The 56106-nt window shown below is 73.9% G+C and carries 53 protein-coding genes and 5 pseudogenes (1 of these 58 only partly in view); 24 read left to right on the top strand and 34 right to left on the bottom strand.

The window, feature by feature from the left end; genetic code table 11:
- The 7 genes from BJF81_RS01360 to BJF81_RS01330 all read right to left on the bottom strand — a co-directional run.
- Positions 1–138: the 5' end (the start) of a DnaJ family domain-containing protein gene (locus tag BJF81_RS01360; RefSeq protein ID WP_083663904.1), read on the bottom strand. 504 nt of this gene lie to the left of the window's left edge; 138 of the gene's 642 nt are visible here — the first part of the coding sequence; the start codon lies at positions 136–138; the stop codon falls past the left edge of the window.
- Between the two features lie 4 nt (positions 139–142).
- Positions 143–313 carry a hypothetical protein gene (locus BJF81_RS17860; RefSeq protein WP_158068594.1) on the bottom strand — a complete coding sequence of 57 codons (171 nt, stop codon included), beginning with the start codon at positions 311–313 and terminating at the stop codon, positions 143–145.
- A complete protein-coding gene (locus tag BJF81_RS01350) occupies positions 310–597 on the bottom strand; it encodes a hypothetical protein (protein WP_075956845.1) in 288 nt (95 codons plus the stop codon). The genes BJF81_RS17860 and BJF81_RS01350 overlap by 4 nt, the downstream gene beginning before the upstream one ends.
- Before the next feature lie 100 nt (positions 598–697).
- Positions 698–1900 carry a glycosyltransferase gene (locus BJF81_RS01345; protein ID WP_075956844.1) on the bottom strand — a complete coding sequence of 401 codons (1203 nt, stop codon included), beginning with the start codon at positions 1898–1900 and terminating at the stop codon, positions 698–700.
- Entirely contained in the window at positions 1897–2904 is a 1008-nt protein-coding gene (locus tag BJF81_RS01340) for a Gfo/Idh/MocA family protein (protein ID WP_075956843.1), read from the bottom strand. Before BJF81_RS01340 ends, BJF81_RS01345 begins: the two co-directional genes overlap by 4 nt.
- Positions 2901–4019: a DegT/DnrJ/EryC1/StrS family aminotransferase gene (locus BJF81_RS01335; protein WP_075956842.1), complete on the bottom strand. Its 1119-nt coding sequence runs from the start codon at positions 4017–4019 to the stop codon at positions 2901–2903. Before BJF81_RS01335 ends, BJF81_RS01340 begins: the two co-directional genes overlap by 4 nt.
- The gene (locus BJF81_RS01330) at positions 4012–4647 is read right to left on the bottom strand and encodes an acyltransferase (protein WP_075956841.1); all 636 of its coding nucleotides are present in this window, start codon (positions 4645–4647) and stop codon (positions 4012–4014) included. The genes BJF81_RS01335 and BJF81_RS01330 overlap by 8 nt, the downstream gene beginning before the upstream one ends.
- Positions 4648–4710: 63 nt before the next feature.
- Here BJF81_RS01330 and BJF81_RS01325 point away from each other — a divergent pair, with 63 nt between their 5' ends.
- Positions 4711–5394, top strand: coding sequence for a glycosyltransferase family 2 protein (locus BJF81_RS01325; RefSeq protein WP_237769948.1), 684 nt, complete (start codon positions 4711–4713; stop codon positions 5392–5394).
- 9 nt (positions 5395–5403) lie between these two features.
- On the top strand, positions 5404–5895 hold the full coding sequence (locus BJF81_RS01320; RefSeq protein WP_202817394.1) for a DUF2304 domain-containing protein: 492 nt from the start codon (positions 5404–5406) through the stop codon (positions 5893–5895).
- On the opposite strand, the gene BJF81_RS01315 is transcribed toward BJF81_RS01320, so the two are convergent.
- Positions 5818–6591 (bottom strand): inositol monophosphatase family protein, encoded by a 774-nt coding sequence (locus BJF81_RS01315; RefSeq protein WP_075956873.1) that lies wholly within the window; start codon positions 6589–6591, stop codon positions 5818–5820. The genes BJF81_RS01320 and BJF81_RS01315 overlap by 78 nt on opposite strands.
- Before the next feature lie 134 nt (positions 6592–6725).
- On the opposite strand from BJF81_RS01315, the gene BJF81_RS01310 reads away from it, so the two are divergent.
- On the top strand, positions 6726–8336 hold the full coding sequence (locus BJF81_RS01310; protein WP_075956838.1) for a Na+/H+ antiporter NhaC family protein: 1611 nt from the start codon (positions 6726–6728) through the stop codon (positions 8334–8336).
- A 17-nt stretch (positions 8337–8353) separates the two neighbouring features.
- On the opposite strand, the gene BJF81_RS01305 is transcribed toward BJF81_RS01310, so the two are convergent.
- From BJF81_RS01305 to BJF81_RS01280, 6 genes and pseudogenes are all read right to left on the bottom strand, one after another.
- The gene (locus BJF81_RS01305) at positions 8354–8782 is read right to left on the bottom strand and encodes an OsmC family protein (protein WP_075956837.1); all 429 of its coding nucleotides are present in this window, start codon (positions 8780–8782) and stop codon (positions 8354–8356) included.
- Positions 8783–8875: 93 nt separating this feature from the next.
- Positions 8876–10048, bottom strand: a complete 1173-nt coding sequence (locus BJF81_RS01300; RefSeq protein WP_075956836.1) for a phosphatase domain-containing protein — start codon at positions 10046–10048, stop codon at positions 8876–8878.
- A gap of 41 nt (positions 10049–10089) precedes the next feature.
- Complete coding sequence (locus tag BJF81_RS17115) at positions 10090–11031, bottom strand: diacylglycerol/lipid kinase family protein (protein ID WP_075956835.1); 942 nt, start codon at positions 11029–11031, stop codon at positions 10090–10092.
- A 2-nt stretch (positions 11032–11033) separates the two neighbouring features.
- Positions 11034–12925, bottom strand: a pseudogene (gene dxs, locus BJF81_RS01290) (1-deoxy-D-xylulose-5-phosphate synthase).
- A gap of 89 nt (positions 12926–13014) precedes the next feature.
- Complete coding sequence (gene ppk2, locus BJF81_RS01285; protein ID WP_075956834.1) at positions 13015–13869, bottom strand: polyphosphate kinase 2; 855 nt, start codon at positions 13867–13869, stop codon at positions 13015–13017.
- A gap of 33 nt (positions 13870–13902) precedes the next feature.
- Entirely contained in the window at positions 13903–14262 is a 360-nt protein-coding gene (locus tag BJF81_RS01280) for a hypothetical protein (RefSeq protein WP_075956833.1), read from the bottom strand.
- 130 nt (positions 14263–14392) lie between these two features.
- Between BJF81_RS01280 and BJF81_RS01275 the strand changes: the two genes are divergently transcribed.
- From BJF81_RS01275 to BJF81_RS01255, 5 genes and pseudogenes are all read left to right on the top strand, one after another.
- Positions 14393–15412 (top strand): siderophore ABC transporter substrate-binding protein, encoded by a 1020-nt coding sequence (locus tag BJF81_RS01275; protein WP_075956832.1) that lies wholly within the window; start codon positions 14393–14395, stop codon positions 15410–15412.
- The gene (locus tag BJF81_RS01270) at positions 15306–16409 is read left to right on the top strand and encodes an ABC transporter permease (protein WP_237769947.1); all 1104 of its coding nucleotides are present in this window, start codon (positions 15306–15308) and stop codon (positions 16407–16409) included. Before BJF81_RS01275 ends, BJF81_RS01270 begins: the two co-directional genes overlap by 107 nt.
- A 46-nt stretch (positions 16410–16455) precedes the next feature.
- Positions 16456–17463: an iron chelate uptake ABC transporter family permease subunit gene (locus BJF81_RS01265; protein ID WP_202817393.1), complete on the top strand. Its 1008-nt coding sequence runs from the start codon at positions 16456–16458 to the stop codon at positions 17461–17463.
- Between the two features lie 13 nt (positions 17464–17476).
- A pseudogene (locus BJF81_RS20660) lies at positions 17477–17959 on the top strand (ATP-binding cassette domain-containing protein); the annotation flags it as partial.
- Between the two features lie 400 nt (positions 17960–18359).
- On the top strand, positions 18360–18659 hold the full coding sequence (locus tag BJF81_RS01255) for a DUF2218 domain-containing protein (protein ID WP_075956830.1): 300 nt from the start codon (positions 18360–18362) through the stop codon (positions 18657–18659).
- A gap of 10 nt (positions 18660–18669) precedes the next feature.
- Here BJF81_RS01255 and BJF81_RS01250 read toward each other — a convergent pair whose 3' ends face one another.
- The 11 genes and pseudogenes from BJF81_RS01250 to BJF81_RS01200 all read right to left on the bottom strand — a co-directional run bounded on the left by BJF81_RS01250 (position 18670) and on the right by BJF81_RS01200 (position 31332).
- Positions 18670–20259, bottom strand: a complete 1590-nt coding sequence (locus tag BJF81_RS01250; RefSeq protein ID WP_075956829.1) for an LLM class flavin-dependent oxidoreductase — start codon at positions 20257–20259, stop codon at positions 18670–18672.
- A 10-nt stretch (positions 20260–20269) separates the two neighbouring features.
- Positions 20270–21163, bottom strand: a complete 894-nt coding sequence (locus tag BJF81_RS01245; RefSeq protein WP_075956828.1) for a VOC family protein — start codon at positions 21161–21163, stop codon at positions 20270–20272.
- Positions 21164–21337: 174 nt separating this feature from the next.
- A complete protein-coding gene (locus BJF81_RS01240; protein WP_075956827.1) occupies positions 21338–24169 on the bottom strand; it encodes an aconitate hydratase in 2832 nt (943 codons plus the stop codon).
- A gap of 124 nt (positions 24170–24293) precedes the next feature.
- The gene (locus BJF81_RS01235; RefSeq protein ID WP_075956826.1) at positions 24294–25595 is read right to left on the bottom strand and encodes a class I SAM-dependent RNA methyltransferase; all 1302 of its coding nucleotides are present in this window, start codon (positions 25593–25595) and stop codon (positions 24294–24296) included.
- Positions 25592–26278 (bottom strand): DUF3159 domain-containing protein, encoded by a 687-nt coding sequence (locus BJF81_RS01230; RefSeq protein ID WP_075956825.1) that lies wholly within the window; start codon positions 26276–26278, stop codon positions 25592–25594. Before BJF81_RS01230 ends, BJF81_RS01235 begins: the two co-directional genes overlap by 4 nt.
- Before the next feature lie 301 nt (positions 26279–26579).
- Positions 26580–27149: pseudogene (locus BJF81_RS18835) on the bottom strand (DUF3710 domain-containing protein); the annotation flags it as partial.
- Positions 27150–27234: 85 nt separating this feature from the next.
- Positions 27235–27747, bottom strand: a complete 513-nt coding sequence (gene dut, locus BJF81_RS01220; protein ID WP_075956823.1) for a dUTP diphosphatase — start codon at positions 27745–27747, stop codon at positions 27235–27237.
- A 100-nt stretch (positions 27748–27847) separates the two neighbouring features.
- Entirely contained in the window at positions 27848–28147 is a 300-nt protein-coding gene (locus BJF81_RS01215; protein ID WP_075956822.1) for a DUF4193 domain-containing protein, read from the bottom strand.
- A 158-nt stretch (positions 28148–28305) separates the two neighbouring features.
- A complete protein-coding gene (locus BJF81_RS01210; RefSeq protein WP_075956821.1) occupies positions 28306–29211 on the bottom strand; it encodes an inositol monophosphatase family protein in 906 nt (301 codons plus the stop codon).
- 193 nt (positions 29212–29404) lie between these two features.
- A pseudogene (locus BJF81_RS01205) lies at positions 29405–30241 on the bottom strand (ferrochelatase); the annotation flags it as partial.
- A 251-nt stretch (positions 30242–30492) separates the two neighbouring features.
- Positions 30493–31332 (bottom strand): trimeric intracellular cation channel family protein, encoded by an 840-nt coding sequence (locus BJF81_RS01200; RefSeq protein WP_083663911.1) that lies wholly within the window; start codon positions 31330–31332, stop codon positions 30493–30495.
- A 94-nt stretch (positions 31333–31426) separates the two neighbouring features.
- Here BJF81_RS01200 and sepH point away from each other — a divergent pair, with 94 nt between their 5' ends.
- Positions 31427–32881, top strand: coding sequence for a septation protein SepH (gene sepH, locus BJF81_RS01195; RefSeq protein ID WP_075956820.1), 1455 nt, complete (start codon positions 31427–31429; stop codon positions 32879–32881).
- Positions 32882–32900: 19 nt separating this feature from the next.
- Here the strand turns inward: sepH and BJF81_RS01190 are convergent.
- From BJF81_RS01190 to BJF81_RS01170, 5 genes and pseudogenes are all read right to left on the bottom strand, one after another.
- Positions 32901–33622 (bottom strand): annotated as a pseudogene (locus BJF81_RS01190) (thymidine kinase).
- Positions 33623–33702: 80 nt separating this feature from the next.
- Entirely contained in the window at positions 33703–34704 is a 1002-nt protein-coding gene (locus BJF81_RS01185; protein WP_237769946.1) for an alkaline phosphatase family protein, read from the bottom strand.
- Positions 34705–34893: 189 nt separating this feature from the next.
- Positions 34894–35472: a DUF5998 family protein gene (locus BJF81_RS01180; RefSeq protein WP_075956819.1), complete on the bottom strand. Its 579-nt coding sequence runs from the start codon at positions 35470–35472 to the stop codon at positions 34894–34896.
- A 79-nt stretch (positions 35473–35551) separates the two neighbouring features.
- On the bottom strand, positions 35552–36268 hold the full coding sequence (locus tag BJF81_RS01175; RefSeq protein WP_075956818.1) for a spermidine synthase: 717 nt from the start codon (positions 36266–36268) through the stop codon (positions 35552–35554).
- Positions 36269–36311: 43 nt separating this feature from the next.
- Entirely contained in the window at positions 36312–38978 is a 2667-nt protein-coding gene (locus BJF81_RS01170) for a bifunctional acetate--CoA ligase family protein/GNAT family N-acetyltransferase (protein WP_075956817.1), read from the bottom strand.
- Between the two features lie 85 nt (positions 38979–39063).
- Between BJF81_RS01170 and BJF81_RS20655 the strand changes: the two genes are divergently transcribed.
- Positions 39064–39468, top strand: coding sequence for a nitroreductase family protein (locus tag BJF81_RS20655; RefSeq protein WP_342447039.1), 405 nt, complete (start codon positions 39064–39066; stop codon positions 39466–39468).
- On the top strand, positions 39444–39704 hold the full coding sequence (locus BJF81_RS20650) for a nitroreductase family protein (protein WP_342447038.1): 261 nt from the start codon (positions 39444–39446) through the stop codon (positions 39702–39704). The genes BJF81_RS20655 and BJF81_RS20650 overlap by 25 nt, the downstream gene beginning before the upstream one ends.
- Here the strand turns inward: BJF81_RS20650 and BJF81_RS01160 are convergent.
- The gene (locus tag BJF81_RS01160) at positions 39645–40649 is read right to left on the bottom strand and encodes a PfkB family carbohydrate kinase (protein WP_237769945.1); all 1005 of its coding nucleotides are present in this window, start codon (positions 40647–40649) and stop codon (positions 39645–39647) included. The genes BJF81_RS20650 and BJF81_RS01160 overlap by 60 nt on opposite strands.
- 60 nt (positions 40650–40709) lie before the next feature.
- Between BJF81_RS01160 and BJF81_RS01155 the strand changes: the two genes are divergently transcribed.
- Positions 40710–41993 (top strand): amidohydrolase, encoded by a 1284-nt coding sequence (locus tag BJF81_RS01155; RefSeq protein ID WP_075956815.1) that lies wholly within the window; start codon positions 40710–40712, stop codon positions 41991–41993.
- Positions 41994–42045: 52 nt separating this feature from the next.
- Here the strand turns inward: BJF81_RS01155 and BJF81_RS01150 are convergent, their stop codons facing one another.
- On the bottom strand, positions 42046–42783 hold the full coding sequence (locus BJF81_RS01150) for a 3-hydroxybutyrate dehydrogenase (protein ID WP_075956814.1): 738 nt from the start codon (positions 42781–42783) through the stop codon (positions 42046–42048).
- Positions 42784–42948: 165 nt separating this feature from the next.
- Here BJF81_RS01150 and hemG point away from each other — a divergent pair, with 165 nt between their 5' ends.
- The 7 genes from hemG (at position 42949) to BJF81_RS01125 (ending at position 48124) form a co-directional block, all read left to right on the top strand.
- Positions 42949–44445: a protoporphyrinogen oxidase gene (hemG, locus tag BJF81_RS01145; RefSeq protein ID WP_083663900.1), complete on the top strand. Its 1497-nt coding sequence runs from the start codon at positions 42949–42951 to the stop codon at positions 44443–44445.
- A 67-nt stretch (positions 44446–44512) separates the two neighbouring features.
- On the top strand, positions 44513–45262 hold the full coding sequence (locus tag BJF81_RS20645) for a radical SAM protein (RefSeq protein ID WP_342447037.1): 750 nt from the start codon (positions 44513–44515) through the stop codon (positions 45260–45262).
- A 50-nt stretch (positions 45263–45312) separates the two neighbouring features.
- The gene (locus tag BJF81_RS20640; RefSeq protein ID WP_342447036.1) at positions 45313–45675 is read left to right on the top strand and encodes a hypothetical protein; all 363 of its coding nucleotides are present in this window, start codon (positions 45313–45315) and stop codon (positions 45673–45675) included.
- A gap of 70 nt (positions 45676–45745) precedes the next feature.
- A complete protein-coding gene (locus tag BJF81_RS01135) occupies positions 45746–46723 on the top strand; it encodes an ATP-binding cassette domain-containing protein (protein ID WP_083663899.1) in 978 nt (325 codons plus the stop codon).
- Entirely contained in the window at positions 46720–47211 is a 492-nt protein-coding gene (locus BJF81_RS20635; RefSeq protein ID WP_342447035.1) for an ABC transporter permease, read from the top strand. Before BJF81_RS01135 ends, BJF81_RS20635 begins: the two co-directional genes overlap by 4 nt.
- Positions 47169–47537: an ABC transporter permease gene (locus tag BJF81_RS20630; RefSeq protein ID WP_342447041.1), complete on the top strand. Its 369-nt coding sequence runs from the start codon at positions 47169–47171 to the stop codon at positions 47535–47537. The genes BJF81_RS20635 and BJF81_RS20630 overlap by 43 nt, the downstream gene beginning before the upstream one ends.
- Before the next feature lie 77 nt (positions 47538–47614).
- Complete coding sequence (locus BJF81_RS01125; protein ID WP_075956811.1) at positions 47615–48124, top strand: pyridoxamine 5'-phosphate oxidase family protein; 510 nt, start codon at positions 47615–47617, stop codon at positions 48122–48124.
- 84 nt (positions 48125–48208) lie between these two features.
- Here the strand turns inward: BJF81_RS01125 and BJF81_RS01120 are convergent, their stop codons facing one another.
- A complete protein-coding gene (locus BJF81_RS01120; RefSeq protein ID WP_075956810.1) occupies positions 48209–48661 on the bottom strand; it encodes a hypothetical protein in 453 nt (150 codons plus the stop codon).
- A 147-nt stretch (positions 48662–48808) separates the two neighbouring features.
- On the opposite strand from BJF81_RS01120, the gene BJF81_RS01115 reads away from it, so the two are divergent.
- From BJF81_RS01115 to BJF81_RS01100, 4 genes are read left to right on the top strand one after another with little or no spacing between them, the layout of a single operon-like run.
- Positions 48809–49747, top strand: coding sequence for a LysR family transcriptional regulator (locus tag BJF81_RS01115; RefSeq protein WP_075956809.1), 939 nt, complete (start codon positions 48809–48811; stop codon positions 49745–49747).
- Positions 49744–50856 carry a mandelate racemase/muconate lactonizing enzyme family protein gene (locus BJF81_RS01110; RefSeq protein WP_342447034.1) on the top strand — a complete coding sequence of 371 codons (1113 nt, stop codon included), beginning with the start codon at positions 49744–49746 and terminating at the stop codon, positions 50854–50856. The genes BJF81_RS01115 and BJF81_RS01110 overlap by 4 nt, the downstream gene beginning before the upstream one ends.
- A gap of 47 nt (positions 50857–50903) precedes the next feature.
- Entirely contained in the window at positions 50904–51800 is an 897-nt protein-coding gene (catA, locus tag BJF81_RS01105; RefSeq protein ID WP_075956808.1) for a catechol 1,2-dioxygenase, read from the top strand.
- A 28-nt stretch (positions 51801–51828) separates the two neighbouring features.
- Positions 51829–52098, top strand: coding sequence for a muconolactone Delta-isomerase (locus BJF81_RS01100; RefSeq protein WP_237769951.1), 270 nt, complete (start codon positions 51829–51831; stop codon positions 52096–52098).
- Here the strand turns inward: BJF81_RS01100 and BJF81_RS01095 are convergent.
- Positions 52095–53315, bottom strand: coding sequence for an MFS transporter (locus BJF81_RS01095; RefSeq protein ID WP_075956806.1), 1221 nt, complete (start codon positions 53313–53315; stop codon positions 52095–52097). The genes BJF81_RS01100 and BJF81_RS01095 overlap by 4 nt on opposite strands.
- A gap of 149 nt (positions 53316–53464) precedes the next feature.
- Here BJF81_RS01095 and BJF81_RS01090 point away from each other — a divergent pair, with 149 nt between their 5' ends.
- Entirely contained in the window at positions 53465–55942 is a 2478-nt protein-coding gene (locus BJF81_RS01090; RefSeq protein WP_075956805.1) for a DNA gyrase/topoisomerase IV subunit A, read from the top strand.
- The last annotated feature ends 164 nt before the right edge of the window (positions 55943–56106 follow it).

Genomic DNA, 56106 nt, shown 5'->3' with positions numbered 1-56106 from the left:
CGAGACCGCCTGGGCCGTGGCCCGCGGGGGCGGGCACCGCCGGACGCCCTGGTCGGCGAGCTGGTCGTCCGCGGCGGGCGCGCCCGGCCGCCGCCCGGGGGTCCCCCAGGGAGGACGTCCGTCGGCCTGGCCGCTCATGGCCCTACGGTACCGACCTGTCCGGCAGCCGCGCCATGAGCGCGGCGGACGCGAGCAGGACCACGGCCAGCACCGGCCCGAGCCAGATCCAGCCGGTCGCGGCCGTCACCCACCCGGCGGCCCACGACCGGTCCGCCCCGGCGAAGGTCGCTATCCCGGCGAAGGAGACGGTCACCAGCGCGGCCACCGCCAGCAGCGACCCGGCCACCGCCACGCGGCGGACCCCGAGGGAGGAGACCTGGACCAGGAGCACGAGGCTCCCGCCAGGGCGACGGCGGCGGTGACGGTCCGGGCCTGGCCCACCGCCGGGACCCCCACCCCCAGGTCGTCGGCGACGGCCGCCATGGACGGGGCCAGCACGAGCAGCAGCGACTGGGAGGCCATCCCGGCCAGGGCCAGCGGCGCCAGCAGCGTCACCGACCGGCCGGCCGGTGCGTGCGGAGCGGTGGTGACGGTCATCGCGGCCCTCCTGCGCCCGGCGGTCCGTCCGTCGGCTCGGGGTCGACGCTACGGAGGGTGGCGTTCCGGCAGCGTTCGCGGACGGCGCCGGGTCGTCCGGTCAGTGCGCCGTGGGTGGCAGGACCACGTCCGCGACGCGGCGGCCGGTGGCGCGCAGGCTCCGGTGCGTCCGGACCCAGGCGGCCCGTCGGTCCCGGTCCACGTCCGTGACGGCGCCGCGGAGCGTCCGCACCATGGCCGCGGCGACCTCGTCGACGTCGTAGGCCACCGCCTCCCCCAGGTCGTCGCGGCGCAGGTCCTCCCCGGCGGGGCCGGGGCCGGCGTGCACGACGGGCGTGCCGCAGGCCAGCGCGGCCAGCACCTTGGTCGGGTAGGCGAAGTCGTAGCCGATCCCGGGCCGGACGCTGACCAGCGCCGCGGCCGCCCCACGCTGCCACGCGGCCGCCTGCGCCGGGGGCGCCAGCGGGCGCAGCTCGACCGCCCCGGCCGGCAGCTCGCGCCGCAGCCGCTCCAGCTCCGGCCAGCTGGAGCCCTGGCCGAGGAAGACCAGCCGGGCGCCCGGCACCTGGGCCAGCACCTGCGGCATGGCGGCGGCGAAGATCTCGGCGCCCTGCCACTCCGAGGCGGTCCCGGCATAGATGAGGTATGGCGTGCGCGGCGCCTCCGGCGACGGTGGCCCCTCGGGGGTGAAGAGGTCGGTGTCGACCCCGTTGGGCACCACGGTGACCGGTGCCTCGTCCCCCGCCAGCGCCCGGACCCGGTCGGCCACCCCGTCGGAGACGGCGACGACGTCGCGCGCCCCGCGCAGCGCGAACCGCTCGACCCACCGCATGGCGGCCACGACGGGGGCCGGGGCGCCCATGGAGGCGGTGGCGTCGGACCAGACGTCGGCGGCGTAGTAGACGTAGGGGATCCGCCCGCCGCGCAGCCCCCGCAGCGCCAGCGTGGCGCGCACGACCGCACCCGTGGTCGGGGGCGGTTCGACGACGACGACGTCGGGGCGGTCCGCCAGGACGAGCCGGAGGGCGAGCGGGAGGTCGAACGACAGGTAGGGCAGGTAGCCGCGGACGTATCCGGTGGCGTCCCGCAGCGCCGGCCACCGGCGGACCAGCACCCCGTCGGGCACGTCCTCGTCGGGGTCGTGCCCGGGGGCCCGCAGGGCCGGTGGTGGGTCGGTCGTGAGCACCTCCACCTGCGCCCGCCCGGCCAGGGCCGTCACCAGCGCCCGCAGCCGGAAGGTGGCCGCCGCCGCCTCGGGCACGAAGATCCGGGAGGCCACCAGCACCCGCGGCCGCCGGGTCACAGGTGGACGGTCTCCCCGGTCGCGGCGGAGGCCAGGATGGCCTCGACGACGCGGAGGGTGTGCACGCCCTCGGGCATGGAGACGGTCTCGGAGGGCCGGCCCAAGAGGGCGTCGCGGAAGTTCTCCTGCTCCACCCGCAGCGGCTCGCGCCGGGCGATGGCGTAACGCACCGAGTCGCCCTCGGACACGCCCCGGAAGGCGGTCGAGCGGGCCCACTCGCTGCGCACGTCCCCGTTGGCCACGAAGGTCAGGTCCCCGGAGAGGGTGTTGGCGATGAACGCCCCCTTCTCCCCGGTGGCCACGGTCTGGCGGATCTTCATCGGGCTGAGCCAGTTGACCGTGTGCGCGACGATGACCCCGTTGGCCAGCCGGCCCGTGGCCACGACCATGTCCTCGTGCTCCCGGCCCGAACGGTGCGTCACCTGACCCGAGACCACCGCGTAGGGCGAGCCCGCGATCCACGAGGTCAGGTCGATGTCGTGCGTGGCCAGGTCCTTGACCACGCCCACGTCGGCGATCCGCCCCGGGAACGGCCCCTGCCGCGACGTCGTGATCTGGAAGACCTCCCCCAGCTCACCGGCCGCGATCCGCCGCCGCATCTCCAGCAGCGCCGGGTTGCACCGCTCCACATACCCCACCGCGCCGACCAGCCCGGCCTCGGTGAACGCCTCCGCCACCCGCGCCCCGGCCGCCGCCGACGCCGCGATCGGCTTCTCCACCATCGTGTGCACCCCCGCCGCCGCCAGCGCCAGCGCGACCTCCTCGTGCAGGTAGGTCGGCACCGCGACCATCGCCGCGTCGATCCCCGCGGCGATCAACGAGGCCACGTCACCCAGCACCTCCAGGTCCCCGGCCACCCCGTGCCGGTCCCCGTGCGGGTCGGCCACCGCCACCAGGTCCATCCCGTCCACCTCGCGGATCACCCGCGCGTGGTGCCGGCCCATCGAGCCCAGTCCGATCAGCCCCATCCGGATGCTCCGCCCCTCCGGCAGCACCCCGCTCATCGGCCCGCCCCCACGACCGCGTGGACCGCCGCGGCGATCCGCTCCAGGTCACCCTGCGACAGGGACGGGTGCACCGGCAGCGAGATCACCTCCGCCGCCGCCCGGGCCGTCTGCGGCAGCTCCCGCTCCGGGGCGAACCGCGACAGCGAGACCAGCTCGTGGTTCGGCGTGGGGTAGTACACCCCGCACCCCACCTTGTGCTCCTCCCGCAACGCGGACACCACACGGTCCCGTTCGGCGCCCGTGGCACCGGCGATGCGCACCGTGTACTGGTGGTAGACGTGCGTGCAGCCCGCCCGCACCGGCGGAACCACGACCACGTCCCCCAGCGCCTCGTCCAGCCAGGCCGCGTTCGCCCGGCGCGTCTCTGTCCACCCCGCCACCTTGGTCAGCTGCACCCGCCCGATCGCCGCGTGGATGTCGGTCATCCGGTTGTTCAGCCCCACCACCTCGTTGGCGTACTGGCGCTCCATCCCCTGGTTGCGCAGCAGCCGCACCCCGCGGGCGATCTCCTCGTCCGCGCACGCGACCATCCCACCCTCGCCGGAGGTCATGTTCTTCGTCGGGTACAACGAGAACATCCCGAACACCCCGAAGGAGCCCACCGGCGCCCCGTGGTAGGTCGCCCCGTGCGCCTGCGCGGCGTCCTCGAACAGCTGCAGCCCGTGCTCGGCCGCGACCTGCCCCAGGCCGTCCATGTCGGCCGGATGACCGTAGAGGTGCACCGGCATCACCGCCGCCGTCGCCTCCGTGACCGCCTCCGCGACGCTGGCCGGGTCCAGGTTGAAGGTATCCGCGCTGATGTCGGCGAACACCGGCCTGGCCCCCGTCAGCGCCACCGCGTTGGCCGTCGCCGCGAAGGTGAACGAGGGCACGATCACCTCGTCCCCCACCCCGATCCCTGCGGCCAGCAGCCCCAGGTGCAGCCCCGAGGTCCCCGAGTTGACCGCCACGCACGTGCGTCCACCGACCAGCTGCTCGGCGAACTCGACCTCGAACGCCGCCACCTCCGGACCCTGGGCGACCATCCCCGACCGCATCACCCGGTCCACCGCCGCCCGCTCCTCCTCACCGATGATCGGCTTCGCGGCAGGGATCATGGGCAGGTCAGACATCGGCGCTCTCCTGGCTCGGGGTGGGGGTGGGTGCCGTCTCGGGGACCAGCCGGCCGTCCTGCTCGCGGTAGCTCTCCCCGGTGGCGGGGCAACGCCATACCCCGGGGGTGCCGCTCTCCTGGAGCGGGTGACCGGCGGTGCCGACCCAGCCCACCTGGCGGGCGGGCACACCGACCACGAGGGCGTGCGCGGGCACGTCCCGGGTCACGACCGCACCGGCGGCCACGGTGGCCCACTCGCCGACGGTGACGGGGGCGACGCACACGGCACGGGCCCCGATCGAGGCCCCGCGGCCGATGCGCACCCCCACGGCATGCCAGTCCGCGGCGCTCTTCAGCGAGCCGTCGGGGTTGATGGCCCGGGGGAAGGTGTCGTTGGTCAGCACGGCGGCGGGACCGACGAAGACCCCGTCGCCCAGCTCGGCCGGCTCGTAGACGAGGGCGTAGTTCTGCAGCTTGCAGTGGTCCCCCATGCGCACGCCCGTCCCGACGTAGGCACCACGGCCCACGACGCAGCCGGCCCCCAGCACGGCCCCCTCGCGCACCTGGGCCAGGTGCCAGACCGAGCTGCCCTCGCCGATCGTCGCCTCCGGCGAGACGTCGGCGCTGTCCACGATGCGTGTCGCCACTGCTCTCCCTTGCCACTGGACGTCCTCGGGCGTCCCGCACCCGGGTGCGGGACAATGACGGGTATGACCCTATCGCCCCGGCACGAGGACGCCTGGCTGGTGATCCCCCTGTACGACGAGGCGAGCGTCGTCGGGCAGGTGGTCGCCGAGGCCCGGCAGGTGTTCCCCCACGTCGTCTGCGTCGACGACGCCTCGACCGACGACTCCGTTGAGCGGGCCCGGGAGGCCGGTGCGGTCGTCGTGCGGCACCCGTTCAACCTCGGCCAGGGGGCGGCCCTGCAGACGGGGCTGCGGTACGTGCTCGAGGCGACGGACGCCGCCTACCTGGTCACCTTCGACGCCGACGGCCAGCACCGGGTCGAGGACGCCGCGGCCATGGTGCGGCGGGCCGAGGAGGAGGACCTCGGGGTCGTCTTCGGGTCGCGCTTCCTCGACGACCGGACCAGGCCCGGGCTGCTGAAGAAGCTCGTGCTCAAGGCGGCGGTGTGGCTGACCAACCAGCAGACCGGGATGCGGCTGACGGACGCGCACAACGGGCTGCGGGTGCTGCGCCGGGACGCCGCGGCCGCCCTGGACCTGCGGCAGAACCGGATGGCCCATGCCACCGAGATCGTCCTGCAGCTGGGCCGCACCGGGCTGCCGTGGGCCGAGCACCCGGTCCACGTGCTCTACACCGACTACAGCCGCCGCAAGGGCCAGTCGCTGATCAACTCGGTGAACATCCTCGTCGACACCCTGCTGAAGTGAGGGCTCCCCGTGCTTGACCAACCGTTGGACCAGCCGCTCATCAAGGCGGTCCTGCTCGTGGCCGTCGTCGTCGTCACCCTCATGCTCAACGCCTCGACGGCCGACTCCCGGCACCAGGCGATCCGCCGGCTCCTGCTCGTGGGGTTCGTCCTGCTGGCCGCCGCGGCGGTGCTCTTCCCCCGGCTGCTGACCCAGGTGGCCCAGTTCCTGGGCGTGGGGCGTGGCGCGGACCTGCTGCTGTACGGGCTGACCGTGGTCTTCCTGGGCTACGTGGCCTCGTCCTACCGCCGGATGCGGCAGGTGGAGCAGCAGGTCACGACCCTGGCCCGGGAGCTCGCGCTGCGGGCCGCGGTGCACGACACCACCCGGCACCGGTCCCGGCCGGGCACCGCCCGGGACGCCTCCGAGGGCACCGCGGAAGGGTCACAGGGCGGCGACCAGGCCGGCGGCGACCTCCCGCGAGGCGGCGGCGACCAGGCCGCGGGGCCGGCCGGAGGGTGAGTAGGGCTCCCCGTCGGTGGTGAGGACGGTCCCGCCCACCTCCTCGAGCATCAGCGACCCCGGCACGTGGTCCCAGGGCATCGTGCCGCGGTAGACGAGGGCGTCGCAGTCGCCCTCGGCCAGGTGGGGGTAGTCGATCCCGCAGCTGACCCAGGTCAGCCCGAGGGGTCCGGCCTGGCCCAGGTGGGTCCCCACGAGGCGGCGTGCCGAGGCCCGGACCCGCCACGTGGCGGGGTCGGCGCCCGGGGCGTCTCGCCTCACCCGGCGTCCGTCGCACCACAGCCCCTGGCCGCGCTCGGCGACGTAGGCACGACGGTGCTGAGGCTGCCAGATCCAGGCCCGCTCGGCCCGACCGTCCCGGACCTCGGCCACCATCACCGCGTGGTCGGGGGAGCCGTGCACGAAGTTGCGGGTCCCGTCGACCGGGTCGACGGTGAAGGCGTGCGCGGCCCCGCGGAACTGCTCCAGCAGGTCGGCGTCCTCGGCGTACGCCTCCTCCCCCAGCACCATCGCGTCCGGGTAGGCCGCGCGCAGCTCACGGGCGAGGATGACCTCGGCCTCCCGGTCCGCGACGGTGACGAGGTCGCCGGGGTGGGTCTTGCTGGTGACCTCGCCGTCCGCCAACGCGCGGAAGCGGGGGTCGATCACCTCGGCGGCGACGTCCTGCAGGAGGGTGAGCACGGTCTGGGTGTCCATCGGCACGGGGCCAACCCTGCCACGGCGCAGGGACCGTCCCGCCACGGGACCCTGTGCAGGCGGCGTCGTCGCCGCTACTGTCGTCCTCGGGCTCACCTCCTCAGAAGGGCTCACCTCCTCAGAAGGGTCCGACCATGACCGAGAACCTGCCCGTCCTGACGATCCTGCCGCCGCTGCTGGCCATCGTCCTCGTCATCGCGACCAGGAAGGTCCTGCTCAGCCTGGGGGCGGGTGTCCTGGCCAGCGCCCTGCTGGTGGCCGACCTCTCCCCCGTGCCCACGCTGCGCCTGGTCTGGGAGGCCTTCGCCGGCATCTTCTGGGACGAGGGGGCGGTGAACACCTACTACGTCTACATCCTCGTCTTCACCCTGCTCCTGGGGATGATCGCGGCCCTCATCATGATGGCGGGCGGCAGCGCGGCGTTCGCCGACTGGGCCCTGGAACGCATCGGGACCCGCCGCGGAGCGACCGTGCTGCCCGCCGTGCTGGGCATCGTCATCTTCATCGACGACTACTTCAACGCCCTCGCGGTGGGCCAGGTCGCGCGACCGGTGACCGACCGGATGCACGTGGCCCGGGCCAAGCTGGCCTACATCATCGACTCCACCTCGGCCCCGGTGGCGGTGCTCGCCCCGTTCTCCAGCTGGGGCGCCAGCATCATCGGCATCATGGCCCCGATCGTGGCCGGGTCGGCCCTGGCGGTCAGCGACGTCGAGGCCTTCCTCGGCGCGGCGGCGATGAACTACTACGCCATCGCGGCCGTCCTGCTGGTGTGGATCGTCGTGGTGCTGCAGCTCGACGTCGGGCCCATGCGCCGGGAGGAGCGCCGGGCGATCGTCGAGGGGCGGACCTTCGACTCCTCCGAGGAGGTGCCCGGCGAGCTGGCCGAGGACCTGCCGGTGCACGAGCCGGGGGCCAAGAGGGCGCTGGTCATCCCGTTCCTCGTCCTCGTCGCCGGCGTCCTGGGCGGGATCGTCTGGACCGGCTACCAGGCCGGGGGCAGCTGGGCGGTGCTGGACGTCCTGGCCAACACGGCGGTGACCGACGCCCTGCTCTACGGAGGCCTCCTGGGTCTGGTCACGGCCCTGTACTACTACCTGCGCTACACCACCTCCAACCCGCGCTTCTCCACCTCCACCCTCGGCAGGGGCCTATGGGAGGGGGTGCGGTCCATGCTGCCGGCCGTCTACATCCTGCTGCTGGCGTGGATGCTGGGCTCGCTCATCGCCGAGCTGGGCACCGGGCAGTACCTCGGCAACCTCGTCGAGCGGACCGCGCTGCCGCCGGCCTGGCTGATCCCGGTGATGTTCGTCCTCGCCGGCGCGATGGCCTTCTCCACCGGCACCTCGTGGGGCTCCTTCGGGATCCTGCTGCCGATCGCCGGACAGATCATGAACACCGTCGAGGGCGGTCCCGAGCTGCTGCTGCCCGCGTTCGGCGCCGTGCTCGCCGGAGCGGTGTGGGGCGACCACTGCTCCCCCATCAGCGACACCACGATCCTGTCCAGCACGGGGGCCGGGTGCAACGTCATCACGCACGTGACCACCCAGCTGCCCTACGCCGTCCTGGGTGCGCTGGTGGCCCTGGGCGGCTACGTCGTCTTCGCGATCACGCTGAGCACCTGGCTTGGCCTGGTCGCGGTCGCCGTGGGGCTGGTCGTCGTCGGCCTCCTGGCCAAGGTGGTGGCCACCCGGCTGGAGGACGAGATCCCGGAGGCGGAGCAGGCCGAGATCACCCGGGCCTGACCGCCTCCGGGCGGGCGTCAGACCAGCTCGGCCGTCAGGGTGATCTCGGTGCCGGCCAGGGCCTTGGACACCGGGCAACCCTCCTTGGCGCCCTCGGCCATCCGCTGGAAGTCCGACTCGTCCAGACCCTCGACCGAGGCCCGGACCGTCAGGTGGATGCCGGTGATCGCCGGGCCGGTCGGGTCGAAGGTGACCTCGGCGGACGTGTCCAGCTGGGTGGGCGGGGTGCCGTTCTTGCCCAGCGCCCCGGCGAACGCCATCGAGTAGCAGGACGCGTGGGCCGCGGCGATGAGCTCCTCGGGGTTGGTGGTGCCCCCGTGCGCCTCCGCCCGGGCCTGCCAGCTGACGTCGAAGGTGCCCTGACCGGAGCTGTCCAGGCTGGTGCGTCCCGAACCGTCCGGGAGGTTGCCGGTCCAGGTGGTCGAAGCCTTGCTCGTGAGTGCCATGCGTCTCCTCCTCGGCGCCCGGACGGTCCGGGCCTGCCGTGCCCCACTGTGCCCGGCCCGCGCGCGGAACGCCACCGCCGGGCCCGGACCGGGTCAGGCCAGGGCCTCCAGCGCCGCGACGTCGGCGGCCAGGTCCCGCTCCAGCCGGTCCCGCTGGTCGGTCGACAGGTCCACGGCGCCCAGGCCGGTGCGCACGGCCCGGGCCACCTCGTGGGCCTGGTCGGTGCGCAGCAGCCCCAGCCGCACGGCGTGGACCGCGGCGCCGACGTAGGTGTCGAAGACGTGCACACCCCGGGAGGCCCACTGCCCGCGGGCCTCCTCGTCGAGGTCGGTGACGTTGTGCAGGAGCGTGCCCACGATGTGGCCGGGATCACGCTCGTGCATCTGCGCGCCCACGTCGCCGTCGGCCTGGCCGCTGTCGCCGATGAAGACCATGCGGCACTCGGGGAACAGGAGGCGGTCGCGCTCCATGTTCTGGATCTTGCGCTCGGCGATCGCCGCCTTGGTGTGCAGGTTGAGGAAGGACCCGCCGAGCACGGCGTGCGGGGGCAGCCCCAGCTCCCCGAGGTGGTTGCGGGTGTACTGCTCGACCAGACCGCGCGGCCCGCCGGGGCGGGCGGTGACGAAGGTCAGGTCACCGGCCCGGTTGGGCTCCTGGGCCGCCCCGTCGTCGAGGGCGTGCAGCAGGGCCACCACGCCGGGGTAGATCGTGCCGCGCGGGTAGCGGTCGTCGTGGATCGCGCAGGTGAGGGTGTCGTCGATGTCGCACAGGACGCGCAGGTCGGAGGTGGCGTCGACCGTGGCCTGCTCGGCGAAGTGCGCGAGCAGCCGTTCCCGCAGGTCCTCGTCGACGTCGTCGAAGACCAGGTGCTCGAGGTCGTGGTAGTCGCCCTGGGCGTTGAGCCGGTACTTCAGGTCGTGGAAGTCGGTGCCCTCGCAGTCGGTGAGGACGTCCACGATCGCCTCCTGGTGCGGCCGGGGCGTCGGTCCGTGGTGCAGCGCGGCGAGGATCTCCGCCACGGTCTGGAGGGACAGCTCCTCCCGCCGTCGCACCAGCAGCAGCTCGAGCAGCTCGGTGCGGTGGTCCGGGCCCCACACGTGGTTGTCGATGTCCCCGACCACCTCGTCGAGGTCCAGCGGTGCCAGCACGGCGTCCAGCTCCCCCGCAGGCACGTCGCGGAGGATCCGCAGCACCTGCACCTCGGCGTCCCTGCCGGTCCGCCAGCCACCGGTCAGGCTGATGATCTGCAGCGCACGCGGGTCCATGGTCTCGTCCTCGATCCTGGGGGGGGGTGGTGGGGGCCGGGTCAGCGGGCCACCCGGAGGGCGGACGGCAGCACGGCGAGCTCGCCGCCCACGATATCGGGGACGACGTCGCCGTCGACCTGGGCCAGGACGGGTTCGGGCGAGCCGACCAGCAGCGTCCGCCCGCTGCGGTAGCGCAGCGCCGGGTGGTCGGCCGCGGGGACCCTGCGGAGGCCGGTGGCGGCGATCCTGGCCCAGTCCCCCACGTGCCTGGGCGTGACCAGCACCACGTGCAGCCGCCCGTCGTCCAGCTCGGCCCCGGGGACGACGCGGGCCCCGGCGGGGAGCCGGGCCGCGTTGACCGCCAGCAGGCTCCACAGCTCCCCGGCGTCGACATCGTGGCCGTCGAGCTCGAGGGTCAGCGCGTGGCCGGGGTGCCCGAGCCGGCCCAGGCCGGGGACGAAGTAGGCCAGCCAGCGCAGCCGGTGCTTGGCGTCCGGCCGGACTGCGGCCAGGGTCGCGGCGTCGTGCCCTACCCCGGCGACCACGAGGAACGGCTCCACGAGCGTCCGGCCGTCGGCGGTCCGTAGGAGCGCCCGGCCCAGGTCCGTGGGCCGGGCGGGGCCGGACACCGCCAGTCCCGCCGCGGACCGCAGGTCCCGCAGGGGCAGGGCCGCGCCGCGGGCGAAGAGGTTGGCCGTGCCCGCCGGGACGACCCCCAGCCCGGTGGGACGGCCGGGGCCGGCGCTGCCCTCGTCCGCCAGGGCTCCGGCGACGTGCCGCACGGTCCCGTCCCCGCCGACGACGACGATCCTGGACGTTCCCCGACGGACCGCCTCGACCGCCTGTGGCCCCCCGGGCTCCTCGACCGTGGTCGGCAGCACGACGGGGTCGCCCCGTCCCGTGGCGGCGCAGGCCTGCCGGACCGTCTCGACCGCGGCGCGTGAGCCCCGGGCGACCGGGTTGACCACGACCGTGACCCGGCCGGGAGCCGGGACCGGCACGCTCAGGCCAGCCGGGCCGTCAGCGACGTGGCCACGGCGTCGGGGGTCAGGCCGACCCGGTCGAGGACCTGACCGCGCGAGCCGTGGTCGAGGAACTCCTGGGGGATGCCGTAGGCGTGTACGGGCACGTCCACCCCGGCGTCGGCCAGGGCCTGACCGATCCGTCCGGCGACGCCGCCGACGAGGGAGTCCTCGATGACGCCGACGGACCGGGACGACCTGGCCATCTCGACGAGGTCGTCGCTGACCGGGATCACCCATCGGGGGTCGACGACGCGGACGGCACGCCCCTCCGCGAACAGCTTGTCGGCGACCTCGAGCGCGGTCGTAGCCATGGCCCCGACCCCGACGAGCAGCAGGTCGACCCCCTGCTGGTCGTCCTCGGCGGCGCCATCGACCGGCACGGGGTCCCGCAGGACGTCGACCGTGCCGGACCGGCGCACCGCCTCGACCGGCTCTCCGACCGTGCCCTTGGGGAAGCGGACCACCGTCGGTGCGTCGTCGACGTCCACCGCCTCGCGCAGCATCCGGGCCACCTGCTGCCCGTCGCGGGGCGCGGCCACGCGCACCCCGGGCACCATGCTCAGCAGGGTCAGGTCCCACATCCCGTTGTGGCTGGCCCCGTCGGTGCCGGTGATCCCGGCCCGGTCGAGGACGAAGGTGACCCCCTGCCGGTGCAGGGCACAGTCCATGAGCAGCTGGTCGAAGGCACGGTTGAGGAAGGTGGCGTAGACGCTGACGACCGGGTGCAGCCCGGCGAAGGACAGTCCGGCCGCCATCGTGACGGCGTGCTGCTCGGCGATGCCGACGTCGAAGACGCGCTCGGGGTAGCGCTCGGCGAACGGCTGCAGCCCCACCGGGATGAGCATGGAGGCGGTGAGCGCCACGACGTCGTCCCGCTCCTTGCCCAGGCGCACCATCTCGTCGCTGAACTCGTCGGTCCAGCTGCGCCCGGACAGCTCCAGCGGCAGGCCGGTCTCGGGGTTGATCACGCCGACGGCGTGGAAGCGGTCGGCCTCGTCCGCCGTCGCCGGGTCGTAGCCGTGCCCCTTCTCGGTGATGGCGTGGACCAGGACGACCCCGCCGTAGTCGTGCGCCCGGCGCAGGGCCGTCTCCATCGCCTCGGCGTCGTGCCCGTCCACCGGGCCCAGGTACTTCAGGCCCAGGTCCTCGAACATGCCCTGCGGGCTGACGATGTCCTTCAGGCCCTTCTTCATCCCGTGCAGGTCTCGTAGACCTGCCGGCCCACCAGCGGCGTCCGGTTGAGCTGCCGCTTGCCCCAGGAGAGCACGTGCTCGTACTCCTGGGTGGCGCGCAGGGACGCCAGGTAGTCGGCCATCCCGCCGCGCGTCGGGGCGTAGGAGCGCTCGTTGTCGTTGATGACGATGATGAGCGGCAGGTCGCGGTGCTCGGCGATGTTGTTCAGCGCCTCCCAGACCATGCCCCCGGTCAGGGCACCGTCCCCGATCACGGCCACCGTGTGCCGGTCGGTCTCGCCCCGCAGCTTGCGGCCCGCCGCGATGCCGATCGCCCAGGACAGCGAGGTGGAGGCGTGCGAGTTCTCGACGACGTCGTGGTCGGACTCGGCGCGGCTGGGGTAGCCCGACAGTCCGCCCTGCTTGCGGAGCGTGGAGAAGTCGTGCCGCCCGGTCAGCAGCTTGTGCACGTAGGAGATGTGCCCGGTGTCGAACAGGATGGTGTCGCGCGGCGAGTCGAAGACCCGGTGCAGGGCGATGGTCAGCTCGACGACCCCCAGGTTGGGCCCCAGGTGGCCGCCGGTGCGCGAGACCGAGCTGATGAGGTAGTCCCGGATCTCCGCGGCCAGCGTCTCGACCTGCCGGGCGGAGAGTCGTTTGAGGGCGGTCGGGCCGGTGATGGTCCGCATGAGTGCCACGGGGCGTGCTCCTGTCGGGGGTCGACGACGTCGGCGAGAGGCCGACCCAGTGTACGGTCCCGCGCCTGCGAGCGCGCTGGACGTGACGGTCAGTCCATGTCCTCCCGGGAGCGCCGCACGAGCTTCTGACCCTGGGCGTGCGCGACCTCGGCGGCATGGTCGGGGACCTGCAGCTGCAGGGAGCGGTCGGTGCGCTGGTAGCCCGTCGAGGCCGGCCGGTCCGGCATCTGCAGCTCGGGCAGGTCGACCTGGTGCCACGGCAGCGAGGACAGCAAGTGGGCGATCATGTTGATCCGGGCCGACCGCTTGTCGTCGCTCTCGACGACGTTCCACCGGGCCTCGGGGATGTCGGTGTGCACGAACATCTCGTCCTTGGCCCGGCTGTAGTCCTCCCACCGGGTCAGGCTCTCCAGGTCGGTGCCGGAGAGCTTCCACCGTCTCATCGGGTCCTCCAGCCGGGAACGGAACCGTCGTTCCTGCTCGGCGTCGCTGACCGAGAACCAGTACTTGCGCAGCAGGACGCCGTCGTCGATGAGCATCCGCTCGAAGATCGGGCACTGCTGCAGGAACCGCCGGTGCTCCTCGGGCGTGCAGTAGCCCATCACCCGTTCCACGCCCGCCCGGTTGTACCAGGACCGGTCGAACAGCCGGATCTCCCCCGCGGCGGGGAGGTGCTCGACGTAGCGCTGGAAGTACCACTGCGTCTTCTGCCGCTCGGTCGGCGTGGGCAGCGCGACGATCTGCGCCTGCCGGGGTGAGAGGTACTCGGTGACCCGCTTGATCGCCCCGCCCTTGCCGGCGGCGTCGCGCCCCTCGAAGACGATCACCACCCGCTGGCCGGTCTCGCGGACCCACTCCTGCATCTGCACCAACTCACCCTGGAGCCGGAGCAGCTCGGCCTCGTAGATCTTGCGGTCCAGACGGGGGATGCGGTTCTTGGCCATGGTCCATCGTGGCACGGCCGGGCGACCGGCGTCCTACCGCATCGGTGCCCGCAGCCGCAGCGCCTCCAGCAGCAGCCCGGCCGCCCGGTGCGCGGCCCGTAGCCGCAGGCCCTCCCTGGTCAGTGACTCGAGGACGTCCCCGAGGGTCCCCGGGGGCAGCACCGGGCCCAGCTCGGGCCGCACGTCCCGCCAGGCGCCGCGCATCGCCGCCAGCTGGGCCTCCAGGTGCCGGGTGGCCATCCACGCCAGCGCCGTCGGGTGACGGCGCCAGGCCTGGTAGGCGCGGTAGTCGGCCGGGCACTGGTCCAGTAACCAGGACACCGCCGCCTCTTCCCAGCCGGGCACCCCCGCTGGGGGCACCCGGTCGGGCCAGCCAGGAGGTCCGGTCGACATGCGAACAAGTGTACGACTCCTCACCGGCGTCGGTCACGCCTCGTGCACTTACGACATACCCATGTTGGAAAAACAACGAAAGGATGCTTAGGTAACCCTTGCCTAATCATCGAAGTCCTGGACGGAGACCATGTTCCGACACTCTCGGCACGCCGTAGGCGCCGCCGCCCTCGCCCTGACGCTGACCGCCTGCGGCAGCACCGACACGCCCCAGACCGCCGGCACCGCGGCTGAGGCGGCCGACGTCTCCACGACGAGCGACCCGCAGGCCGCCACCGTGAGCATCACCGACGCGCAGGACCGCACGGTCGAGGTGCCCGTCGACCCCGAGATGGTCGTGGTCACCGACTGGAGCGTCATCCGCGCCCTGACCGACCTGGGCGTGCAGGCCGACGCCGTCCCCGCTCCGGTCAGCGGCCTGCCCGAGGACCTGGCGATCTACGAGGGCGAGGACGTCCCCAAGGTCGGCGACGTGTTCGAGCCGGACTACGAGGCCATCGAGGGCATGGCACCCGACGTCGTCATCGTCGGCAGCCGCAGCGGCACCCCGGAGGTCGTCGCCGAGTTCGAGAAGTTCACCACCGTCATCGACCTGTCGGTCCGCGCCGAAGAACCGGCCGAGGTGATTCCGCAGACCCGGGAGCGGGTCGAGCAGCTGGGCCAGATCTTCGCGGTCGAGGACGAGGCGGCCACGCTCATGGACGACCTGGAGTCCCAGATCGCGGAGCTGGAGTCGCAGATCTCCGCCAGCGGTGACACGGCGATGGTCGTCCAGGTCTCCGACGGCACGGTCTCGGCCTACGGTCCGGGCTCACGCTTCGGTCTGGTCTACGAGGACTTCGGCTACGCGCCGACCGAAGCGCCCCTCCAGGAGGGCGGCGGCCACGGCGACGAGATCAGCCAGGAGTTCTTCGTCCAGTACGACCCCGACGTCCTCTTTGTGCTCGACCGGGCCAAGGCGATCGGGGACGACGAGCAGACCCCGGCGCTGGACGTGCTGAACAACGGCCTGGCCAACACGACCACGGCCGTCCAGGACGGCCGTGTGGTCGAGGTCGACGGCTTCGCCTGGTACCTGGCCACGAGCGCACCCAGCTCGATCCAGCAGATGGTCGACGACGTCCGCGCGAGCCTGCCGGACGCCGGCTGACAGTGCCCCCCACAACGACGTCCAACCCCCCGCCGCGGTCACCACGACCGCCGGCGGGGCGACGCGGTGGCGGCTCGTCTACGCCGCCTCGCTGCTGGCCGTCCTGGCGGGTGCCTACCTGTCCCTGGGGATCGGTGCCGTCCCGATCCCGCTGGGCGACCTGCTCTCCCCCACCGAGGACCAGTGGCGGATCCTCTCGGTCGCGCGGCTGCCGCGCACCGTGGCCGTGCTGCTGGCCGGAGCTGCGCTCGCCGTCGCCGGCATGATCATGCAGCGGATCACCCAGAACTCCTTCGTCTCCCCGTCCACCTCCGGGACGACCGAGGCGGCCGTGCTCGGGGTGCTGCTGGCCACCCTCTTCCTGCCCCAGGTCGGCCTGGTCGGGAAGATGACCTTCGCCATCGGCACCGGGATCCTCGGCACGATGGTCTTCCTGCACCTGCTGCACCGGATCCGCTTCCGGGACCCGGTCGTCGTCGCCCTGGTCGGCCTCATGTACGGCGGCGTCATCGGCTCGGTGACCACGTTCATCGCCTACCAGCGCGACCTGCTCCAGCTGCTGGAGATCTGGAGCAGCGGGTCCTTCTCCAGCATGATGGCCGGGATGTACGAGCCGCTCTACCTCGTGCTGCTGGTGGGGGTGGTCGGCTACCTGTTCGCCGACCGGTTCACCGTCGTCGGGATGGGCCGCGAGTTCGCCGTCAACCTGGGGGTGCGCTACACCACCATCCTCTATACGGGGCTGGTGGTCGTGTCGGTGATGGCAGCCACGGTCGTGGTCGTCGTCGGCGCCATCCCCTTCCTGGGGCTGATCGTCCCCAACATCGTCTCGCTCTTCCTCGGCGACAACGTGCGCCGCATCCTGCCCGTCACGGCCCTGGCCGGAGCCGGTTTCGTCCTCGCCTGCGACATCGTCGGTCGCACCCTGATCCACCCCTACGAGATCCCGGTCAGCGTCGTGGCCGGCGTCGTGGGCGCGGCGTGTTCATCTGGCTGATCCTGCGCTCCACCCGCCCGGCGGCCCGGACGGCAGGAGCAGCGCGATGAGCACCACCGTCCTACGCGCCTCCGACCGCGGCCCCCTGCCACAGCTGGACGGCGCCGGCCCGGAACAGGCGCGGGAGCGGCACGTCCGGCGCACGATGGTCGTCCTGGCGCTCCTCACCCTGACCGCGCTCGCGGCATACCTGACCTGGGACGTGCGCGGAAGCTGGTCCTACGCCCTCGACCTGCGCGGCCGTCAGGCCGGGGCCCTCGTCGTCGTGGGTGCGGCCGTCGGGGCCTCCAGCCTCGTGTTCCAGACGATCGCCGGCAACCGGATCCTCACCCCCGGGGTGATGGGCTTCGACTCGGTCTACGTGCTCGTGCAGACGGTGCTGGTCACGGCCTTCGGGTCGGGGGCGCTGCTGCTGGGCGTCCTGCCGCGCTTCGCCCTCAACACGGCGGTGCTGACCGCCTTCGGCCTGCTCCTGTTCTCCTGGCTGTTCCGCGCGCGCAGCCGCAACCTGTTCGTCCTGGTGCTGGTGGGCATCGTCATGGGCACTTTCTTCGGCTCGCTCACCACCCTGGCCTCCCGGGTGCTCGACCCCGACGACTTCCTCACCCTGCAGCAGCTGACCTTCGCCAGCTTCACCACCGTGGACACCCGGCTGCTGCTCGTGACCGCGGTCGCCACCGTCGTCGGCCTGGTCGCCATGTGGCCGCTGCTGCGCGCGGTGGACGTGATCGACCTGGGCCGGGACAACGCCGTGGCCCTGGGCGTGGACTACCACCGCGTCGTGCGCCGGGTGCTCGTGACGGTCACCGTGCTGGTGGCCGCCTCGGCAGCGCTCGTGGGGCCGATGCTCTTCCTCGGACTCATCGTGGCCAATCTGGCCCGCCAGGTCGTGCGCAGCCACCGGCACACCGTCCTGGTCCCCGCCTCGGCCTGGTCGGGGTCCTCTGCTGCGTGGTCGGCCAGCTGCTCGTCACCCACCTGTTCGACCTGCGCACCACGCTCTCGGTCGTCGTCAACCTCGTCGGCGGCGTCTACTTCCTGCTCCTGCTCATGAGGACCTCCCGCCTGTGATCACCGTCTCCGACGTCCACCACTCCTACGACGGCAGCACCCCGGTGCTGGACGCCGTCGACCTGCAGATCCCCCGGGGCGCGCTCACCTCGCTGGTGGGGTCCAACGGCGCCGGGAAGTCGACCCTGCTGTCGGTCGTCGCGCGCATGCTGACCCCCGACCGCGGCCACGTGGTCGTCGGCGACCTCGACGTGCTCCGGGCGCCGGCCGACCAGGTGGCCCGGCAGCTGGCCGTGCTGCGGCAGGACAACCACGTGACCGCCCGGCTGACCGTGATCGACCTGGTGCGTTTCGGGCGCTTCCCCTACAGCAAGGGGCGGCTCACGCCGGAGTGTCACCGCATCGCCGAGCAGGCGCTGGAGTGGGTCGACCTGGGGGCCTTCCGGGACCGGTACCTCGACCAGCTTTCCGGCGGGCAGCGCCAGCGTGCCTTCCTCGGCATGGTGCTGGCGCAGGACACCGACTACCTGCTCCTGGACGAGCCGCTGAACAACCTCGACATGAAGCACTCGGCGCACACGATGGCCCTGCTCCGCCGCGCGGTCGACGAGCTCGGCAAGACGGTGGTGGTGGTGCTGCACGACATCAACTTCGCCTCCGCCTACTCCGACCACATCGTGGCCATGCGGGACGGCGCCGTCGTCGCGGCCGGGCCGCCCTCCCAGATCATCCGGCGCGAGGTGCTGCGCGAGGTCTTCGACATGGACATCGTCGTGCAGGATTTGCACGGCATGCGTCTGGGCGTCTACTGGACACCCGGTGCGCCGGTCGCGGCCCACCACGGCGACGCGCCCCCGTCGAGGACCCGCCCTCCGTGCCGGTCGACGCCCCAGCCACCGACCCCGACCTCGTCCCCTCCCCCGACAGGAGCCTCTCCCGATGACCACCGTCCGCGCCGACGTGCGCACCGACACCCCGGCCCGCTGGGCCAAGCAACTGGCCTCCCACCTGGGGCGCAAGCTCACCCAGGAGGAGACGCCGTCCGGACCCCAGGTGGTGATGGACGGCGAGCACGGATCGGCCCGCTGCCTGATGGACACCACCCGCCCGGACGTGCTGCGGCTGGAGGTCGAGGGCAGCAGCCCCGAGGTCGCTGAGCGGCTGACCCACGTCGTCGGGTCCCACCTGGAGCGCTTCGGGCAGAAGGCGGGGCTCGTCGTGGAGTGGCACACCCCCTGAGCCCCCGGTCTCAGCCGAAGCCGTGCCGGGCCAGCGGGCCGACCAGCTCGCGCTCCTCGTAGGAGAGGTGGGACAGCAGGGTGTCGGTGAGCAGGTCGACGCTGCGGCCCAGCTCGTCGAGCGCGTCCCGCGCCCCCTGCCCGTAGCCCTCCTCGTCGACGAGGGCGACCAGCGCGCGGTCGAGCCGGTCGAGCACGTCGGCGATCACCTCGTGCTCCTCCTCCAGCCGGTCCAGCACCGGGGCCAGGCCGGGCTCCAGGCGGCGCAGGTGCGGGAAGACCGACCGGTCCTCCAGGGTGTGGTGCCCGGTGACGATCCGGCAGTACGACTCGCAGAACGCCCCCAGCGTCCAGTTGTTCTGCCGCATGGCCATCGTGTTGACGACCGATCGCGCCTGGCCCACCTGCAGGTGGCCGCGACGGACCTGGTCGACGACGTCCCGGACGGAGGCCAGCTCGCCGCGCAGGTGGTCGTGGATGTCGATGAGGTGCTGGGGCAGGGCCAGCCGTTCGGTGGAGTATGCCGCCGGCTCCCCCTCGGGCGCGGGCGCGCTGGGACGGGAGTCCTCGTCCCAGGCCAGCTCGCCGGTGAGCCGGGTGCCGTCGTCGGGGGTGGGCGTGATGCCCGGCGGGACCGTGCCGTCGACGGCCGGGGCGCCGGACCCTGCCGGGACCGTGGTGACCCCCGGTGCCGGGTCGCCGGCGCCGCCCGCGGCGGTCGCGGACCGCTCGGCCTGCACCAGCTCGCGCAGCGCCGGACCGACCTCCTGGCCGAGCGTCCTGACGGCCCCGGGGTCGTCGGTGGCCAGCACGAAGGTGGACATGCCGTGTCCGAGCACGAGGTCGGCCAGCTGCTCGGCCCACTCCGACGGACCGCCCTGGAGCAGTCCGCCGCCACGGCCGAAGCGGCCGTGGACGTTGTAGAGCCGGACGACGTCCTGCGGCGCCCTCCCGGCCCGGGCCGCCGCCTCGTCGATCCTGGCGTTGGCCGCGCCGAGCCTCTCCGGCGGCAGGTAGCCCAGGCTCGGCAGCCAGCCGTCGGCGAGCCGACCGGTCACCCGCAGCATCCGCGGGCCGTAGGCGCCGATCCACAGGGCCGGGTCCCCGGCGGGCGCCGGGCCGGCGTGCAGCCCCTTGACCCGGTGGTGCTCACCGTCCACGTGCACCGATCCCTGCCCGCGCCATACCTGGCGGACCACGTCGACCGCCTCGACGAGCGCGTCGACGGCCTCCCCCGGGCGTCGACGGGGACCCCCGGCGGCCACGATCCCGTCCCAGAACGCACCGGCGCCGAGCCCGAGGTCGGCCCGGCCGCCGGAGAGCAGGTCCAGGGTGGCCACCGAGCGGGCCAGCACGACGGGCGGCCGCAGCGGCAGGTTGGCCACGTTGAGCCCGAGCCGGACGTGCGTCGTCCGGGCGGCGATCCAGGACAGCAGGGTCCAGCTGTCCAGGTGGGCCGCCTGGTAGGGGTGGTCCTGGACGGTGACCAGGTCGATCCCTGCCGTGTCGGCCAGGATCCCCAGCTCCACGGCGCGGTGCGGCTCGGCCGCCGCCGGGGTCGGGAACACCCCCAGCCGCACCTCGTGGCCGTAGTCGGGCACGGTCGGCCGTTCAGGCCCCGGCGACCCGGACGTGGAGCCGGTTGGCCCACGGGTCCTCGAAGGTCACCGTGCGCCCGTCGTCGGCGCTCTGCACGCCGTGGTGGCGCATCCGCTCGGTCAGCGCCCCGACGTCGTCGGGGGTCGGCAGCTCGATGTCCACCTGCCCCAGCCCCAGCGTGGGGAAGCGGCGGCCGGCGCCCCGGCTGTTCCAGACGTTCATCGCCATGTGGTGGTGGTAGCCGCCGGCGCTGACGAACAGGGCGGCGCCGCCCCACTCCAGGGTGGTGTCGAAGCCGAGGGTGTCGACGTAGAAGTCGCGGGCCGTGCCCACGTCGCCGACCGACAGGTGGACGTGGCCCACGACCGCCGGGCCGGCGTCCGGACGCGCCAGGCCCTCGGGGGTCAGGTGCTCCCAGAGGAAGGCGTCGGCGTCGAGGAGGCGGTTGTCCATCTCCACGCGGCCGTGCACCCAGCTCCACTGCGTCCGGTCCCGGTCCCAGTAGAGCTCGATGCCGTTGCCCTCGGGGTCGTCGAAGTAGAACGCCTTGCTGACCAGGTGGTCGGCGCTGCCGGTGTAGGGCGCGCGCGCCTTGGCCATCGAGGCGACGGCGGCCGCCAGGGCCGCCTGCGTCGAGAAGAGGATGGCCGTGTGGAACAACCCCGCCGACCCGGGGGCGGCGTGACGCAGCTGGGGGCGGTGGCGCAGGGCGACGACCGGGGTGCTCCCCCGGCCCATGGTGACGACGTCGCCGTCCTCGGCGAGGACCTGCAGGGTGACGGCGTCGCGGTAGAAGGCGGTCATCCCCGCCAGGTCGGCGACCTCGAGGGTCACCGGGCCCATCGCGGTGTCGGCGGCCAGCCGGTCCTGCCGGACGGTGGCGGGCGTGGTGGTCGGGTCGGTCATGACGGCTCCTCAATGCGTGACGTGTCACCTAGTCTAGGGCACCTCCCCCTCGGGTGTCCAGCCCGGACGTCCGGTCGGTGCGCGGAGGCCGGGCACGCCGACGCCCCCGCCGACCGGGTGGTCGACGGGGGCGTCGGGCGTGGCGGCGACCCGCTCGGGGCCGCTCCCGCGACGTCAGGCGGCGCTGCCCACGAGGGAGCGCAGCACGTACTGCAGGATCCCGTCGTTGCGGTAGTAGTCCGCCTCGCCGGGAGTGTCGATGCGCAGGACGGCCTCGAACTCGACCGTCTCACCGCTCTCCTTCTCGGCGGTGACGGCGACCGTCCGCGGCACGGTGCCCTCGTTGAGCGCGGTGACCCCGCTGATCGAGAAGGTCTCCGTGCCGTCCAGGCCGAGCGAGTCGGCGTTCTGACCGGCCGGGAACTGCAGCGGGAGCACGCCCATGCCGATGAGGTTGGACCGGTGGATGCGCTCGTAGGACTCGGCGATCACGGCCTTGACGCCCAGCAGGCGCGTGCCCTTGGCGGCCCAGTCGCGGCTGGAGCCGGAGCCGTACTCCTTGCCGGCCAGGATGACCAGCGGCGTCCCGGCGGCGGCGTAGTTCTGGGCGGCGTCGTAGATCGTCGTCTGCTCGCCACCGGCGGTGAAGTCCCGGGTGAACCCACCCTCGACCCCGTCCAGCAGCTGGTTCTTCAGCCGGATGTTGGCGAACGTGCCCCGGATCATCACCTCGTGGTTGCCGCGGCGCGAGCCGTAGGAGTTGAAGTCCTTCCGCTCGATGCCGTGCTCGGCGAGGTACTTGCCCGCGGGGCTGTCGGCCTTGATCGCGCCGGCCGGGCTGATGTGGTCGGTGGTGACCGAGTCGCCCAGCTTGGCCAGCACCCGGGCACCGGAGATGTCCTCCACGGGCGCCGGCTCGGCCTGCATGCCCTCGAAGTACGGGGGCTTGCGCACGTAGGTCGACCCGTCGTCCCAGGCGAACGTGTCGCCCTCGGGGGTGGACAGCGACCGCCAGCGCTCGTCGCCGGCGAAGACGTCGGCGTAGTCCTCGGTGAACATGTCCCGGCTGATCGAGGAGGCGATGGTGCGCTCGACGTCCTCCGGGGCCGGCCAGATGTCCTTGAGGTAGACGTCGTTGCCCTCCTTGTCCTGGCCGAGGGGCTCGTTGTCGAAGTCGAAGTCCATCGTCCCGGCCAGGGCGTAGGCGATGACCAGCGGCGGGGAGGCCAGGTAGTTCATCTTCACGTCCGGGTTGATCCGGCCCTCGAAGTTGCGGTTGCCCGACAGCACCGAGACGACCGCCAGGTCGTTCTCGTTGACCGCCTCGGACACCTCCTCGATGATCGGGCCGGAGTTGCCGATGCAGGTGGTGCAGCCGTAGCCGACCAGGTGGAAGCCGAGCGCCTCCAGGTAGGGCCACATGCCGGCCTTGTCGAAGTAGCCGGTGACGACCTTGGACCCCGGCGCCATCGAGGTCTTGACCCACGGCGGGACCGTGAGGCCCTTCTCGACGGCGTTCTTGGCCAGCATGGCCGAGGCCATCATCACCGAGGGGTTGGACGTGTTGGTGCATGAGGTGATCGAGGCGATCGCCACGTGGCCGTGGTCGATCGTGGCCTGCTCGTCGTCGATGGTGATCTCCACCGGGTGGCTGACGCGCTCGATCTCGGGCCCCACGTGCTCGACGTGGTGCGGGTGGCCGTTGCCGTGGTCGTCGTCGCGCGCGTCGTGCGAGGGGGCGTCCGAGGCGGGGAAGGTACCCTCGAGCTCGCGGTCGACGTCGCTCTCGACGGTCACCCCGCCCTCGGTGTAGTTCTCCAGGTCGGCGGCGAACTGCTGCTTGGACTCCGACAGCGCGATCCGGTCCTGCGGGCGCTTCGGCCCGGCGATGGAGGGCACCACCGTGGACAGGTCCAGCTCCAGGTACTCGCTGTAGCGCGCCTCGGCGTTGCCCTCGGGGTCGTGCCACATCCCCTGCTCCTTGGCGTAGGCCTCCACGAGGGCGACCTGCTCGTCCGAGCGGCCGGTCAGGCGCAGGTACTCCAGGGTGACCTCGTCGATCGGGAAGATCGCGCAGGTGGAGCCGAACTCGGGGCTCATGTTGCCGATGGTGGCGCGGTTGGCCAGCGGCACCGCCGCGACGCCGTCGCCGTAGAACTCGACGAACTTGCCGACCACGCCGTGGTCGCGCAGCATCTCGGTGATCGTCAGCACCACGTCGGTCGCGGTCGCGCCGGCGGGGATGGAGCCGGACAGCTTGAAGCCCACCACGCGCGGGATGAGCATCGAGACCGGCTGGCCGAGCATCGCCGCCTCGGCCTCGATGCCGCCGACGCCCCAGCCCAGCACGCCCAGGCCGTTGACCATCGTGGTGTGCGAGTCCGTGCCGACGCAGGTGTCGGGGTAGGCCTGCAGCTGGCCCTCGACCTCGCGCGTCATGACGGTGCGGGCCAGGTGCTCGATGTTGACCTGGTGCACGATGCCGGTGCCCGGGGGGACGACCTTGAAGTCCTCGAACGCGGTCTGGCCCCAGCGCAGGAACTGGTAGCGCTCCCCGTTGCGCTCGTACTCGATCTCGACGTTGCGCTCGAAGGCGTCCTGGCGCCCGAAGACGTCGATGATGACCGAGTGGTCGATGACCAGCTCGGCCGGCGCCAGCGGGTTGATCTTCGTCGGGTCGCCGCCCAGGTCCCCCATCGCCTCCCGCATGGTGGCCAGGTCGACGATGCAGGGCACGCCGGTGAAGTCCTGCATGATGACGCGCGCCGGGGTGAACTGGATCTCGGTGTCCGGCTCGGCGTCCTGGTCCCAGCCGGCGAGGGCGTTGACGTGCTCGGCGGTGATGTTCTTGCCGTCCTCGGTGCGCAGCAAGTTCTCCAGCAGCACCTTCAACGAGTAGGGCAACGTCTCGGCACCCTCGAGCCCGCCGATGCGGAAGATCTCGTAGCTCTGGTCACCGACCTCGAGGGTGCCCTTGGCACCGAAGCTGTTCGGGTTCGTGCTCAACGTCTCGCTCCTTCGCTCGGCGGCTATTTATCTTGACGTCAAGATATCTCACGGGCCGTGGCGCGGGCAAACCTCGACACGCCCACCGTCCGCCCCCCATCCTGCCGTATGCCCTCCGGGCCCGTCAGGTGGGCCGTGGGCGCAGCAGGGCCAGCGTCTCCACGTGGTGGGTCATCGGGAAGGCGTCGAGGGCGCGCACCTCGACCAGCTCCAGCCCCTCCTCCGCAGCGGTCCGCACGTCGCGGGCCAGCGCGGCGGGGTCGCACGCGACGTAGACCACCGCGCGGGGCCGCAGCGCGGCGATCCCGCGGACGACCTGCGCCCCGGCGCCCGACCGCGGCGGGTCGAGCACGACCAGGTCGGCCCGCTCCCCCGCGGCGACGAGGTCCGCGACGGCGCGCTCGGTGGGTGAGGCGAGCACGCTCGCCCAGGGGCGTTCGCCGAGGTTCCCGGTCGCCGACTCCGCCGCGCCCCGGTCGGCCTCGACGGCCAGCACCCACCCGTGCGACCCGACCCGGTCGGCCAGCGGCCGGGCGAAGAGGCCGACGCCGGCGTAGAGGTCGAGGACGCTCTCCCCCTCCTGCGGGTCCAGCCAGTCCAGCACCTGCTCGACGAAGGTGGCGGCGGCACCCGGGTGCACCTGCCAGAACCCCCGGGCCGAGACCGCATACCGGTCCGGACCCACCTGCTCCTGCACCGTGGGCACCGGCCCCCGGGGACGGAGAGGGGTATGCGGCGCCCGTCGCCCGCCGCCGCCGCGACGGCGGCCGCCACCCCGTCCGCGTGCCCCCTCGTCCCCGGCGACGAGAGGGACGACGACCGGGTCCCCCACCGAGGGGGCGACCACGTCCAGCGCGGCGACGCCGCGGGGCGCGGCCCGGTCCAGCACGCCTGTGCCGACGACGCCGGGGGCCGCGATGAGGCAGTCCCTCAGCGGCAGGACCTCGTGGGAGCGGTGCCGTCGCAGCCCCACCCCGTCGGGGCCGACGGCGAACTCGACGCGGGTGCGCCACCGCAGGCCCTCCTCGTCCCCGGGCACCGGCTCGCAGACGACGTCGACGTCCGCGACGCCGCCGAGCCGGGCCAGCTGCTCACGGACGACGGCGGCCTTGAGCCGACGCTGCTCGGCGACGTCGACGTGCTGCAGGTCGCACCCGCCGCACCGGCCCGGCCCGGCGTAGGGGCACGGCGGGGCGACCCGGTGGGGGGAGGCCTCGAGCACCTCCACGGCGTCGGCGTGGGCAAACCTGCCCCGGGGTCCCAGACCGGTCACCCGGGCGCGGACCCGCTCCCCCGGCAGGGTGTGCCGCACGAAGAGGACCTGGCCCTCGTGCCGGGCCACGCAGTGCCCGCCGTGCGCGACCGCACCGACGTCGACGACCACCTCGTCGCCGACCGCCAGCCCCGGAGGGCGGTCCGCGGTCACGGCAGCGCCCCCGGCGTGGTGCGGGCACCCGTCCCGTCGTCGGTCTGCGGGGTCCGTCCGGTCGCCAGCAGCCAGCCCATGACGACGACGGCCAGCAGGTAGGCCGGCCAGCCCAGGCCGATCTTGGCGACCCCCAGCAGGGCCACCTCCCCGGCCAGGTACAGCGGCAGCATGACGGCGACCCGCAGCGCGAAGAGCGCCACGAGCACCCAGGTCAGCCGGGAGGCCACCCGCACCAGCCCCCGGTCGCGGCGCCACGCGGTCGGGTCCTGGGCGTACTCGGGATCGCCGATCCCGACGACGAACCCGACGAGGGGCCAGCGGGTCAGGATGGACACGAGCGCCCCGACGAGGTAGAGCCCGCTAAGCAGGATCCCCGGCAGGAAGGCGTCCTCGGCCTGGCCGGAGCGCAGCGCGAAGAAGGCGGCCAGCGCGGTGGCCAGGACGGCAGAGGCCAGGAAGCGCCACGACCCCCCGACCATGAGACGGATGCCGCCCAGCAGCAGCAGGACCGCGGCCGCGGCCCACACGGCCGTGCGCACCTCGTCGACGACGAGCCAGGTGACGACGAACGCGACCGTCGGCAGCGCCGTCTCCAGGGAGCCGTACCAACCGCCCAGCGCGTCGCCGATCCGCTGCCGGATGACCTGCTCGACGGTGGCCTCGACGTCGGGTGCGGTCACCGGAAGTCGGGGTTGATCGGGGCCCGGGGGGTGTCGGCGCGCTGCGGGTCGCCGGAGGGGGCGCGGTGGCGCCCGCCCTCGGGCGCGCGGCGGCCTGCCGGGCGGACGGGGCCTCGGGGGCCGCCGGGCCGCCGGACCCGGGCTGGCCGCCGGGCCGGGTGCTGATGCCCGTGAGCCGGGTTGCGTCGGCGGTGCGCAGGAGCTGGGTCTGGGTGGCGGCCTTGGCCGCGGCGGCCTTCTGGGCCGCCTCCTTGCGCGCCTGCGCCTGCTTGGCCGCGGCCTCCAGCAGGCCGGCCGGCGCGGTCAGCTCGAGCACCTCGCGGGGCGGACGGGGCTCCTCGCCCCGCCGGACGACCACCCTGCGGACGAAGGCCAGGATCGGACGCAGCTGCGCGTCGTCGGCCGCGGCCGGCCCGTTGACGACCACCCGCAGGAACCATCGGGGTCCGTCCACCCCGAGGAAGCGGGCCGGCTGGAAGGCCACCCGGCCGTCGGGGGCCCGACCGGGCATCCGGGCGCGCAGCTCCTTGCCCATGACGCCGTCGACGGCCTCCGCGGCCCCACCGGCCTCCACGATCCCGCGGGCGATGTCCGGGCGCAGCTCGTCCCACAGGCCGGTGGTCCGGGGGGCGGCGAACACCTGCAGCTGGACCTGGGAGGCCCCGAAGGTCAGGGTGGCCCCGACCACCCGCCCGGAGCCCTGCTCCAGGTCCAGGCGCATCTGCATACCCGCCTGGGCCGGCAGGCGCAGCGCGCCCAGGTCGAGGCGGCCGTCCAGCGCGGACCACTCGGTGATGTCGTAGGGGCCGTCGCCGGCCCGGTCCCACTCCCGGTCGACCCCCGGCTCGCCGTCGGCCGGCTCGGGGCGCACCGAGGTCTCCACGACCTCGTCCTCGGCGAGGAGGTCCTCGTCGGAGAGGCGTTCGCGCTTCTTGCCAAACAGTGCCACGGGCGGGTCAGTCCTTCGGGTCGGGGTCGGGGACGGGGGAGGTCGTGGTCGCGCGGGCACCCCAGGTGCCGGTGGACCCGTGGCCGCCCTCGCCGCGCTCGGAGGCCGGCAGCTCGTCGACGACCTCGAAGACGGGGCGCACGACCTCCTGCACGACCAGCTGGGCGATGCGGTCGCCGCGGCGCACGGTGAACGGGACCTGCGGGTCGGTGTTGAGGAGGTTGACGAGGATCTCGCCCCGGTAGCCGGCGTCCACGGTGCCGGGCGCGTTGACCACGGTGATCCCGTGCCGGGCCGCCAGCCCCGACCGGGGGTGGACGAAGCCCGCGTGCCCCGGTGGCAGGGCCAGCGCCACGCCGGTCGGCACCAGGGCCCGCTCGCCCGGGGCCAGGGTCAGCCCTTCCCGGGCGTGCAGGTCGACCCCGGCGTCGTCCGCACGGGCGGCGGAGGGCACGGGCAGCTCCGTGTCCAACCGGCGCAGGAGCACGGGGACGACGGGGGGCGCGGGTGGTGTGCTCATCGCTCTCGAGGGTACGCCCCGGCCACCGTGGTGGCCGAGGCGTCGGGACCCTCGGGGTGCGCGCGGGCGCCGGTCGGGGTCCTGGGCGGACCCGTCGGGCTCAGGCCGCGCACTCGGTGCAGACCGGCAGCCCGCCGACCTCCTTGGCCAGCTGGCTGCGGTGGTGCACCAGGAAGCACTTCGAGCAGGTGAACTCGTCCTGCTGACGGGGCAGCACGTGCACCGACAGCTCCTCGTTGGACAGGTCGGCCCCCGGCAGCTCGAAGCCCTCGGCCTGCTCGGTCTCGTCGACGTCGACGCTGCCCGAGGACTTGTCGTTGCGGCGAGCCTTGAGCTCCTCGAGCGAGTCCTCGCTCAGCTCGTCGTCGTTCTTGCGGGGGGCGTCGTAGTCGGTCGCCATCCTCGTCCTCCTCGGCTCCGGCGGAATGCGTCGTCAGCGGTGCAGAACGCACGGGCCGCCGGATTTGTGCCCGACGACGGCGCTCGACCGTCACGTGCGTGTCGGGCGGATTGTGCCCTATCGAGGGCCTCCGCGCCAACAGCCCCCGCGTCGGCCGCTCAGCCGCGCCGGAGCAGGCGCTCGACCTCGGCCCGGACGGTGGCGTGCGCGGCCGGTCCCCCGGCCACGACCATGGTCTCCGAGGGCGGGTCGTCGGCCCCGAGCCCGGTGACCACGCCCCCGGCCTCGGCGACGACGAGGGCGCCGGCGGCGACGTCCCACGCGTGCGTCCCGACCTCGTAGTAGGCGTCGACCCGGCCGGCCGCGACGTGGCACAGGTCCAGCGCCGCGGCACCCAGCCGGCGCACGTCCCTGACCCGGGGCAGCAGGTCGGCCACGACCCGCGCCTGGTCCTCGCGCACCTGCCGGTCGTAGGCGAAACCGGTCGCCAGCAGCACCCCTGCCAGGTCCCGCACGTCGCTGACGCGCAACCGGGCCGGGGCCTCGTCGGCGTGGTCGCCGGCCGGGTCGGACCGGCGCAGGCGGGCGCCGCCACCGGCCCGGGCCGAGAAGACCTCGCCGGTGCGGGGTGCGACCACCGCACCGGCCACCGGGCTCCAGGCCCCCGGCCGGGTGGGGTCGCCCACGACCACGGCGAGGGAGACGGCGTACGCCGGCAGGTCGTAGAGGTAGTTCACCGTCCCGTCGATCGGGTCGACCACCCAGGTGAGCCCCGAGGTGCCGCCGGTGACCCCCTCCTCCTCCCCCAGCACGCCGTCGTCGGGCCGGGCCTCGGCGAGACGACGGCGCACCAGCGCCTCGCTGCGGGTGTCCATGAGGGTGACCACGTCGAGGTCGGTCGACTTGGTCCGGTGGACGTCGACCGCGCGGGGACGCTCGTCGCGCACCAGCCGTCCCGCCTCGACCGCGATCCGGACGGCGAGCTCCTCGAGCGCCGCCCGCTCCTGCTCGGGGACGACGGAGGGGTCGGGGGCGGACGGACGGTCGGCGGCGTCCTCGGCCACGGTCAGTCCATCCCGCAGGCGGCGCGCCGGTCGACCCGCAGGTTGGGGCAGCACCCCGGCAGGCAGGTCGAGGGCCGCGGCCGCTCCCCCGGCCAGGTCGGCCGGACCGGCTGCCCCCCACGCGCTCGGCCGCCCGCTCCAGTGCCAGGTCGACCAGGCCGGAGACGAACTCGGGGTCCGTGCCCACCGTCGGCACCCGCAGCAGGTCCAGGCCCAGCTCCTCGGCGGTCTCGACGGCCTCGGTGTCCAGGTCGAAGACGACCTCCATGTGGTCGGAGACGAAGCCGATCGGGGCGAGCACGACGTGCCGCACCCCCCGGCCGGCCAGCTCGCGCAGGTGGTCGTTGACGTCCGGCTCCAGCCACGGCTGGGAGGGTGGGCCGGACCGGGAGCAGTAGGTCAGGTCGTGCCCGAGCTCGGTGCCGAGCGTGGCCGAGACCTCCTCGGCGACCGCGGCGGACAGCTCCAGGTGCTGGCGGGAGTAGAGGTGGCCCTCCTCGTCGCCGGGTCCGGACGTCTCGTCCATCGCCAGCGGCAGGGAGTGGGTGACGAAGACCAGGTGCGGGGCGACCCCGGTGCGCTCCATCATCTGGCGGGCGCCCTCGGTGACGATGCGCGCGTTGGCCCGGGAGAAGCCGGGGTGGTTCCAGTACTGCCGGATCTTGTCGACGTCGACGGTCCGGCCCTCGGTGGCCAGCGCGTCGACGGCGGCGGCGATGTCCTCGCGGTACTGCCGGCAGGAGGAGTAGCAGGAGTAGGCGCTGGTCGTGATCGACAGCAGCCGCGTCATCCCCTCCTCGTGGGCATCCCGGACGGTGTCGGTGAGGAACGGCTCGGAGTTGCGGTTGCCGAAGAGCACGGGCAGGGTCAGCCCGCGCCGCTGCAGCTCCTCCTGGAGCGCGGCCACGAGGGCCCGGTTCTGGTCGTTGATGGGGCTCTTGCCGCCGAAGTGGTGGTAGTGCTCGGCGACCTCGGCCAGGCGCTCGTCCGGGATGCCGCGCCCGCCGGTGACCCGTCGGAGGAAGGGCATGACCTCCTCGGGGGCCTCCGGGCCGCCGAACGAGGTGAGCACGACCGCCTGGTAGGGGAACAGGTCGTGCTCCTCGGCCTCGGCGAGGCTCTCCTCGAGCTCGGCGACGACCTCGTCCTCGGCGGCGGTGGCGGGCGTCCCCCCGGTCCCGGCGGCGGGCTCGACGGGGCCGCCTCCCGGGGTCACGGGCTCGGGTGCCGGGCCGTCGGGCATCGGGCGGCCGGGGTCGGACGGGTCGGCGGTGGGCTGGCTCATCGGGAGCTCTCCTCGGGAGGTGGGGGGAGGTGGTCGGAGGGTCGCCCGTCGGTGCGGGCGGGCAGGTCGGGGGGACGGTGGTCCGTGGTCGCGGGCCCGGCGGGACCCTCGCGCCGGCGCACGGTATGCGGTCGCGCCGGTCGGTGGTCCTGTCCGCGGCGGACCGTGGGCAGGGTGGGCAGGTGCAGCCGGGTGGGCACCTGGAGGTCGAGGACGATCGCGGTGATGCGCAGGCCCAGCACGAGGGCCACGGCCCCCCACACGACCGCGACGCTGAGCACCTCGAGCCGTGAGGCCACGACGACGGTGGAGGCGCCCAGCAGCGCGGGCACGGCATACACCTCGCGCCGGAGGACCTCGGGCACCTGGCCGACGAGCACGTCCCGGATCGCACCCCCGCCGACGGCGGTGAGGACGCCCACGACGATGCAGGCCAGGGGCGGCGCGCCCAGGATGAGGGCCTTCAGCGCACCGGCGACGGAGAAGACCGCCAGCCCGACGGCGTCGAGGTACTTCACGGCCTGGCCGATGACGCCGAGCCGGAGCCGCGGGCGTCTGCGTCCCAGGTCGACGACGACCGGGTAGACCGCGACGACCGCCAGTCCCGCCAGCAGCACCGTGATGATGTACCGGGGCTCGCTGATGCCGACGGGGGGCACGTCGCCGAGCAGCAGGTCCCGCAGGATGCCGCCGCCCAGACCCGTGGCCCAGGCCAGCACGGCCACCCCGAACAGGTCCAGGCGGGCACGCACGCCGACGAGCCCGCCGGAGATGGCGAACGCGAAGATCCCGACGAGGTCGAGGGCGAGCCGGAGATCGGCGGGGGCGGTCAGCATGACGCCCACAGCGTATCCGCCGGGCGGTCGGCGGCGGCGTGCGGCGGCGTGCCCTGCGCCCCGGCCGACGCCCGGGATGGCACAGTGGTGAACCATGCAGCAGCTGCAGTTCAAGGACCTCGACGAGGGGGGACGTCTCGTTCTCGTGGGCGAGGACCAGACGCACTACGTCGTGACCGTCGACGACCGTCTCCGCGCGGCGCTCCGCGCCCGTCCGCACCACCCCTCGCCCGAGCACGGGACGACCGCGGCGGCGACGCCGCGGGAGGTCCAGTCGATGATCCGGGCGGGACAGACGGCCGAGGAGGTCGCCTCCGGCACCGGGTGGGAGCTGGCGCGGGTGCGCCGGTTCGAGGGTCCGGTGCTGGCCGAGCGCGAGCACGTCGTGGGGCTGGCCAAGGCCGCGCACGTGCGGGCCGCCGGCCGCACCGACGGCTCCCACACCCTCGAGCGGCGGGTCCGCGAGCGCCTGCAGGCCCGCGGCGTGCAGCCGCAGGACGTGGGGTGGGACGCCGCACGGACCGAGGCGCACGGCCCCTGGACGGTCCAGGTGACCTTCCTGGCCGGGGGACGCGGGCGGCGCGCGGTCTGGCACTACTCCGTGTCGGACCGGTCGATCGAGGCGCTGGACGACGAGGCCCGGTGGCTCAGCGAGGACGAGCAGGCCCTTCCCGGGGGGCTGGCCGGCAACCCGTTGCTGGGGCCCAGCACGGCCGAGGACGAGACGGCCGACCTCATGGCGACCATGCGGGAACGGCGGCAGCGGCGCGGCCGCCGGACCCGTCGGCCCGAGACGGTCGAGGGGGACGCCACGCACGTGCCCGGTCAGCAGGCGATGCCCGACGAGGTTCTTCCGCTGGAGGACCTGCGCTTCGACCCGGACACCATGGGCGACCCGCCGGCGGCCCATCCCCGCGGCTCGGCGCCCGAGGCGCCCTCCCCCGTCCACCCTGCGGAGGAGGAGAGCCACGAGCCCGGCGGCCCGGACGAGGAACCTGGCGGGCCGGACGAGGAGCCCGAGGAGACTCCCGGACGCGCAGGACGGCAGGGGGGCCGCGGCGGACGCCGTCGTCTGCGTCTTCCCAAGCTGCCGACCCCGGTCGGCGAGCCGCAGGAGGACGACCTCCACGACGAGGAGAACCCCGACCTGGCCTACGCCCGCCGGGGTGACCCGCAGGAGGTCAGCTTCGAGGAGTTCTTCGGCACCGACGACGAGGGCGACCCGGTCGACGACGACGTGGTCGACCTCGACGACGAGCAGCTCGCCGACGACGAGGTCGACCTCGAGGACGACGAGCTCGCCGACGACGAGGTGCTGGCGGGGCCGGTGCCCGACGACGAGCCGGAGGCCGTCGACGTCGAGGCCCCTCCGGAGCCTCCGCAGGACGCCCCCGGCACGACGGACGGGGGCGACGACGTCTCGGACGGTCCGGAGGTGGTCCCGGCCGACGACGGGTCGGCCACCACGCCCCGCCGCAGGGCGAAGGGTCGACCGAGCGTCCCCAGCTGGGACGACATCATGTTCGGCGCGGCCGACCGCAAGCGCTGAGCGGCCGACCGCGCCCGGGTCAGCCCGCCGGGGGTCCTGCCCGGCCGTCCGGGGACGGCTCGGCCGTGCCGGGGAGGGCGCACAGGTCCAGGTCGAAGGGCAGGACGTCCGGGGACAGGGACTGGGCGCGGGCGGCCGAGGAGTTCATCCGCCGCATGTAGTGCCGGCGGCAGAGCATCTCGTACTCCACCGTCGGCACCTGGCCGGTCTCCCCGGTGACGTCGCCGACGACGACCTGCTCCCCCTCGACGACCATGACCCCGTCGACGACCCGGGCGTGACCGTGGCCGGCTTGCCGCACCAGCACAGGGCGCGCACCTGGAGCTGCTCGGTGCGGTCGGCCAGTTCGATGAGGCGCCGCGACCCGGGGAAGAGCTCGGTGCGGAAGTCGGAGGTGATCCCGAAGGCGAAGACGTCGACGTCCATCTCGTCCACGAGCCGGGCCAGCTGCTCCACCTGCACGGGCGTGTAGAACTGCGCCTCGTCGCACACCAGGTAGTCCACCCGTCGGCCCGCGGTGACCTGGTCCACGACGAACTCCCACAGGTCGAGGTCGTCGTCGACCTCCAGCGCCGGCTTGGTCAGCCCCAGGCGGGAGGAGAGGACGGCCTCCCCGGAACGGTCGTGCTGGGTGAACAGCAGCCCGGCGCGACCGCGGCTGGCGTGGGTGTGGTCCATCTGCAGCGCGAGGGTCGACTTCCCGCAGTCCATGGTCCCGGTGAAGAAGACGAGTTCGGCCACCGGGGCAGTCTACGAGGGCGCCGCGGCGGTCCCGTCCGGGTGCGATCCTCCGCGCGGCACCGGCCCGCAGGTGCGCGACGTCATACCGGGTGGACCAGGAGGGGGACGGCGGTCTCGGCGTCGGTGACCGACCCGTGGTGCCCCCGCAGGGCGAGCACCTGGGGCCGCAGCAGACGGGAGTCCAGGACGGTCGTGGCGTCGAGCATCACGGCCACGACCTCCCCGATCCGCTGCTCGTAGCCGGCCCGCACGGGGCCGAACCAGCCCGCCTCGACGGCCTCCTCACGGGTGAGGACGAGGGCGGAGCCCCCCAGCTCCTCGGCCCAGATCGTCACGACGTCGACCACCCGCCCCGGCTCGCACCAGACCTGCGGCGCCCGCGGCTCGCCGGCCAGCACCCGGACCCCGGCGGCCAGCACGTCGTCGTAGGCCAGGTCCCGGCGGGAGGCGTGCGGTGCGTCGACCATGCCGTGGTCGGAGGTCAGCACGACGACGGTGCCGTCGGGGGCCCCGGCGGCGACCTCGCGGACGAATGCGTCCATCTCCTCCAGCGCCTCGCCCCACTCGACCGACCCGGGCCCGTGGACGTGCCCGGCCTTGTCGACCTCGTCCCAGTAGGCGTAGACGAGGCTGCGGCCTGCCGGGCCGGCACCGGCCAGGGCGCCGAGGACACCCGCAGCCCGCTCCCCCGCGTCCTCGGTCGGGACGTAGCCGCCGCCACGCAGGGCGACCCGGGTGAACCCGGAGGTCTCGAACAGGGGCCGCGAGACGGTCGTCACCGACACCCCGGCGGCCTCCGCGTGCTGCAGCAGTGTCGGGTGGGGCTGGTGGACCTCCGGCTCCGGCCCGTCGCGCCAGCCGAGGTGGTTGAACAGCCGGCCGTCCGGAAGCACCGTCTGCCAGCCGACGATCCCGTGCCCGCCGGGCGGCAGACCCGTGCCCAGGCTGGTCAGGCTGGTCGCCGTGGTCGAGGGGAACCCGCACCGGGCGTCCGGCGTCGCCGCCGTCATCGACCGCAGGAAGGGGGCGTGCCCGGCGCGACGCTTCAGCTGCCGGGCGCCGAGGCCGTCGACGAGGACCACGACGACGTGGCGCGCAGGGGGGCAGGGACCACGTCGGGGCGGGTATGCCGTCGGGCAGCTCGACCCCCAGCGCCCCCAGGGCGGCGGGCAGGACCGAGGCCAGGCCCTCGCCGGGCGCGGGCGGTCGGTAGAGGTCCCGCGCGGCGGCGACGGCCTCCGGGCGCACGTCCGGCGCCGGGACGGGCGTGCTCACCGGCCGAGTCGGGCCGACAGCTCCTGGGCGAAGGTCAGCGCGTGCTCGAGCTGCTCGACGCCGTCGGCGTCGGCCGACACCCGCAGCGAGATGTCGTCGGAGGAGACCGTGCCCTCGTAGCCGTGGTCGCCCTCGCACTGGGGGTCCTCGCACAGCGCGGGCAGCAGGTCCAGCCGCGAGACCGCGCCCCAGCCCAGGGTGAGCGTCACCGCCCGTCCGTCCAGGGACCCGTCGTAGTTCTCCGGGTCCGCCACGACGTGGGTGAGCATCACGCCGCGCACCGCCCGCAGGGGCACCGTCTCGCTGGTGGCGGTCGCCATCCGCTGGCGGTCGGGACCCTCGTGGTCGTCGGCGTGCGCGATGACCAGGCGGCGGTCGGTGAGCACCAGCACGGTGAGGTGGTTGCGCACGGCCTGCTCGTCGAAGGTCGTCTCGGCGTGCACCAGGTGGCTCACGACCTGGTCCCGCCCGACGGCCGTGAGCACGACGTCGTGGACGACGGCCGGCAGGTAGCCGGCGCGGTCGATGTCGGCGACGAGCTGTTCGGGGAGCGGGGACCTCAGGCGACGGACCATGGACCCATGGTGCCACCTGCCGACGTGCGGGACGGACCGGCGCCGGTCCGTCCCCGCGGACGAGGTGCCCCCGGGCTCCTCACTCCTGCCGGGTCGCCAGGTAGACCGTGTTGGCGGCCGTCCGCCCCTGCAGGGGGTTGGGGAACTCGACGACCTGGGCGGCCACGTCGGTGAACACCGCCCGCAGGACCTCCAGGTAGTCCGCGTCCGGCGGGTCGTCGGACCACAGGGCGTAGACGCCGCCGGGGCGCAGGTGCCCCGCCAGCGCCCGCGTCCCCACCGGCCCGTAGAAGCCGGTGCTGCCCTCGGCCAGCGCGTGCCGGGGCGAGTGGTCGATGTCGACGAGGACCGCGTCCCAGCCGCTGCCCCCGCCGGACGGGTCGAACCCCTCGCCGGCGGCCATCGCGAAGAAGTCCCCGTGGACGAGCCGGCACCGGGGGTCGGCCGTGAGCCCGGCCCCGAGGGGCACCAGGCCCTGCCGGTGCCAGTCGAGGACCGGCTCGAGGGCGTCGACGACGACGAGGTCGGCCACCCCGTCGTCCTCGAGCACGGCCCGGGCGGTGTAGCCCAGGCCGAGCCCGCCCACGACGACCCGCAGACCCTCGCCCTCGAGGCGGGCGAGGGCCAGCCGGGCCAGCTCCTCCTCGGCCACGGTGAACAGGCTCGACATGAGGTACTCCTCGCCGAGCTTGACCTCGTGGACCTCCGTCCCGGTCACCGGCTCCCGCCGTCGCCGGAGGCTGAGCTCGCCGATCGGGGTCTGCGCCCACGCCAGCTCCTCGAACCGTGCGGCCACGTCCGTCCTCTCCTCGTGCGGTCCGGGGCGGGTGCGCCGTCCGTCAGGACGACATCGCGCGCCGTTCGGCGTCGGTGCGTGTGGGCGCGGGCGCGACGTGCACGCGGGCCCCCAGCACCTCGATGCCGTCCTGGTGGGCCATCACCGGGTTGAGCCGCACGTGCGCCAGCTCGGGGTGGTCGTCGGTGAGCACCGACACCCGGGCGATCAGGTCGTGCAGGGCACCGTGGTCGACCGGCATGGCGCCCCGGTACCCGTCGAGCATGGGCGCCGCCTTGATGGAGCCGACCATGTCCTCGATGTCCACGTCGGTCATCGGCGGGAAGCGGTGGGCCACGTCGCCGAGCAGGTCCACGGGCAGGCCGGCCACGCCGAAGCCTACGACCGGGCCGAAGAGCGCGTCCTCGGAGGTGTTGATCTCCACGGCCACCCCGGGGGGCGCCATCTGCTGCAGCGCGATGCCCTCGGCGCCCAGGGGGCGCACCAGGGCGTCCAGGTCCCGGTATGCCGCGCCCACCGCCTTGGGGTGACGCAGCCCCGTGCGGATCCACCCCTGGCCCGGCTGGTGCTGCAGGAGCGGGGAGGTCGCCTTCATGACGACGGTGCCGCGCATCTTCTTGTACGCGTCGACCGCCTCCTCGTCGGAGCCGACGGCGACCGTGGGCCACACGTCGATGCCGTAGGCCGACAGCAGCGCGTCGGCCTCCTCGGGCGTCAGCTCCCGCCCGGCCGGCTCCTGCGCCAGGACCGTCTCCAGCACGTCGTGGGCCGCGCGCCGGTTGATCCCCTCGGGACGCACCCGCTCGCCGCGGTCGCTGCGGCGCCAGTCGGCATACCGGCTCGCCGCCGCCAGCGCGCGCACCCCGTCCTCGGGGGTGGGGTAGACCGGCAGCCGCCGGGTGGCCCCGACCCCGCGCATCCCCAGGAAGGTGGCCACGCACGGCTTGTCCGACCGGTCCACCGCCTGCTCGACCGCGTCGACGACCTCAGGGTCGATCTGGGCGACCGGCGGGATGAAGCAGGCGATGAGGGCGTCCACGGCCGGGTCGGCGAGCGCCTGCTCGACCACCTCCCGGAAGGAGTCGGTGCGCGCCTCCGCGGTCACCGAGACCGGGCCGTGGGTCACCTCCAGGCCCCACGAGACCGCCGCGTCGGCGGCCAGCGAACCCAGCGCGTCGCTGTTGGTCACCACCCCGACCCGGCGTCCCGCCGGCAGCGGCTGGTTGATGACCAGCTGGGCCACGTCGAAGAGCTGGTGCAGGTTCTCGACGCGGATGACCCCGGCCTGCTTGAGCATCTGGGCGAAGGCTTCGGGCCGCTCCTGGGTCGAGCGCACCCGGTGCCCCCGCGGGGTGGCGTACTTGCCGCCGCCGACGCCGGACTTGACCACGACGACCGGCTTGATGCTCGACAGCTTGCGGGCGATCCGGGAGAACTTGCGGGGGTTGCCCATCGACTCCAGGTAGAGGCCCACGGCGGAGGTGGCGTCGTCGTCGAGCCAGTACTGCATGAGGTCGTTGCCCGAGATGTCCACCCGGTTGCCGGCCGAGGCGAAGGTCGAGATCCCCAGGCCCCGGCGCTGGGCGGAGGCCAGCACCGCCACGCCGAGCGCGCCGGACTGGGCGAACAGCCCCAGGCTGCCGTGCGGCGGGACGTGCTCCACCGAGGCCAGGGTGGCGTTGAGGGAGACCTCGGGGTCATTGTTGATAAGGCCGAAGCTGTTGGGGCCCAGGACGCGCATGCCGTAGCGCCGGGCCCGTTCGAGCAGCTCGCGCTGCCGCTCCTCCCCCTCCGGACCGGACTCGGCGAACCCCTCCGAGGCCACGACGAGGGTCTTGACCGACGCGTCGGCGCACTCGTCGACGATCTGGAGCACGTCCGGTGCGGGCACGGCGATCACGGCCAGGTCGACGCCCCCCTCGACGTCGCGCACCGAGGCCACCGACTCCAGGCCCTCGATGAGGGTGCCCGGCTCGGCCCGGTTGTTGACCGCGTGGAGGCGCCCGCGGTAGCCGCCGGCGACGATGTCCTCGAGGAAGACCCGGCCCACGGTGTCCGGCCTTCGGCTGGCGCCGATGACCGCCACGGAGGAGGGGTGCAGCACCTGCCGCATCGACCGGGCCTCGGAGCGGTGCTCGCGGCTCATCCGTACGGCCCGGGACTCGTCGGTGGGCTCGATGTCGAAGGCCACCGCGATGACGCCGTCGTCGAACTCGTGGGACACCTCGTAGCCGGCGTCGCGGAAGACGCCGATCATCTTCCGGTTCTGCGGGAGCACGTCGGCGACGAACCGGCGCACGTCGTCCTCCCGGCCGATGTCGGCCAGGTGCTCCAGGAGCACCGACCCGATGCCGCGGCCCTGGTGGTGGTCGGAGACGTTGAAGGCGACCTCGGCCACCGGGCCGTCGGGCTCGAGCCGGTCGTAGCGGCCGATCCCCACGAGCTTGTCGCGCACGGTCATCACCAGGGCGACCCGGTCGTGGTAGTCGACGTGGGTGAACCGGTGGACGTCCTTGTCCGAGAGGCGTTTGATGGGCGCGAAGAACCGCAGGTAGATGGACTCGTCGGACTGGCCGGCGTGGAACTCGTGGATGGCCTCGGTGTCGTCGGGCCGGATCGGTCGCACGTGCGCGACCATCCCGTCGGACAGCACGACGTCGGCCTCCCACTCCTGCGGGTAGCCCGGGGGCAGCGGTGCCGGCTCGGTCATGCGTCCATCATGGCAGGCCGGTCCGTCACGGGGCGGCCGGGTTCGGGTCGGTCCTCGCCCGGGCGGCCGTGCCACCATGCGGGGCATGGAGCTGGGAGAGGTCCTGCGACGCCGGCGGATGACCCGGGAGTTCGACCCCGACCGTCCGGTGCCCCCGGAGGTGCTCGCCCGGGTGCTGGACCGCGCCCGGCGCGGCCCCAGCGCGGGCTTCAGCCAGGGCACCGACCTGCTCGTGCTGACCCGCCCCGCCGACCGCGACCGGTGGTGGGCCGCCACGGTGCCGGGCCGGGCAGACCCGGGCTTCGTCCCCGACCGGTGGTTGCGCGGCGTCTCGAGCGCGCCCTGCCTCGTGGTCCTGCTGTCCTCCCCCGAGGCCTACCTGGACCGGTACGCCGAGCCCGACAAGGGACGCACGGACCGGGACGCTGCGACGTGGCCGGTGCCTGGTGGGACGTGGACACCGGGATGGCCGCGCTGCTGGCGCTGCTGACGGCCGTCGACGAGGGGTTGGGAGCGCTCCTGCTCGGGGTGCCCGGCGACCGCTGGGACGTGGTGCGGGCGGCGTTCGGGATCCCTCCCGACCGCCGTCTGCTCGGCGTGGTCGCGCTGGGGTATGCGGTGGCCCGGCCGCCGGGAGGTTCCGCCCGGCGGCCGCGGAGGCCCCTCTCAGAGGTCGTGCACGACGGGCGGTTCGGCGTGCCCTGGGACGGTCCCGCGGCCCGGTGACCCGCCGGGGCGGTCCTCGTCCCGGTCGGGGGAGGCCAGGAAGGCGTCGACCTCGGCCCGCGTCGGGGCCGTCGCGGGTCCGCGGCGGGTCACCTTGATCGCGCCGGCGGCGTTGGCCCGCCGGGCGGCCGTGACCCAGTCGGTGCCGAGGGTCCGTTCGGCGCAGAGCACCCCCGTGTGGGCGTCCCCGGCACCGTTGGTGTCGACCGGGACCTGGGGGAACCCCGGCACCGTGGTCGTCGCGCCCTCGACGTGGAGCACGCACCCGTCCGCGCCGTCCCGGACCACGACGACGGCACCCTCGGGCAGGTGCCCGGCCACGGCACCCGCGGCGGCGGCGACGTCCCCCACCCCGGTGAGCTCCTTGGCCTCGAGCGCGTTGGAGGTCCACACCTGGGTCAGCGCCAGCATCCGGGCCCGGTCCTCCCCCGGCATCTCCGCCAGGGCGGCTCCGGGGTCCAGGACGACCTGCACCCCCTCGGGCAGCCCCTCGAGCCACTCCAGGAGCGGCTCCCTCGTCGGGGGGTAGAGGCTGTAGCCGGTGACGCAGACGACGTCGCCGGGGGCCGGGCCGCTGCGGGCCAGGGAGTCGACGCTGATGCGGCGCTCCGCGCCGTAGGTGGTGATGAAGGTGCGCTCGGCGGTGGGCTCCACCAGCACCACGCAGATCCCGGTGTCCTCCCCGGGCACGGGCGGGTCGGCCAGGTGCACCCCCTCCGCCGTGAGGGCCCGCCGGACGAGGTCGCCGTTGGGGCCGCTGCCGTGGGCCCCCGCGTGCACGGCCCGGGCCCCGGTGCGGGCCGCGGCCAGCAGGATGCTCACCGCTCCCCCGGCGTAGCGCTGCGAGGAGTGCGCGTTGACGTTGCCGCCGCGGACCGGCAGACCGCCGACCTCGAGCACGACGTCGACCAGCGCCTGACCGGTGTGGATCACCCGTGATGTCACCCGCACAGCCTGCCACGGGCTAGCGTCGGGCCAGCACCCGCACCGCACCGAGGAGAGCCCGTGACCACCACCGCCCCCACGTCCGCCGTCACCGCCGTCCTGACCGGGCTGCCCGCGATCCAGCCCTGGCTGGAGGAGACCTACCGCTGGCTCCACGCGTACCCCGAGCTGTCGATGCAGGAGCACGCGACCGCGGCCCGTGTGGTCGAGGAGGTGCGGGCGATGCCGGGGGCCGAGGAGGCCGAGGTCCTCACCGGGGTCGGCGGCACCGGGGTGGCCGTCGTCGTGCGCCACGGGGAGGGACCCACGGTCCTCGTCCGCGCCGACATGGACGGTCTTCCGGTCCGTGAGGACACCGGGCTGCCCTACGCCTCGACGGCGACCGCGGCCAACGCGGCGGGCGAGGCGGTCCCCGTCATGCACGCGTGCGGCCACGACACCCACGTGGCCACGCTACTGGCGACGCTGCGTCTGCTGCTCGCCGCCCCGGACACGTGGTCGGGCACCCTGGTCGCCGTCTTCCAGCCCGCCGAGGAGCAGTTCAACGGGGCCGAGGCCATGGTCGCCGACGGCCTCGTCGAGCGGCTCCCCCGCCCGGACGTCGCCCTGGGCCAGCACGTCCTGCCCGGGCCGGCGGGGTCCGTGCAGGTGGCCGCCGGCCCGATCATGGCCAGCTGCGACGACTTCCGGATCACGCTGCGCGGTCGGGGCGGCCACGGGTCGGCGCCGCACACGGCGATCGACCCGGTGGTCATGGCCGCCTCGCTCGTGGTCCGGCTGCAGACGATCGTCTCCCGCCAGGTGTCGCCCCGGGCCACGGCCGTCGTCACGGTCGGCCGGATCGCGGCCGGCACGAAGACCAACATCATCCCCGAGAGCGCCGTCGTGGAGGGGACCGTGCGCACCTACGACGACGAGGTGGCCCGCCGGTGCCTGGACATCCTGCACCGCACGGCACGGGCGGAGGCGGCGGCCTGGGGCGCGCCGGAACCCCTCGTGGAGACCTTCGACCACCTGCCGGTGACCGACAACGACCCCGCGACCACGGACCGGGTGCGGTCGGCGCTGGCCGCCGAGCTCGGGGCCGAGCAGGTCCGCGAGTTCGAGCCGGAGATGGGCTCGGAGGACTTCTCCGAGCTGCCGAACGCCTGGGGCGTGCCCTACTGCTACTGGGGCTTCGGCGCCTTCGACGCCCGGCGGTGGGCCGACGCCGAGGCCGCCGGCACCCAGGCGGCCGACTTCCCGGACAACCACGCCCCGCAGTTCGCCCCGGTGCTGCAGCCGACCCTGGACACCGGCGTGCGGGCCATGGTGGCGGCGACGATGTCCTGGCTGGGCCGCTGACGTCGGCCCGGCCGGGCGGGGCGGCGGGGCGGGCAGTCAACGCGCACGTCGGCTACTGGGCGGTCCAGCCGCCGTCCATCGTGTAGGAGGTGCCCGTCACCATCCCGGCGTCGTCGCTCATGAGGAAGGCCGCCAGGGCGGCGACCTCGGCCGGCTCGACGAGGCGCTTGACCGCCGAGCGGGTCAGCATGATCTTCTCCACCACCTCCGCCTCGGGGATCCCGTGGGTGACCGCCTGGTCGGCGATCTGCTTCTCCACGAGCGGGGTGCGCACGTAGCCCGGGTTGATGCAGTTGGAGGTCACCCCGTGCGCAGCCCCCTCCAGGGCCGCGACCTTGGACAGGCCCTCCAGGCCGTGCTTGGCGGAGACGTAGGCGGACTTGAACGCCGAGGCCCGCAGGCCGTGGGCCGAGGACACGTTGACGATCCGGCCCCACCCCCGCGCGTACATGTGCGGCAGCGCGGCCCGGACCAGCAGGAACGGCGACTCGAGCATCAGCCGGTGGATGAGCCGGAAGTCGGCCGGGTCGTACTCGTGGATGGGCGCGACCCGCTGGACCCCCGCGTTGTTGACGAGGACGTCGCACTCCAGCCGCAGGTCCTCCAGCGCGGCGGTGTCGGACAGGTCGACCACCCACGTCTCCCCGTCGACCGCCTCGGCGACCCGCTCGGCGGCCTTCGGGTCCCGGTCGGCCACGACCACCCGCATCCCGTCCTGGGCGCTGCGCCGGGCGATGGCCTCCCCGATGCCGCTGCCTCCACCGGTGACCAGCACGGTCCGTGTCGTCATCCCAGCCTCCTCGCGACCCTCCCGGGCCGTCGGTCGTCGTCGTTCCCAGGGAGACCATCGCACACGGCGCGACCCGGAGGGGCAGACGAGGCCCGGTCCCGGGAAACAGGATCGACGCCCGCGCGCCGTCGGGCCGCTCCCTGCTGACCACGTCACTACTACGGCATGTCAGACTTGGTCGTCGCTGCTTTTCCCCTCACAGGAGGCCCGGTGCCAGACCTTCCGACTCTTACGTCATCCTCCGGCGGACCGGACTCGCCTTGCCGCCGCACGGTCGCCGTCGTGGGCGGTGGGTTCACCGGCCTGCTGGCCGCCCGGCAGCTGCGGGCGGAAGGCGCCGACGTCCTGCTCCTGGAGGCCTCGGAGCGGGTGGGCGGCCAGATCCGGACCGTGCCGGTGGCCGGCGTCCCGGTGGACGTGGGCGCCGAGGCGATGCACCTGGCCGCCCCGGGGACGGCCGAGCTGCTCGACGAGCTCGACCTCACGGAGTCCATGGTCACCGCGCGGACCGGGCGGAGCTGGCTGGTCACGCCGCGCGGCCTACGGCCGTTGCCGGCCGGTGTCGGGCCCGCGGGTCCGACCCGGCTGCGGCCCGTGGTCCGCAGCCGGGTGATGACCGTCCCGGGGATGGCCAGGGCCGGGTTGGAGCCGCTGCTGGTGCGCTCCGGGCGCGTCCCCACCCTGGAGGCAGGGGAGGACGTCTCCGTGGGTGATTTCGTGGCAGGCCGGTTCGGCCGGCAGGTGGTCGAGCGGTTCGTGGACCCGCTCCTCGGCGGACTCCACGCGGGGGACGTGCGCCGGCTCAGCCTCCGGGCCTGCGCCCCTGCCCTCGTGCCCGCCGCCGGCTCCGGGCGTTCCCTGCTGGTCCGCCGACGTCCGGGCGCCGCCGGCCGGATGTCGTTCGTCAGCTGGCCGGAAGGGCTGGGCCGGGTGGTCGACCGGCTGGTCGAGGAGCTGGGCGCCACCGTGCGGACCGGGTCGGCCGTCACCGACCTCGCGCGGGAGGGCCGGCGCTGGCGTCTGCGCACCACCGACGGGGCCACGCACGTCGTGGACGGCGTCGTCCTGGCCGTCGGCGCCGCCGTGGCGGCGGAGCTGCTGGCGCCGCGCTCCCCGACCGCCGCGGAGCAGCTGCGGGCCACCTGGCGTGCGGACGTCGCCACCGTGCTGCTGGCGCTGCCCCGTGCGGCCGTCGTCGACGCCCCCGCCCTCGCAGGCACCGGGATGCTCGTGCCCTCGACGACCGGCTCGACGCTCAAGGCGGCGACCTTCCTGTCCACCAAGTGGGCGCACCTGGACCTGGACGACACCGTCCTGGTGCGGCTGTCGGCGGGACGGGCCGACGGGCCACACCTCCCCTCGGACGACGAGGAGCTCGTGGAGCGGCTCCGCGCGGACCTCGCAGGGTTCACCGGCATCGGTGCGGACCCCGTCCAGGTGCACGTCGAACGGTGGCCCTCCGCCCTGCCCCAGCTGACCGTCGGCCACCCGGCCCGGCTGGCCGCCGCACGGGAGGCTCTCGCCGACGACGCCCCCGGCGTCGAGCTGGCCGGCTCCTCCTACGACGGTCTCGGCCTGACCTCCTGCGCCGCCTCGGCCCGGGGCGCCGTCGACCGGCTGCACGACCACCTCACCGCGACCAAGAGCAAGGAGCCTGCGTGACCATCTCCCCACCCACCCGCCGGCCCCCGCCGTCCGCCGCCTGCGGCACGACATCGACGACCGGCCGATGATCGTCATCTGGGAGGTCACCCGGGCCTGCGCCCTCGTCTGCCGGCACTGCCGCGCCGACTCCCAGCCCGTGGGGCACCCCGACCAGCTCACCACCGAGGAGGGCAAGGCGCTCCTCGACGACGTCGCCGCCTTCGGCCGGCCGCAGCCCATCGTCATCCTCACGGGCGGGGACGCCTTCGAGCGGCCCGACCTGCACGAGCTGATCAGCCACGGGGCCGGCCTCGGGCTGCACATGGCCCTGTCCCCCTCCGTCACGCCCAAGCTGACCCACGACGCGGTCCGGCAGATGCACGCCGCCGGGGCCAACTCCATGTCCCTGTCCCTCGACGGTGCCGTCGCCGCGACCCACGACGGGTTCCGCGGCGTCCCGGGCGTCTTCGAGGCCACCCTGGAGGCGGCGCGCTGGATCCGGGCCGACCAGATCCGCCTGCAGGTCAACACCACCGTCACCCGGCACACCGTCGTCGAGCTGCCGGCGATGCTGCCGATCATGCTCGACCTCGACGTCTCGCTGTGGAGCCTGTTCTTCCTCGTCCCCACCGGCGCGGCCAGCAGCTGCAGACCCTCGACCCTCCGCAGATCGAGGACGTCCTGCACTGGATGGCCGACATCTCGGGCACGCTGGCGGTCAAGACCACCGAGGCGCCGCAGTACCGCCGTGTCCTGGTCCAGCGGGCCCGCCGCCGGGCGGAGGGGCTCGACCCCCACGACCCGGAGCACCGCGGCGACACCTACCGGCGGCTGACGGAGGACACCCGGGAGCACCTGGAGCGGTGGCGTGCGCAGGGCAACACCGTGCCGCAGCGTCCTCCCCGGCCGCCGATCGACATCAACTCCGGCCGCGGGTTCGCCTTCGTCGACCACCTCGGCCACGTCTACCCCAGCGGCTTCTTCCCTGAGCACTGCGGCAACGTCAAGGAGGGCGGGTTCCGCGAGGTCTACCGCACCAGCGAGCTGCTGCGGTCGTTGCGCCGTCCCGAACGGTTCCACGGCAAGTGCGGGGTGTGCGAGTTCAACGACGTGTGTGGCGGCTCGCGCAGCCACGCCTACGCCGTCACGGGCGACATCCTGGGCAGCGACCCCACGTGCGCCTACCTGCCGGAGGCCCTGCGCGCCCCCACCCAACGACCGGGGCACGCCACCTCCGCGCCCGCCTGAGGCAGGACCCGCGGAGAGGGGCGCGGCCGCATACCCCCGGTCTGTCGGTGCCGGTCCCTATCCTTGCCCGGTGGCCATGATCGAGGCGCGCGACCTGCGCAAGACCTACCGCTCCCGCAGCGGGGACGTGCACGCCCTCGACGGGCTGACGCTCAGCGTGCCGGAGGGGACGGTCAAGGGACTGCTGGGCCCCAACGGGGCGGGGAAGACGACGACGGTCAAGGTGCTCAACACCCTCATCCGGCCGGACGCGGGCTCGGCCCAGGTGGCCGGCGTCGACGTGCTGGACCAGCCGGGGCGGGTGCGGGAGGTCATCGGGGCCAGCGGGCAGTACGCCGCCGTGGACGAGAACCTCACCGGCCTGGAGAACCTGGAGATGGTCGGCCGGCTCTACCACCTGGGCACCCGGCGCGCCCGCACCCGGGCGCGGGAGCTGGTCGACGCCTTCGACCTCGCCGACGCCGGCGACCGCCCCGTCAAGGGCTTCTCGGGGGGTATGCGGCGCCGCATCGACCTGGCGTGCGCGCTCGTCAACACCCCGCCCGTCCTCTTCCTCGACGAGCCCACCACGGGTCTGGACCCGCGCAGCCGGCTGGGGCTGTGGCAGGTCATCCAGGACCTCGTCGGCGGCGGCACCACCGTGCTGCTGACGACGCAGTACCTCGAGGAGGCCGACCACCTGGCCGACCACATCAGCGTCGTCGACCACGGCCGGGTCATCGCCGAGGGCACCGCCGACGAGCTCAAGGGCCAGCTCGGCGGGCACCGGATCGTCGTCACCCTGGTCGAGGCCCAGGACGCGCCCGCCGCCGAGGAGGTGCTGGCCCGCCACGGGTCGGGCGAGGTGCACGTCGACGCCGCCGGCCGCACGCTCGACGTCCCGGTCGACACCGGTCCGGCCGCGCTGCAGCAGGTGCTCACCGACCTCGCGGCGCAGGACGTCCGCCTGCACGACGCGGGCATGCGCCGCCCCACCCTGGACGACGTCTTCCTCACCCTCACGGGCCGGGAGCACGCCGAGGAGACCGAGGAGGGGCAGGGCGCATGAGCGGGGCGGCACCGGAGGGGACCCTGGCGACCTGGTGGTCCGACGGCTGGACCGTGACGTGGCGCAACCTGCTCAAGCTGCGGCGCAACCCGGAGATGCTCGTCTTCGCGGTGCTCCAGCCGATCATGTTCGTGCTGCTGTTCAGCCAGGTCTACGGCGGGTCCATCCAGATCGACGGCGGCAACTACACCGAGTACCTCATGGCCGGGATCTTCGGCCAGACCGTGCTGTTCGGCTCCACGTTCAGCGGCTACCAGATGGCGCAGGACCTCAAGGAGGGCCTGATCGACCGCTTCCGGACGCTGCCGATGCACTCCTCGGCGGTGCTCTTCGGGCGCACCAGCGCCGACCTGGTCCTCAACGCCATCTCGATGGTCATCATGATCGCCACCGGTGCCTGGTCGGGTGGCGGTTCCACGAGGGGTGGGTGTCCTTCCTGGCCGGCGTGGGGATCCTGCTGCTGTTCAGCTACGCCTTCAGCTGGGTGATGACCCTGATCGGCATCGTCGTGCGCACGCCGGAGGTCATCAACAACGCCTCGTTCATGGTGCTCTTCCCGCTGACCTTCATCTCCAACGCCTTCGTGCAGGCCTCCAACCTGCCCAGGCCGCTCGAGGTCTTCGCCAACTGGAACCCCGTGTCGGCCCTCGTCCAGGCCGCCCGGGAGCTGTTCGGCAACACCGGCACCGCGCCGGTCGCCGACACCTTCCCCATGCAGAACCCGGTCCTGACCGTCCTGGTCGGGTCGGCGCTGATGCTGGCCGTCTTCATCCCCGTGGCGGTCGCACGCTTCCGGCAGGCCTCCTCGCGCTAGCGGAAGCACCCTGACCGTAGGAGGGAGGCCCCCGCAGACACTTTCCCTCGCCCCAGGACGGGGCTACCGTCGGTGGCGTGGATGCCACCCCCACCGCCGACCGACCGGTCCTGCCCCAGGGCTACGGGTTGCCGGCCACGACGGCCGGGCTGCTGGACTGGAGCACGGTCGAGGCCCGGTTGCGCACGGCCCGGCACTACTGGCTCGGCAGCGTCCGGCCCGACGGTCGCCCGCACGCCGTGCCGCGGTGGGGCGTCTGGCTGGACGGCCGGTTCTGGTACGACGGCGCTCCCACGACCCGGCACACGCGCAACGTGGACCGCAACCCCGCCGTCACCCTCACCCTGGAGAGCGGCACCGAGGTGGTGATCGTCGAGGGCGAGTCGCACGCGACCCGGGCGGAGCCGGGCGGGTGGGGCATGCGCCTGGCCGAGGCGTTCGCCAAGTACGACGACGCCGGCTACTCCCCCGGCCCCGACTCCTGGTCGGGGCAGGACGGCGGCGGCCTGCGCGTGATCACGCCGCACGTGGTGCTCGCGTGGTTCGACTTCCCCACCGACTGCACCCGGTTCGCCTTCGGGCTCTGACCCGACGGCCGGGAGGAGCTCACGGCTGGGGCCACCCGCCGAGGGTGCCCAGGTGGGCGAGCAGCACCCAGGTCCCCTCGACCGTCACGTCGTAGCCCCCGCCCTCCAGGTGCAGCCGCCACCGGGCGTCGGCGTCCGCGGCCACCGGCCGCCCCGGCCGAGCCGGCGGGCGTCCACGAGCCGCAGCCGGCGCAGCGGCAGGTGCAGGTCGACCGGCTCGACGTCGGACGGGTGGGCGTCGACGACGAGGCCGTCGCAGCGCACGGTGGCCCGCCAGGGACCGGGGCCATCGGGCAGGCCGGGCCCGGTGCCGGACACCCTCACCCGACCCAAGGGGTCCGCGTCGACCCGCGGGTCCAGGCCGTCCAGGTCGCGCACCCGGTTGATCCTGGTGGTGCCGTACCCGGCGCCGAGGACCTGGAGGACGGTCGTGAGGATGTGCACGGCCCGCCGGGCCACCCGTGTGCCGGGAGCCGCCGGCAGGACCGCCCAGGCGACGGTCGAGGACAGCCGCCGTACCCCGCCGCCGCTCCGCATGCCTGGAGTCTGGCACGTGGCCGGCCCCGCGACGTCGGATAACTCATTCCTGCCACGAATCAATGAGCGTCGATCTGTTCTTGTGCGCCCCGCCCACAGCCCGTACCGTCGAGGAGAACGGCAGGCGACGACAGGGAGGTGCGCGGCATGGACGTCGAGGTCCGCCACCTGCGCTGCTTCCTGGCCGTCGCCGACACGCTCCACTTCGGCCGCGCCGCCGAGCAGCTGCACCTGGCCCAGCCGGCGGTCTCCAAGTCGGTGCGTCAGCTCGAGCGCGAGCTCGGCGTGGACCTGCTGGTTCGGACCACCCGGTCGGTGTCCCTCACCCCCGCCGGGGCGGAGTACGCCGACCGCGCCCGGGGCCTCACCGCGCGCCTCGCCGAGGCGGCCGTGGCCGCCCGCGCGACCGCCGACGGACGGTCGGGCACCCTGCGCCTGGGCGTCACCGGCTCGGCGACCTTCGGCTTCCTCCCCGCCCTGGCCCGGGCCGCCGCGACGGCGATGCCGGACGTGAGCCTCCAGGTGCGCACCGAGATGCTCACCCCCGAGCAGGAACGGGCCCTGCTGGACGACCAGCTCGACGTCGGCGTGCTGCGCCTGCCCACGGGATCCCCGGACCTGGACCACGTCGTCGTCGCCCGTGAACGTCTCGTCGCCGCCCTGCCGGCCGGCTACCCGTCGGCCGGGGGCGGGGGCGCCCTGCCGCTGGCCGAGCTGGCCGACGCCACCTTCATCACCTACGCCGACCGCACCGGCTCGGTCGTGCTCCGCGCCGTGCTGGACGCCTGCCAGGACGCCGGCTTCGTCCCGCGCCGGGCCCACGAGGTCACCGAGACGTCCACGACCGTGGCCCTGGTCGCCGCCGGTCTGGGGGTGGCCCTGGTCCCGGAGTCCGCGGCGGCGCTGACCCTCGACGGGGTGGTCTTCCGCCCGGTCGACTCCCACCGGCGGCTCGACCTGGCGCTGGCCTGGGCCGCCGGCCGCCCCCGACCCGTCGTCACCCGCCTCGTGGAGGCGCTGCACGCCCACGACCTGATCCCGCGCGACCCGAGCGCACCCCCCACGCCCGTCGAGGAGACCCTGTGACCGACCTGACGATCACCGACGTCGAGGCGATCCCCTTCGCGATCCCCTACACCAAGCCGCTGCGCTTCGCCTCCGGTGAGGTCCGCACCGCCGACCACGTCCTCGTCCGCGTGCGCACCGCCGCGGGCGTCGTGGGGCAGGCCGAGGCGCCGCCCCGGCCGTTCACCTACGGGGAGACGCAGTCCTCGATCGTCGCCGTCGTCGAGCAGCTCTTCGGCCCCGCCCTCGTGGGCACCTCGGTGCTGGACCGGGAGCTGCACCGCGCCCGCCTGCACCGCACGATCGCGAACCCGACCGCCAAGGCCGCGCTGGACATGGCCACCTGGGACGCCGTGGGGCAGCTCCTCGGCCAGCCCGTGCACCGCCTCCTCGGGGGGTATGCCGAGTCCGTCCGGGTCAGCCACATGCTCGGCTTCGACGACCCGCAGGTCATGGTCCAGGAGGCCGAGCGGATGCGCGAGGCCCACGGCATCACCACCTTCAAGGTCAAGGTCGGCCGCCGGCCCTACCAGCTGGACGTCGCGGTCGTGCGCGCCCTCCGGGAGGCCTTCGGCGACGAGGTCGAGCTCTACGTCGACGGCAACCGCGGCTGGACCGCCTCCGAGTCCGCCCGGGCCCTGGCCGAGATGGCCGACCTGGGGCTGACGCTGGCCGAGGAGCTCAACCCGGCCGACGACGTGCTCGGCCGCCGCTGGCTGGTGCAGCAGTGCCCCGTCCCCTTCGTCGCGGACGAGAGCGCCACCCGCCCCGCCGAGGTCACCCGCGAGATCCTCGGCGGGTCCGCCACCGCGGTCTCGATCAAGACGGCCCGCACCGGCTTCTCCGAGTCCCAGCGCGTGCTGCACCTGGCCGAGGGCCTGGGCGTGGAGGTCGTCGTCGGCAACCAGATCGACGGGCAGGTCGGCACCCTGGCCTCCGTCGTCTTCGCGGCCGCGCACGCATCCACCTCCGCACGAGCCGCGGAGCTGTCCAACTTCCTCGACATGAGCGACGACCTGCTCGTCGAGCCGCTCACCATCACCGGCGGCCGGATGGCCGCCCCCACGGCCCCCGGGCTGGGCCTGCACGTCGACCCCGACAAGCTGGCCCGGTACCGGCAGGACGCCTGAGCGTCCGTCCACGACCGTCATCACCGATCACGCGAAGGAGCACGACGATGACCGAGAACAGCGTCCACACCGACGGGCAGGACACCGCCAGCGCCCGGGCCTCGGGCCAGAGCGCCACCGAGTCGTTCCGCAAGAAGCAGCACGCCGGGCTGCAGGTCTCCCAGGAGCGCGTCAGCGCCCTGGCGGGTGACGCGCTCGCCGCGATCCACGACGTCATCCGCAAGCACGAGATGACCTACGAGGAGTACGACGCGCTCAAGGCGTGGCTGATCCAGGTCGGCGAGGACGGCGAGTGGCCGCTCTTCCTCGACGTGTGGGTCGAGCACGTGGTCGAGGACGTCAACACCTCCCACCGCGAGGGCTCCAAGGGCTCCATCGAGGGCCCCTACTACGTCCCGGACGCCCCTGAGCAGGGGGCCCGCGGCACCATCCCGATGCGCGACGACGAGCCCGGCACCCCGCTGCACTGGACCGGCCAGGTGACCTCCACCGACGGCAGCCCCCTCGGCGGGGCCAAGGTCGAGCTGTGGCACGCCGACGCCGACGGCTTCTACTCCCAGTTCGCCCCCGACATCCCCGAGTGGAACCTGCGCGGGACGTTCACCAGCGACGAGGAGGGCCGCTTCGAGATCGACACCGTCGAGCCGGCGCCCTACCAGATCCCCACCGACGGGGCCTGCGGCAAGCTCATCGCGGCGGCCGGCTGGCACGCCTGGCGCCCGGCGCACCTGCACGTCAAGGTGTCCGCCCCCGGACACGAGCTGCTCACCGCCCAGCTCTACTTCCCCGGCGACCCGCACAACGAGGACGACATCGCCTCGGCGGTCAAGCCCGAGCTCATGCTCGACCCGCAGGACACCGGCGACGGAAAGCGGACGATGGACTATTCCTTCGTCCTCGACCCGGTCTCCGACGAGACCCCCGCGGCCACGACCGTCGCCTGACGGGGCGAGGAGCGTCACCGTGCTCTACATGGTCCGCATGCAGGTGAACCTGCCGCCCGACCTCGACCCCGACCTGCGGGAGAGGCTGGTCGCCGCGGAGAAGGAGTACAGCCAGGGCCTGCAGCGCGAGGGCAAGATCGCCGGGATCTGGCGCGTCTCGGGGCAGTTCGCCAACTACTGCCTCTTCGACGTGGCCGACCACGAGGAGCTGCACGCCTGCGTCTCCGGCCTGCCGATGTTCGGCTGGATCAGCACGCAGGTCGAGGCGCTGAGCCGGCACCCGAACGCGATCGGCTAGGACGGGTCCGGGCCCCGCCCCGACGGGGCCCGGACCACCACGTCCCGCCCGGCGGCCAGGCTGCTCGTGGCCAGGGACAGCGCGAGCGCGACGAGCAGCAGGCCCGGGGCGCCCCACCCGCCGGTCGACTGGGCCAGCCAGCCCACCGCGAACGGACCGGCCGCCCCGATCGTGTAGCCGACCAGCTGAGCCATGGCGTTGAGCGCCCGCACGACGTGCTCGTCGTGCCCCCGCAGCACGATGAGGGTCAGGGCGTAGGTGAACCCGGCCCCCTGGGCCAGCCCACCGACCACCGCCCAGACCGGCCAGGCGGCGGGCGCGAGCAGCAGCCCGGCGACCATGACGGTCCAGGCGAGGGCGATGAGCACCCCGATCCAGCCCTGCCGCGGCCGCATCCGGGCGAAGCCGGCGATCGTCAGGGCCGTGGGGATCGCGGTGATCTGGTAGAGCGCCATCGCCGTCCCCCCGACGGCGTGGGTCACCCCTGCACGGTCGACGAGGATCGTCGGCAGCCAGGTGGTCAGGGAGTAGTAGAGCGCCGACTGGCTGCCCAGCGCCACCGCGAGGGCCCAGGCCGTCGGCAGCCGCCAGACGAACCGGTCCTCGTGCACCCCGGCAGGGACGGGGGTATGCGGTCGCGCCGGCTCCCCCGCCCCGTCCCGCTCCCGCCGCACCACGTGCCGCACCCATCCCACGACCGCGACGGGGACCAGCACGGTCCACAGCGCCAGCGCCACCCGCCAGCCCAGGAGCTGGGCCACCGGGACCGTCAGGGCCGAGGTCAGGGCCGCCCCGACGGCGAGGGTGGCGGTGAAGAACCCGGTGACCCGGCTGGCCCGGCCGGCGAAGTCCCGCTTGATCACGACCGGGACCAGGACGTTGCCGACGGTGATGCCCAGCCCCACCACCGCGGTGCCCAGGAGCAGGACGAGCGGCCCGCCCAGCACCCGGACCAGGGTGCCGACGGCGATGAGGGCCAGACCCACGAGCACGGCGCGGCCCGGCCCGAGCCGTCGGCCCAGGCGCGCGGCCAGCGGGGCGGCCAGGGCGAACAGCAGCACCGGCAGGCTCGTCATGAGGGCCGCCTGGGCCGGGGTCAGGCCGACCGCGACCTGCAGGTCCTCCAGCACCGGCGGCACCGCGGCGATCGCCCCACGCAGGTTGAGCGCGACGAGGACGACCGCGAGGATCGTCAGCAGGCTCGCGCGTCGGGACACCGCGCCACCATAGGCCCGGGGCCACGGCCGCCCCGCCGGGCCCGCCTGCGCCGCGCCTGCGCGGCCCGCCCGCACGCACCGCATACCCTGGGGCCGTCCCCGACCACCCCGCCGCCGGACGCGGCAGAGCAAGGAGCGCCCGCACCCCCATGGCCCGCCGCAAGCGCCCGCAGGAGACCGACCTGTTCGACGTCGAGGAGAAGATCGTCGAGATCGACGTCCAGGCGGAGATGGAGGGCGCCTTCCTGGAGTATGCCTACTCGGTGATCTACTCCCGGGCCCTGCCCGACGCCCGGGACGGGCTGAAGCCGGTGCAGCGGCGGATCCTCTTCGCGATGGACGAGCTGGGGCTGCGCCCCGACAAGGCCCACGTGAAGTGCTCGCGGGTGGTCGGTGAGGTGATGGGCAAGTACCACCCGCACGGGGACACCGCGATCTACGACGCGATGGTGCGCATGGCCCAGCCGTTCACGATGCGGCTGCCACTGGTCGACGGGCACGGCAACTTCGGCTCGCTGGACGACGGGCCCGCCGCCAGCCGCTACACCGAGGCGCGGATGGCGCCGGCGGCGCTGCTGATGACCGCCAGCCTGGACGAGAGCACCGTCGACTACGTCCCCAACTACGACGACCAGCTCTACCAGCCCGAGGTGCTGCCGGCGGCCTTCCCCAACCTGCTCGTCAACGGCGCCTCCGGCATCGCGGTCGGCATGGCCACGAACATGCCGCCGCACAACCTCGTCGAGGTGATCGGCGCGGCGCGGCACCTCATCGCGGACCCGGAGGCCGACCTGGAAGCGCTGATGCGCTTCGTGCCCGGCCCGGACCTTCCGCTGGGCGGACGGATCGTCGGGCTCGACGGCATCCGCGACGCCTACGAGACCGGCCGCGGGTCGTTCAAGACCCGGGCCACCGCACGGATCGAGAACGTGACACCGCGCAAGAAGGGCATCGTCGTCACCGACCTGCCCTACCTCGTCGGCCCCGAGAAGGTCATCGAGAAGGTCAAGCAGCTGGTCCAGAACAAGAAGCTGCAGGGCATCTCCGACATCGTCGACCTCACCGACCGGTCCAAGGGCCTGCACCTGGTCATCGAGATCAAGACCGGTTTCAACCCCGAAGCCGTGCTCGAGCAGCTCTACCGGATGACGCCGATGGAGGAGTCCTTCGGCATCAACAACGTCGCCCTGGTCGACGGTCAGCCGCGCACGCTGGGCCTGAAGCAGCTGCTTCAGGTCTACGTCGACTTCCGCACCGACGTCGTGCGCCGGCGCACCCGGCACCGGCTCGGCAAGAAGCAGGACCGGCTGCACCTGGTCGAGGGGCTGCTCATCGCGATCCTCGACATCGACGAGGTCATCCAGCTCATCCGCGCGGCCGAGGACGTGGCCACCGCCCGCACCCGCCTCATGCAGGTCTTCGACCTCTCCGAGATCCAGGCCAACCACATCCTGGACCTGCAGCTGCGCCGGCTGACGAAGTTCTCCCGGATCGAGCTGGAGGCCGAGCGCGACGACCTGCTGCGCGAGATCGAGCGCCTGGAGGCGCTTCTGGCCGACGAGCAGCTGCTGCGCCGGCAGGTCTCCGACGAGCTCGCCGAGGTCGCCAAGGAGCACGGCACCCCGCGCCGCACCGTCCTGCTGGAGTCGGACGGGCAGTCGGGCATGCCGTCCGCCGGCGCCGGGGCGCAGGCCGCCCGGGGCGGGGCCGGGCTGGAGGTCGCCGACGACCCGTGCCGGGTGATCCTGTCCTCGACCGGGCTGCTGGCGCGCACGACCACCGACGAGCCGCTGGGCACCGGTGGTCGCCGGTCCAAGCACGACGTCGTCGTCGCCGAGGTGCTGGCCACCGCCCGCGGGCAGGTGGGCCTGGTCACCTCCGCCGGGCGGGTCGTCAAGCTGTCCGTGGTGGAGCTGCCGACCGTGCCGCCGACCGCCGACGCGCCCTCGCTGTCCGGCGGGGTGCCGCTCAGCGCGTTCGTCGACCTCCCTCCGGACGAGCGGGCGCTGACCCTGTGCACGCTGACCGGCGAGGGGCCAGGGCTGGCCCTGGGCACCGCCCAGGGCGTGGTCAAGCGGGTCAACCCCGACTACCCCGGCAACAAGGACGCCTTCGAGGTCGTCTCCCTCAAGGACGGCGACCGGGTCGTCGGCGCGGTCGAGCTGACGACCGGCGAGGAGTCCCTGGTCTTCGTCACCACCGACGCCCACCTGCTGCACTACCCGGCCTCCCTGGTCCGGCCGCAGGGCCGGTCCGGCGGCGGGGTGGCCGGGGTCAAGCTGTCCGCCGGCGCGTCCGCCGTCTCCTTCACGGCCGTCGAGCCCGGGCGGGAGAACGTCGTCGTCACGGTCGCCGGCTCGGCCGGGGCGCCGGCCGGCACCCAGACCGGCTCGGTCAAGGTGACCGACATGTGGGCCTACCCGGCCAAGGGCCGGGCCACCGGCGGCGTCCGCTGCCACCGCTTCCTCCGCGGCGAGGACGCCCTCGTGCTCGCCTGGGCCGGGGCCGCCCCGCCCAGGGCCGCGTCCGGCAACGGCGTCCCGGTCGACCTGCCCGAGACCAACGACAAGCGGGACGGCTCGGGCACCCCGGCGGGCGCGCCGATCGCGGTGGTGGGGTCTTCATGAATGAAGACAGAAAGGCAGATGTAGTTCACCAAGCCAGGAGCTGGGCACGGGGAGCCATAGGTTTCCTAGTGGCCCGCGTTTGAAGTTGCTTGACGGTTGGCCTTCTTGAGGATGTCGTCGGCGGTCTTGGTCCAGACGAAGGGGTGGCAGCGGTCGTTCCAGCC

The organism is Ornithinimicrobium sp. CNJ-824 (genome assembly GCF_001942405.1).
GTDB lineage: Bacteria > Actinomycetota > Actinomycetes > Actinomycetales > Dermatophilaceae > Ornithinicoccus > Ornithinicoccus kibberensis.
The sequence above is the reverse complement of the archived record's forward strand: the minus strand, read 5'-3'. Positions and strand labels throughout refer to the sequence as shown.

Bases quoted from the DNA above. Each gene is read 5' to 3' on its own strand.
- BJF81_RS01350 (WP_075956845.1), bottom strand. From the start codon at position 597: ATGACCGTCACCACCGCTCCGCACGCACCGGCCGGCCGGTCGGTGACG.
- BJF81_RS01340 (WP_075956843.1), bottom strand. From the start codon at position 2,904: ATGAGCGGGGTGCTGCCGGAGGGGCGGAGCATCCGGATGGGGCTGATC.
- BJF81_RS01335 (WP_075956842.1), bottom strand. From the start codon at position 4,019: ATGTCTGACCTGCCCATGATCCCTGCCGCGAAGCCGATCATCGGTGAG.
- BJF81_RS01325 (WP_237769948.1), top strand. From the start codon at position 4,711: ATGACCCTATCGCCCCGGCACGAGGACGCCTGGCTGGTGATCCCCCTG.
- BJF81_RS01315 (WP_075956873.1), bottom strand. From the start codon at position 6,591: ATGGACACCCAGACCGTGCTCACCCTCCTGCAGGACGTCGCCGCCGAG.
- BJF81_RS01310 (WP_075956838.1), top strand. From the start codon at position 6,726: ATGACCGAGAACCTGCCCGTCCTGACGATCCTGCCGCCGCTGCTGGCC.
- BJF81_RS01305 (WP_075956837.1), bottom strand. From the start codon at position 8,782: ATGGCACTCACGAGCAAGGCTTCGACCACCTGGACCGGCAACCTCCCG.
- BJF81_RS01300 (WP_075956836.1), bottom strand. From the start codon at position 10,048: ATGGACCCGCGTGCGCTGCAGATCATCAGCCTGACCGGTGGCTGGCGG.
- ppk2 (WP_075956834.1), bottom strand. From the start codon at position 13,869: ATGGCCAAGAACCGCATCCCCCGTCTGGACCGCAAGATCTACGAGGCC.
- BJF81_RS01280 (WP_075956833.1), bottom strand. From the start codon at position 14,262: ATGTCGACCGGACCTCCTGGCTGGCCCGACCGGGTGCCCCCAGCGGGG.
- BJF81_RS01275 (WP_075956832.1), top strand. From the start codon at position 14,393: ATGTTCCGACACTCTCGGCACGCCGTAGGCGCCGCCGCCCTCGCCCTG.
- BJF81_RS01265 (WP_202817393.1), top strand. From the start codon at position 16,456: ATGAGCACCACCGTCCTACGCGCCTCCGACCGCGGCCCCCTGCCACAG.
- BJF81_RS01255 (WP_075956830.1), top strand. From the start codon at position 18,360: ATGACCACCGTCCGCGCCGACGTGCGCACCGACACCCCGGCCCGCTGG.
- BJF81_RS01245 (WP_075956828.1), bottom strand. From the start codon at position 21,163: ATGACCGACCCGACCACCACGCCCGCCACCGTCCGGCAGGACCGGCTG.
- dut (WP_075956823.1), bottom strand. From the start codon at position 27,747: ATGAGCACACCACCCGCGCCCCCCGTCGTCCCCGTGCTCCTGCGCCGG.
- BJF81_RS01215 (WP_075956822.1), bottom strand. From the start codon at position 28,147: ATGGCGACCGACTACGACGCCCCCCGCAAGAACGACGACGAGCTGAGC.
- BJF81_RS01200 (WP_083663911.1), bottom strand. From the start codon at position 31,332: ATGCTGACCGCCCCCGCCGATCTCCGGCTCGCCCTCGACCTCGTCGGG.
- sepH (WP_075956820.1), top strand. From the start codon at position 31,427: ATGCAGCAGCTGCAGTTCAAGGACCTCGACGAGGGGGGACGTCTCGTT.
- BJF81_RS01180 (WP_075956819.1), bottom strand. From the start codon at position 35,472: ATGGTCCGTCGCCTGAGGTCCCCGCTCCCCGAACAGCTCGTCGCCGAC.
- BJF81_RS01170 (WP_075956817.1), bottom strand. From the start codon at position 38,978: ATGACCGAGCCGGCACCGCTGCCCCCGGGCTACCCGCAGGAGTGGGAG.
- BJF81_RS20655 (WP_342447039.1), top strand. From the start codon at position 39,064: ATGGAGCTGGGAGAGGTCCTGCGACGCCGGCGGATGACCCGGGAGTTC.
- BJF81_RS20650 (WP_342447038.1), top strand. From the start codon at position 39,444: ATGGCCGCGCTGCTGGCGCTGCTGACGGCCGTCGACGAGGGGTTGGGA.
- BJF81_RS01150 (WP_075956814.1), bottom strand. From the start codon at position 42,783: ATGACGACACGGACCGTGCTGGTCACCGGTGGAGGCAGCGGCATCGGG.
- hemG (WP_083663900.1), top strand. From the start codon at position 42,949: ATGTCAGACTTGGTCGTCGCTGCTTTTCCCCTCACAGGAGGCCCGGTG.
- BJF81_RS20645 (WP_342447037.1), top strand. From the start codon at position 44,513: ATGATCGTCATCTGGGAGGTCACCCGGGCCTGCGCCCTCGTCTGCCGG.
- BJF81_RS20635 (WP_342447035.1), top strand. From the start codon at position 46,720: ATGAGCGGGGCGGCACCGGAGGGGACCCTGGCGACCTGGTGGTCCGAC.
- BJF81_RS01120 (WP_075956810.1), bottom strand. From the start codon at position 48,661: ATGCGGAGCGGCGGCGGGGTACGGCGGCTGTCCTCGACCGTCGCCTGG.
- BJF81_RS01115 (WP_075956809.1), top strand. From the start codon at position 48,809: ATGGACGTCGAGGTCCGCCACCTGCGCTGCTTCCTGGCCGTCGCCGAC.
- catA (WP_075956808.1), top strand. From the start codon at position 50,904: ATGACCGAGAACAGCGTCCACACCGACGGGCAGGACACCGCCAGCGCC.
- BJF81_RS01100 (WP_237769951.1), top strand. From the start codon at position 51,829: ATGGTCCGCATGCAGGTGAACCTGCCGCCCGACCTCGACCCCGACCTG.
- BJF81_RS01090 (WP_075956805.1), top strand. From the start codon at position 53,465: ATGGCCCGCCGCAAGCGCCCGCAGGAGACCGACCTGTTCGACGTCGAG.